This window comes from Acinetobacter sp. YH12105 (genome assembly GCF_013419095.1).
GTDB lineage: Bacteria > Pseudomonadota > Gammaproteobacteria > Pseudomonadales > Moraxellaceae > Acinetobacter > Acinetobacter pseudolwoffii.
The window spans coordinates 57,672-115,342 of sequence record NZ_VPAU01000002.1 but is presented as its reverse complement, the minus strand read 5'-3'; the positions used below and the strand labels follow the sequence as shown (position 1 = coordinate 115,342).

Genomic DNA, 57,671 nt, shown 5'->3' with positions numbered 1-57,671 from the left:
ATGGTCGCACTGTCAGGCAATAAATCGATGCCACTGCCACCTGATTTGGAGGTTGACTGATCAAAGCCCGGCATGATCAGGCTTTCCGGTTGCTCCGGTACAGCCAGACCATTTAGCATCATTTGCAGGAGATCACTATATTCTTTGGCACAGCCCACCAGCACCGCGCCCAGCAGCCTGGTCTTATCTGCTGACACCACGATTTTTTTATAAACCTGCGCGGCTTCATCAGCATAGAAATAGCTCAAAGCACCTGGGGACATGGCATGTGCATCACCAATAGAAGCAACATCCACGCCCATCAGTTTGAGCTTGGTACTCATGTCCGCACCAGCGAATGCATGACTTTCTTGGCCTAGGACATGTTTTGCTGCAATACGTGCCATGTCATAGCCCGGTGCGACCAGACCATAAATTTTATTGTCCCAGAGTGCACATTCACCAATCGCATAAATGTCCGGATGTGAAGTCTGGCAATAATCATTGATAATGATACCGCCACGTTCACCCAGCAACAGACCGCTCTGGCGCGCCAGTTCATCACGTGGACGAATCCCTGCCGAGAACAGAATGATATCGGTTTCCAGTTCAGCACCATCACCGAACTTCATGACATGGTTGGCATTGGCACCATCTTCAATAGACGATGTTGCTTTTTGGGTATGTACTTTCACGCCCAGATCTTCGATTTTGGAACGCAGTACACGACCACCCAGATCATCAATCTGAACTGCCATCAGACGCGGTGCAAATTCCACCACATGGGTTTCCAGATTCAGATCTCGCAAGGCTTTTGCGGCTTCCAGTCCAAGCAGACCACCGCCAATCACTACGCCTGTTTTTGCATTCAGGCTGGTCGCACGAATGGCATCCAGGTCTTCAATGGTGCGGTAAACAAAACAGTTCTGACGGTCATTGCCCGGAATCGGTGGGACAAAAGCATAAGAACCGGTAGCGAGAATCAGCTTGTCAAAACTCAGTACATCGCCGTGGTTGGTTGTGACCGTTTTATTCAGCTGATCCAGCTCAATTGCGCGGGTATTCAGACGTAGGTCAATGCCATAAGCATCGGCAAAATCACTACGACAGAGACTGAGGTCTTTGACCGTCTTGCCGCTAAAGTATTCGGTTAAATGTACCCGGTCATAAGCCAAATGCGGCTCTTCAGCCAAAATGGTCAATTCGACGTCATCACCGGCCTGTTCAAGTACAGATTCGATGAATTTATGCCCCACCATGCCATGCCCAATCATGAGAATTTTCATATCTGCACTCCAACTATCGTTTTTTTAAAGATGATAAAAAGCCACATATCACGTCTAGGCATTGATATGTCCGCTGATTGAATATGTTGTAAATACCGCAACTCAGCACTTTGTAATGCTGGATGAAGGGTTGAAACGCTTGTGCGTTTTGTATTGCTGAACAACTGACCATGTCATTTATCCTGTGCTGAACGAAATACCAATCACATTTTTTAAGAATGCAATTACGATCAGAACGGACATCGTTGGCCGTTGTTAGTATTGAAAGTCATCTTTGACGATTTAGTAAATGCAGAAATCGTGCCAACTTTTCCATTAAGAAAACGCCTTATTTCAGGCAGATGATCTACCTAAATGCTTCATTTTGATGAGCTATCAGCTGAAATCCCTAAAGCTGTGCACTAAATTGAACAGAAAAATAGAATTTTATGCACCAATTTAATGGCATGTTTTTTGCATTGATCCTGCTTGAATATTCCTTAGGCCTTACTTGAAAATATTCCATGTCCAAATTACGAATTGCTCTTATTGATGATGATCTGGAGCGCGCCCAATTCATCCAAGAATCCTTACTTTCACATGATTTTCAGGTGGTGGCCTGTTTAATCCTGAATGACCTGAATATGGTGCATGTCAAAGGCATTCATGCAGATGTGATCCTGCTGAATATGGATCATCCGCATCGGGATATTATTGAAAGCTGTGTCAGCCAATATGAACTTCCTACCGTGCTGTTTACCCAGAACTCCAATAAAGACACCATCAAAAGTGCGATTGATGCCGGAATCACGGCTTATATTGTCGATGGTATTGATCCCACCAAATTAGAAAGCATTCTGGAAATTTCAATTGAACAGTTTCGCAAGCATAAAAAGCTGCTGAATGATTTAAAAGAAACCCAGGACAAACTGATTGACCGTAAAGATATCGATAAAGCCAAAGCCCTGCTCATCCAGCTGCATGCCTTAACGGAAGAACAAGCCTTTGCTTTATTGCGTAAAAATGCCATGAGTCACCGGATTACCATTGGTGAAATGGCCAGACGCTTACTGGATGCACAGAAGCTGTTACTGGGCCAATAAGGAAAAGCATATGTCCACATTAGAAAAAACTGAACTCAATATTGGCTATATTCCTTTACTTGATTGTGTTGCCATTCTCTGGGCTGAAAAACAGGGGTATTTTGCCGAGCAAGGATTAACCATCAATTTAATCCGCGAAGCCTCATGGTCAAGTTTGCGTGACCGTCTGGCCTATGGCTTTCTGGATGCTGCACATTGCCTGTCTGCCATGTTGCCCGCTGCTGCCCTGGGCACAGACCAGTTACAGGTGGCTTTACAAACCCCTCTAGTACTGAGTGTGAATCAGGCTTTTATTAGTCTGCGCCAAGATCTGTGTTATGAACTCGGCATCCAGCCTGAGGATGATGAACAGATTACCTCAAAGAAACTTGTACTGGCTTTACAACAGAATCATTCCATCAATCTGGCCTATGTTTATAAATATTCGATTCACCATTACTGTTTAAAAGAATGGCTGGCACTGACTGATCCACAACTGGCCAAGAATATCCAGCTGATGACCTCTCCACCGCCTTCTATGGTAAAAGGAATCGCAGAACAGGTATTTGATGGGTTTTGCGTGGGAGAACCCTGGAATATTCAGGCCAAACTTGAAGGTTATAGCTTTATCGTCGCTGCGAGCCAGAATGTCATTCCAAAAGTTGCCGATAAAGTTTTGGCCATGACCCAAGAATGGGCAGAACAGCATCCATTTACTGTAGAGGCAGTGGTCAAGGCAGTACAAAAAGCGCAGAATGATTTAAAGCAGCGCAGTGATTTATCAGAAGTATGGGACATGCTGGTGGACTATCAGATTATTCAGTTTGAATGTTCCGCCCAGCGGCATGTTTATGACTTTCACAAGATCAAGAATATTATCCGGAATTTTGTTGGGGAAAGTGCCGAACCGAAAGTCGATGATTTTATCTGGCTCCTACAGCAGATGCAGAAATGGGAAAATCTTGATCTATCAGAAGATGATCAGCTACAGATTGCGCAGCAGTGCATCTATAGCTTGCAAAACCAGCATGCAGACATTATTGGCTAAATGATGTTACTGAAAAAAAAGGCCTGATTTTTCGGGTCTTTTTTATTGAGTCTATTTTCCAGAAAATGATTAAAAATCTCTGTATTCTGATCTAACTTCTTAAATATGATTAAGAGTTATCTGCTAATTTTTTCTATAAAAATAAGCCCTTTTTAAAGTCATTTCAGGATTTGGGATGAAATGGCATCCATTTTGCTTAGTCAGTATTACGTTTTATAAAATTTGTAATATTGAGGGGCAACACTATGAGTTACGTTGCACGTGAACTCAGTCAAAGAAATAAATTGCTGTTTGGCTTGGGGTCTTTTTTAATACCAATTCTAATTTGGTGTGCAGTCAGTTATTTGCCATTTATCTGGCATCCACAAGTCCAGATTACTGATTCCGGTAGTGTTGCCTATTTACAGGTCGAGAGTCGTATTGATAAAGACCAGTTTTTTTCTGCTGCGCAGTCTGCAGTAGATCAAGGTCTAGCTCCGCCGCAGGGTATTCTGGTCAACCCGATTTATCTGCCTGCACCGCATCAAGTGGCAATTGCACTGATCACAGCTTTTACCACGGAGCCGGCTCAGGCCAATGCGCCCTGGTTTCATGAAAGCCTGTGGCACAGTATCAAACTGGTATTTACTGCGTTCTTTATTTCTTCCTTGGTTGGTATTCCACTCGGTATTTTATGCGGGTTTTCAAATAAAATTTCCCAGATGATCGAACCCTTTGTCGAATTCTTCCGCTATTTACCTGCTCCGGCCTTTGGTGCACTGGCAGTGGCAATTCTCGGAATTAATGATGCACCTAAAATAGCCATTATTGTGATTGGAACCCTGTTCCAGCAAATCCTGATCATTGCCAATACCACACGTCTGGTGGATCGCAGCCTGATTGAAGCCGGTTTTACTCTGGGCACCAATAAACTGAAAAGCTTGTTGCATGTGGTGATTCCAGCGGCCCTGCCTGAAATTTACCGCAATCTGCGTGTGCTGCTGGGTTGGGCATGGACTTACCTGATCGTAGCAGAACTGATCGGCAGTACCTCCGGGATTACCTGGTTCATTACCCAGCAAGCCCGCTATCAAAACTTTGATAATGTCTTTGCCGCGATCCTGATTATCGGTGTGATTGGCCTGCTTTGTGATGTGATTTTAATGAAACTGGGACAACGCTTATTTAAATGGAAACCGGGAGCCAACTGATGCAAAACACTGAATTTAATACCCGCGAATACTTTGACAAGATTTATAGCCGTCCGGTGATTCTGGAAGCGAAGCAATTGACGCAAAAATTCAGTCATGGCAAAACCGAGCGTACGGTTTTAAATGCACTAAATTTGAAAATTCATAAGCGGGAGTTCATCTGTGTGATTGGGCCTTCCGGTTGCGGCAAGTCAACCTTTAGCCGTGTAGTCGCCGGTCTGGATCCTTATAGCAGTGGTGAGATTCTGGTGGATGGCCAGCCGATTACCGGCCCAAGTCCAGAGCGTGGCATGGTGTTCCAGGGCTATACCCTGTTTCCATGGAAAACCGTCAAGGAAAATGTCATGTTTGGCCCGCGCATGAAAGGCCAAAGTAGTGCAGCTGCCGAAGCGCAGGCACGTGAATGGATCAATATCATTGGTCTGGAAAAGTATGAAAACCAGTATCCGCATGAGCTGTCTGGCGGGATGAAACAGCGTGTCGCGATTGCCCGGGCTTTGGTCAATGAACCGAAGATCCTGTTGATGGATGAACCCTTTGGAGCACTCGATCCGCATACCCGGCAAAAAATGCAGCGTCATCTGATGGATCTTTGGCAAAATATCGACATCACCATCATTTTTGTGACTCACGATATGGATGAAGCCATTTTACTGGCCGACCGTATTGTGGCGCTGAAAGCCAATCCGGGTGAAATCAAGGAAATTATCGAAGTTGATCTACCTCGTCCACGCCATCCAGACGTCATGCTTAGTCCTGAATTTAAACAGTTAAGACAACGTGTCGATTATCTGGTGCATGCTGAAGAAGATGAACTGGATCCGGCACTAGCAGAACTGCCGGTCATTCCGCGTATGACCAAGGTCAGCAGCAATAAATAATCTTATCCAAAATGCCTTTGGGACGACCCGAAGGTTTTAATCGCTGTGTTGGACGACCAACATTAGAGGTGATTATCATGCAAGCGCAATATGTACTCCCACTGGTTGATATTTCAAAATTACAAAGTCCGGATTTAGCCGATCGTATTGAAGTTGCTCATGCTCTGGATCAAGCCTGTAAAGAAGTCGGATTTCTTTATCTGCAAGGTAGCCAGTTTAATTCTGATTACGCCAAAGCCCTGATTGAAATGGCCCAGTCCTATTTTTCTCAGGATCTGGACACCAAAATGCAGCACTATATTGGCAAATCAAAAAACCATAGTGGCTATGTGCCGATTGGCGAAGAACAGTTTGCCGGCAACAGTTATGATTTAAAAGAAGCCTATGATGTCAATTATGATTATCAGGGGGTAAGAAAAGACTGTCCTTTACTTGGGCCCACCTTATGGCCAGACCATCCGGATTTCAAGTCTATTGTCAGCCAATACTATAGTCATCTGCGTGAGATCAGCCGGCAGATTTTTTCTGCCTTTGCACTGGCGTTGGGCGTTCGTGAGGACTTTTTTGAAAGCAAAATTACTGATGCACCAAGTCAGCTACGCTTGATTCATTATCCCTATAATCCGGAAGTGCAAGATGCCGAAGGCATTGGCGCACATACCGATTACGAATGCTTTACCTTGCTGTTACCCACCGCACCCGGCTTACAGGTTTTGAATAAAGCCGGCGAATGGATCGACATTCCACTGATTGAAAATACACTGGTGATGAATATCGGTGACATGATGGAAATTCTGTCAAATGGTAAATATCTCGCCACCAAGCACCGCGTGAAAAAAGTCTCTGAAGAACGTTATTCATTCCCTCTGTTTTGCGCCTGCAATTATGACACCGTGATTGAACCGGTTATTCACACTGAAAATTCCAAATATTCTGCCCTGATCGGGGGTGAGCATCTGTTTAATCAGACCGCCCAGACCTTTCAATATTTAAAACAGCGCATTGCTAGCGGTGAACTGATCTTAAAAAATGCTGTACCACTTTCCTCTTTTGGACTTGAAGAACAGGCGGAGACAGCATCATGAATCTGTTTGAAGTGATTAAGACTTTAAAGCCCACTATCCCTCAGCCAGAGATTATTCCAGAATTTTTATACGGTGCTTTCCGGCGTAAAAGTATCAGTTTTTATAATGGCCTAACCGATGAAAACACCATTGTGTACTGGTTTCAGTCGCGCAGTTTCACCATTGATCTTCGTCTAAAAAGCCAGACGGGAACTGCTGTTCAGGAACGCCAAGGCTGGATTGGCAATACGCTTTGGGATAACGCCAGCCAGCTCTTGTCTTGGGAAGTGAAAGACTACGCCAATTACCAGAATCATGTGCAGTGGCCGGAACCAGCCAAGCTACATGCGATTGGCAACTGCATTCTGGAGTTTTCTCCAAGTAATGTCTATGTCGAAGACTGGCGCCAGCAGGTACAGCATGGTTTATTTTTAGGCTTGCGCCTTCAGTCTGCACTTGATGTTCAATCTGGTCAGACACTGGAAATGGATGGTGGCCTGATTATTTGTGCTGATCATATTGCCTATGCCCTGACGCGTTTGCCTGAAGTGCAAAGTGCAGTAGCTCAAATAGATTTGAAAGCAGTCGATCCGACCGTGTTTGCCTTGGTGGAAAGTTTTGAAGTTTCTATCGGGACTGATGGTCAAGCTAAAACTTACAGCACCCGCACAAGCGAAACAGGCAAAGCCTTTAAGCTGGAAAATTTTGAAGTTCTCAATGAAACCCGTCTGGTTCAGCATGTCATTTTAGATGGTCGCGACATTGACCTGATTTTTGAGCTGGATATATACCAGCCGGATTACCAATTTCAATATGTAACCCCCACGACTACACAAGCTGAAAGCTGGCTGAAGTCAGAACAGGATCACCTGATGCAGCATGCAGAACGGGTGTTATAGGGAGAAATATGTCTTTTTTATATCTTTCGATTGCCATTATTGCAGAAGTCATTGCAACTTCTGCATTGAAAGCCTCCAATGGTTTTAGCGTGCTCTGGCCTTCACTTGCCACCATTGCCGGTTATGCCGTTGCCCTGTTTTTCCTGTCACTGACCATGAAAACCATTCCGATGGGCATTGCCTATGCAATCTGGTCTGGTGCCGGCATTATCCTGATTTCAACGGTTGGCCTCTTGGTGTTTAAACAGCAACTGGATCTTCCCGCACTGATCGGTCTGGCATTTATGATTATTGGCATTATTTTTATTAATGTTTTTTCCAAAAGTACGGAGCTTTAGCTTTTAATAATGAGCTGAATATAAAAAATCCCCAATCTGGGGATTTTTTATTGGTCTAGATTACATTCTAGAATGAGTATAGGTGCACTATTTGAGTTCTTGTACCAGAGTTGGAACAATCACGCCATCCACATTCATTTCTGTTGTATAAATGCCGTTGGCTACATTGAACTTATTCACATGGTAACTGGAACCATAGATCGAATCGAAGCCATCACCTTTGGTAAAGACTTTCTTGTTGGCGGCCAGATCCAGTAAATGCGTGCCATCAATGAACTGCATATAGGTCTTCGCATCGACACCGACACGTTTGGACATGATCTGTGCAGCATCTTCACGAGTCGCCGGGTCATTGATATATTTGACGGTTTTATCCCAAATCTGAATCACCTTTTTCCATTGCTCTTTATTGGCTTCCAGATGGGCGGGATTCACCGTCAAGGTATCGTAGATTAATCCTGGCTTGTCTTTAGAGGTGAAAATAATCTTGGAACCGGCCACCGCAGATAAAGCCTGATTCGCCACCGGCTGCCATACTGCAATCGCATCAATATCAGGAGTTGCAAATACCTGTGGCAATTCATTGGTCATGGTATTGACCAATTTAACTTCATTCAGTTTAACCTTGGCATCATCCAGTGCAGTGGACAGTAACAAGTGATCGACCAGGCCTTTTTCAGTTGCAACCGTTTTACCACGCAGATCCTGAATCGAATTAATGCCATTCTTGGCAATAATTACGTCATTTCCAGCTGAATAATCAGTCGCCATGATCATTACACCCTTGGTACCGCCAGAGCCAGTGACCAGATTATCACCATTAGTGACCAGTACGGCGTCCAGCTGATTCGCTGCGAATGCAGAGAGTGAAGCAGAATAGTCAAACCATTTAAAATCGGCATTAACTCCGGCATCTTCCAGCCAGCCTTTTTCAATCGCCACCTGCCAGGCCACAAATCCCGGCCAGTCACTATAACCAATCCGGATGGGCTGAGTATTTACACTCCCTTCTGCCTTGGCATTTGGTTCAGGTACTTTAGCGGTATTGTCACAACCGCTAAAAAGGATTGCAGACAGTACGGAAACGGACATCAGTGCTTTTTTGATCATTTTGCGACTTCCCCTATGCATTCACATTTAAATTTGGTATTTGAAAGTTGTTTAGATTTCATAAATTCGCGCCAGCCACCGAAATGACTGATATCTGTTGCATCTTCAAGTGCATAGCCTTCACAGATAAAGCCTTTCACCCAAGTACCATCAATCAGCTGGACATTGCCGATCCCCAAAGGCGCCGGAACTTCTGCAACAATGTCTCCGAACAGTGCACGCGGAATGTCCCAGACCTCTACTTCAATTGAAAAACCTTTCGCGCTGTATTGCAGGCCGGGTTTTGGCGGTGTGGTATTTTTTAATGCATACAGTTTGTAATGCGAAGCAGTCCGGGTCTGCTTGATCAGGGTGCCACCGCGTGTGGTCAGCTGAAAATTCAGCGGCATTCCGCTTAGATGTGCACCGACGACAGCCAGTTTGACGCTGTGACCCGATGAGATTTCAGTTGTTTTTTCATATGGGCGTTCAGAGGTGCCTAGCTTCAACTGGCTTGCCTGCTGCCATTTTTGCCCGAATTTGGCCAGTGCTTCATCCATCCAGGCTGGTGCAATAAAGGTCACGCCCGTTGGCAAACCATCGGCACGAATGCTATTGGGTAGCGCCAAAGCCGAAAGATCGGCAAAATTGACAAAATTGGTATAAGCGCCCATGTGACTGTTTTTTACCAGAGGGTCCGCTTCTACTTCTGCAATGCGATAAATGGTAGGTGCGGTAGGCACCATCAATGCATCATAATCCGTCAAGGTATTTTGAATGATACGGCTCAGGCGGGCGCGTTCATATTCATCCTGCATGGCATCGACTGCACTGAACCGGTCTGCCTGCGCAATAATCTGGCCAATGACCGGATGGGTCTGCTCGCGTTGCAACATTTTTTCAACGGCACTGGTGCGTTCAGCCACCCAAGAGCGGTTATACAAGGCCGCTGCCAGTTGCTGAAATGGAGCAAAATCAATCGGCTCAACTGTATAACCCAAGCTTTGTGCACGTGCGATCGCCAGCTGGAATGCTTTTTCAGTTTCGGCATCGCCATAAAATTCCAGTGTATCCGGAATGGCAATTTTCCCTTTTGAAAATTGGCTCGGTACATTTTGAGGATGTACTCGGGAATAATCATCACTGGCATCATAGCCCTGCATGACTTGCGCCACCTGCCAGGCATCATCCACCGTTAAGGCAAAAATCGAAATCACATCGATGGTACGGCAAGCCGGAATCAGGCCTGTAGTTGAAAACCAGCCTTTGGTCGGTTTGAGTCCGACCATATTATTGTGCCCTGCTGGTACACGTCCTGAACCTGCAGTATCTGTACCTAGTGAAAATGGTACTAATCCATTGGCTACCACCACGCTGGAACCTGAGCTCGAACCGCCACTGATATATTCAGGATTAAAGCTGTTCTTCACCGCGCCGTATGGAGAGCGAACACCGACCAGACCTGTCGCAAACTGATCCAGATTGGTTTTACCCACGACGATTGCACCGGCAGCTTTTAATTTGGCTACTGCGGTTGCATCGGAAGTCGCCAGATAAGCTGCTTCTTTACACGCTGCTGTGGTATAGAACCCTGCAACATCAATATTGTCCTTGACTGCAAATGGCACCCCATAAAGTGGCAAGCTTGCACTATCTACACCAGGCAATGCATCAATTTGTGCCTGTAATTGGGCTGCCGTCGCAATTGAAATCCAGGCATGATCATCATTATTCAACCCGGCAACATACTCAATCAGGTCACTAAGCTGGATATTGTTATTCTGGTAGGCGTGTTGCCAGTCCTGTACAGTCCATAAGTTGTGCACAGCTGTTCTCCTTAAGTGTGTTCGGTATTTTGTGGAATGGGCGGCATGACGGCATCCATCAGTTCGAGATGCCCTTTAATCACGCCTTTCAATGCAATAAATTGTTCGCTAATTTCTTTCAGATCACTGCTCGCGCCCTGCATCAGCATGACTTGTAGAATTTTTTTATCATCCAGCTGGATATGAAGCGAATTGATCACTTGTGCCAGATACTGCTGCTGCAGATCGACCAGCTGACTGCGCAGCGGCTTCAAACTGACGTCATAGAGCAAGGTAAGTGTACCGACCATGACTTCATCGCGAATCACCAGATCATCAATCAGGTGGCGGTTAATCATGTCGACAATGGCCTGCGAGCGGCTTTCATAGTGTTGCTCGACAATTTTTTGATCCATCGCATGCAGCGTGGTTTCTGGCACGGTAATACTGATCCGTGCCAATTTTTGTTTAGGCACGATGTTGATCCTTGGGTTGTTGGTATTGTGAAGACTGTTTAATGTGAAAGCCTGCGCGTACGCTGAGCAGCTCAACCAAAAAGTGAAGCCATGGATGCATTTTTTTATTTGATGTCGGATTGTTCATGTGCATCTCCTGTGGATATTACAAAACCAAAATTTCGTATTACTTAGGAAAATGCAGAAAGCGTGCCAATTTTTAGTTATTTGGATGAAGTGAATAAACTTATATAAAAGGGCGAAAAAAAGCCCCATAACATTGAAATGGGGCTTGTTCTAAAGCAAAAGTAAGTTTTGTATTTCACCGGTTTATTCCATTTTGATTGCTCATGTCCTTGCTATTCTTTTTATACATGAATGGTTAACCGATGTTTGTGATTATGAGTGATCAAGTGTATTGTTCTCCTCTATTTATGTTGTATATAAATAAATGCATTAAGCGTGCCACAATATAAAATTGAATAGATTTAAGCACAATGCTTTTAAAATCTATCACATACATATAGTGAGCTAGATCAAGGAGGATTTACTTTTTTAAATATGCCTAAAAAGTAAACTATTTTGCACCATTGGGGTTCGAGTGTGCATCAAAGTGTGGCTGAGTTGTTCAGGCAACTGTATGCCTCTGCTTTCTATATTTGAAACTAAGATTACTAAACTTGAATCAATTACTATTTCATAACTCATTTGAAAAGTAATGAATTACTGCTAAATTAGCTCCCATATTTGGGGGGCTTTTTATGACAGAAAAATTATATTATTGGGCTGAAAATTTAGATGACTATAGCTCTGACAATGATGTTGAATATGATGAAATTATTGAGATTAAAAGACTAAATTTTTTCATTGGAAAAAATAATGCCGGGAAAAGTAGATTTTTACGTAAATTATTTCAAACAACAATGGATTTTGCAAAATTTCAAAAATATGATTTAACAATAGAAATTAATAATCTCTGTAAATATTTAAATGCAACAAAATTTAGAAGGCCAACTCGACATGGTCAAGACAACTCATGGAGTTCTAATGGTACATCACCTGTAAATGCCAATGAAATATTTCAAATAACCTCAGAAATTCAATTTATTAATAGCTGTAAATTCAATTTTGATTCTGTAAAAGATTTAGTTGCTCAAACTAAATCGAAAATTTCTAATTACAAAGAAGAATCTAGTAATTCTAAAGAAAAATTAGAAGATTTATTTTCGAAAATAGATAATAAAATTGCAAGAATTGAACTACAAGAAAATTTTAAACATGGGAAATTATATATTCCTATATTGAGAGGGATGCGCCCTGTTACCAACCTTGAAAATAAACAACCTTACATTGAGCGTGCCCAAAAAGATTATTTTTCGGATACAACTCAATTTAATTCTGAAAATATTATTACAGGTGAATGTCTATACCATGAACTTAAAATCCATTTGTTAGGCGAGCCTGAACAACGAGATTTAATCAAAAGTTATGAAGAAAAACTAAGCCAATATTTTTTTGATAATGAACTTGTTTCACTCATACCTAAACACGATCAAGATGTTGTGAATATTAAAATTGGAAAAGATAAACAATTTCCTATCTCTCAATTAGGTGACGGCCTGCAACAAGCAATTATTTTGACATATGAAGCCTACATAAAAAGCAAAGATAACGAGGGTTACCCAGAACCGCACGCATTTTTTATAGAAGAACCTGAACTTCACATGCATGCTGGTATGGTTCGTCAATTGATGAATTTCTACTTAAACGAAACACCTCATTATTATTTCTTTACAACGCACTCAAACCACTTACTCGATATGGCTGATGAATCTGATCAAGTCATGATTCAGAAATTTGTAAAGCAACCCAAAGTAGATAATCCAAGTAAATTTGATTTTAAAATTCATCGTTGTGACAGAGATCGTGACTTACTTGCTTCATTAGGTGTACGTCCTTCTTCTATTTATTTGGCTAACTGTACGATTTGGGTGGAAGGCATTACAGATCGACTGTATATCACTAAATATATGCAGAAATATTTAGATGTATTAAAACAAGAAGAAACTTTAGTGGTTGAAGGAAAACCTAATAATTTAGATTTATATAAATTTAGGTCATCAGATATTCAAAGATTAATGCCGAATTACCATTACACATTTGTAGAATATGCTGGTAGCAACTTAACGCATTGGGATTTTAGTGACGAATTTACTGATCATTTAGATGATTGCGGTATGAACGCTCTCTTAACTTCTAGTAGTGTGTTTCTTATAGCTGATGGTGATATTAAAACTAAAAATAAAGGCATGAGAGCTACAAGTTTAGAAGAAAAACTAGGAGAAAAGTTTTTCCTTTTAGAGTGTAAAGAAACTGAAAATACCCTGCCATCAAACATTATTTATCATGCTTGCCGTATTAAATTTTTAGGCTTAAATGGTGCTTTTCAGGATGATGAGACAAAAAGAAATGCTCTTTCCAATCATCTATCCATGGATGGTATGCAAGCAGATACCAAAGAAGGTTTTGATATTGTCACTCTAATAGAAGAACATGATTATTTTCATGCAAAAAATGGTATTGGTAAAATTCTTGATGACCAAATTAGAGTTGGTAATCCTAGAACTACTGATGACAAGCCTAAAAAATGTTTTTCTGACCAATCAGGCACTATTAAAGAAAAACTTAAATTTTGTCGCTTAGTTCTAACGGTCATGGATCATGTTGAATGGGAATTAACCGAATCTGCCAAAGAACTATGTGAAAAAATTTTCGAACACATTATTTCTGAAAACCCTTTACCAAATAAAAAGACCGCTTAAGCGGTCTTTTTATTCCTATCTCATCAAGCCACTGGCGCCAACGTAAACAACACCTGCCCTGTTTTTACCGTTTGTCCTTTTTCAATGGTAATCGCATCTACACGCATACGCTCAGGTGCAATAATTGGAATCTCAATCTTCATCGCTTCAATGACAGCAAGCGTTGCACCTTCTTCCACAATATCGCCCGATGCACATTCAATTTTCCAGATTGAACCTGGCATATGCGATTCCACTGCACAACCACCTTCAGGCACTTCTACACCTTCACCATCATCCACAGCATCCAGACTTTCAGAGACATATTCCGCAAGCCCTGCTTCATGCCAACGACGGCGTTCAGAATCAAAATTCGCTTGTTGCACCGCTTTAAAGGCAGAAATGGATGCTTGGTTTTCGGTTAAGAAGTCATTGTATTCTTTTAAGTTCAATACACCGTCTTCAATACGCAGTTTTAAACGACCTGCTTTAAAGTCCTCACGCATCTGCATGAGTTCAGCTTCAGATACTTCATAAAACTTAATTTGATCAAAGAAGCGTAATAACCACGGCATACCTTGTTCAAAGTCTGGGTTTTTACGGTAACGTGACCACATTTGCGAGGTACGACCCACAAACTGATAGCCACCCGGACCCTCCATACCGTAAACACACATATACGCACCGCCAATACCAACGGCATTTTCAGGTGTCCAAGTACGTGCAGGGTTATATTTAGTCGTGACTAAACGCTGACGTGGATCAAGTGGCGTTGCCACAGGCGCACCCAAATACACATCACCCAAGCCCATGACCAAATAACTTGCGTTATAGACCACATCTTTCACGGCTTGTTTGTCTTTTAAGCCATTAATACGACGGATAAACTCGATATTGTCAGGACACCACGGTGCATCAGGTCGCACAGTTTGCATATAGCGTTCTGTTGCGAGTTGGGTTTGTGAATCTTCCCACGCAAGCGGTAAATACACGGTGCGTGATGGCACTTGCATCTCGGTCACATCAGGCAGTTGTTCTTCTGCGACTTGAAGCATACGCAATAAATCAATTTGATCGAGCTGAGTCGAATCAAAATGAATTTGCAGTGAACGAATACCCGGTGTCAGGTCAATAATGCCTTGAATATTTTGATCTTTGACCCATTGCATCAGCGCATGAATACGGAAACGTAGGTTTAAATCTAAAACCAATTCGCCATATTCAACGAGCATATAGTTATTGCCCGCAGGGCGATACACCACATCAGGAGTGCCATTTTGACCTTTTAACGTATCTAAAATGGCAGATTTTAAGGTGCTGATTTCGGGATAGAACGATTCATCAAAGGTCACCGCTTGTGTATCTTGAGCAGTTAATTGCGCATGATATTTTTCATTCAGCAATTTCGCTTGATGGTAGCTGACAGGCAAAAATTTGACTTTATCGCCTGCTTTGAGCTGACCGAGTTTCCATAGTTCAGAGTTGATCACCACCGCAGGACAAACAAAACCACCAAGGCTTGGACCATCTGGCCCTAAGATAATTGGCATATCACCCGTAAAGTCGATCGCCCCAATGGCATAGGCATTGTCATGAATATTGGATGGATGCAGACCCGCTTCACCACCATCCTGACGTGCCCATTCAGGTTTTGGACCAATCAAACGGATACCAGTACGGCTTGAGTTAAAGTGAATTTCAAATTCGTTAGCAAAGAAAATATCAATGTCGTTTTTGGTAAAGAAATCAGGCGCACCATGTGGACCATACATCACCGCAATTTCCCAAGTATTTGAGAATGTTGGGATTTGATCTTCATTTAATGCTTTCACTTCATCGGATGTAAATGCCGTGATTGGAAGCATATCGCCAATCAGTAAGTTACGCCCTGCATGACCGCCAAACTGACCAAGTGTAAAGGTCGCTTGTGAGCCTAAATATTCAGGGACATTCAGACCGCCTTTAATGCAGATATAGGTACGGCAACCTGTGGCGATCTTGCCACATTTCAACACCTGACCTTTACGCACATTAACGGTTTGCCACATTGGGACAGCAACACCATCCAACGTCGATGGCATATCGCCACCTGCCAAGACAATTTGGCTATCGCAATGGAATTTTAAGCTTGGGCCTTGCAAGGTACATTCGAGCCCTGCGGTATTTGGTGCATTGCCTAACAGTTGGTTCGCAACATTTAAAGACAGCGGATCAATCGCACCTGATGGCGGTACGCCGACATCCCAATAGCCCAAACGGCCTGTGACATCTTGCACGGCGGTTTGAATGCCCGCTTGTAGCACTTCAATTTTTTGAGTTTTCCACTCAAAGGTATTTAAAAAACGTGTGGTTTGCGTACCGGCTTTAAAGACATTGCAGTCGATAATGTTTTGTAGATATTCAAGGTTGGTTTCAATGCCCGCCACTTGGGTTTTAGCGAGCGTAACTGTCATGGCTTGAATTGCAGAATCACGATCATCCGCAGTCACAATAATTTTGGCAATCATCGGGTCATAGAAAGATGACACGTTTGAACCTGTTTCTACCCATGTTTCATTACGCACATTGGCATCAAACTCAACATGCGTTAAAAGCCCTGCACTTGGCTGAAAGTTTTTGATTGGATCTTCGGCATAGAGACGAACTTGAATCGAATGACCTTGAGACTCAAGTTTTGATGTCGGTGCAACCCAATCACCACTGCCTAAAGTCACCATCCATTCAACAAGATCGACACCAAATACTTGTTCAGTGACGCCATGTTCCACTTGTAGACGGGTATTCACTTCCAAGAAATAGAACTCTTGTGTATCAGTATCCATCACAAATTCAACGGTTCCTGCCGAGCGGTAGTTCACCGACTGCATCAATTGAATCGCGACATTTTGGATATAAGCACGTTGTTCATCATTCAGATGTGGTGCAGGCGTTTCCTCAATGACTTTTTGGTTACGACGTTGTACCGAACAATCACGCTCACCGAGTGCTAAGATTAATCCATTGCCATCACCAAAGATTTGTACTTCGATATGACGGGCATTTTGTACAAATTTCTCGAGATATAAACCTGCATCTTTAAAGTTGGCTTGTGCTAAATAGGACACGGTTGTGTAAGCTTCTTTCAACTCCTCCGCATTCCACACCAAACGCATGCCAATACCACCACCACCTGCGGTACTTTTCAGCATCACAGGATAGCCAATACGCTCAGCCTCAAGCAGGGCTTCAGCTTCATCAGCCAATAATTGGCTACCTGGCAATAACGGTACATTGGCTTGAATCGCCAATTCACGTGCAGTGTGTTTCAGACCAAATGCTTTCATTTGCTCGGCATTTGGGCCCAAGAACACAATGCCTTGTGCTTCACAGAGATTACAGAATTCGGCATTTTCAGACAGGAATCCATAGCCCGGATGAATCGCTTGCGCACCGGTATGTTTGGCCACTTCTAAGATTTTATCGACATTCAGATAGCTTTGGCTTGCAGGTGCATCACCAATAAAGACCGCTTCATCAGCTAAAGTCACATGCAAGGAATCACGATCTGCTTCCGAATACACCGCAACCGATTGGATGCCTAATTTTTTAAGGGTACGGATGACACGACAAGCAATTGCACCACGGTTGGCGATGAGAACTTTATTAAACCCATATTTTAAAGTCATAGTCTTATACCTCGCCTTCACGGACAATCAGTTGAATTTTTGTTGGGTTATAGGCATTACATGGGTTATTCAGTTGTGGGCAGTTTGAGATCAACACAATCAAATCCATCTCAGCTTTAATTTCCACATATTTGCCCGGTGCAGAAATCCCATCATCAAATTTCAGGTGACCATCTGAAGTTACAGGTACATTCATAAAAAAATTAATATTTGGACCGATATGGCGCACATTCAGACCATGCTTTTTCGCAATCGGATGTTGTGACAATGCAATCATGAAATTGTTACGGCAACTGTGCATTGGATATTTATCATGCGCATAACGAACCGTGTTACTTTCACATGAACATGCACCGCCTAAAGTATCGTGGCGACCGCAGTTGTCATCATGAATACTCGCAATTTTATTGCCAAAGTTGGTATATAAAGTCGTACCTTTTTCTAGATAAATTTGACGGTTCATCGCCAAAGTATCGGTTGCGCTATAACGCTCTTCAGGGTTATGTGCGGAAATAAACAAAGTATCCACCGCTTGATTACCTTCAAGATCAACAATACGGAAATACTGGCCTTTTTTGACTTCACACATCCATGCTTCACCGGCAGGACAAACTTCGCTAAGTACTGATTTTTCTAGATTTACGAGTGCAGTCATGATCATTCCCCTTAAGCAGTTAAAGCGTAGTAGCGGTTATTATTTTGAAACGCACGCTGATTTTGCGGGCATGAGTCACGGCAGACATCGGTGTCGCCTAAAGGCAGTGCTTTAAAGAGTGAGAGCTGAATATCGGCTGGTGCATATTCATTAGAATTGTCGAGTGCATGTGGTGCGCTGGATAAAAACACCAAACAATCCATTTCAAAGCGTAGTTCAATTACTTGGTCGGTATTGTCAGACTTCACATAAGTTAAATTGCCATTGTCATCCGGTTGAACTTTTGAGAATAGATTTAAGGTATTACTCAGATCCGTCGCAGATAAACCAAATTTGGTCATCTCTAAAAGTAGGCTGTCTTTAGCATTGCGGTACATGTCGTTGCGGGCATCCTGGAAGGTCTTCGTGCCAAACTGTGCTCCAATTTGCGGTGCGGTACTTGGCGCACAAAAGGCATCATTCCAACCATGGTCATCTTTAACAATCGAGATCATCGCACGACCTAAATCAGACGCCAAAATGTGCCCTGTACTTAAAAATGCGCTGTGTTGACCTTTTAAGCTGTCTGGCATGTTATAGGCTTCAAGCTTATCTTCGCTATTCACACAAAACAGTGAAACATTGGCATTTGCGCCTAAAGATTTAAGTTGTAAAACTGCGCCACGCTGGATGCGTGCTGACCAGTGGTGTCCACCCGGTAAACGTTCAGTCCAGAGGACTTGATCTTCGTGATAAGTAGTTGTGCTCATATGCATCCATCCCAATCTTGTACGGTTTACCTCCCGGGCTTTTATCCCTCCGTGTAGCTTGAGCTTGAAACTTAAGCCGTGAACTCTCGGTCGCAGACCTACATGAATGTTCATGTATCGGAACCCTAGATCACTTTATGATGTTTAAATAAATGCAAAGGGCGTGCCAAACTGGTAATACTATTTTTTTGTTTAGTAATACTTTTTTGAGCTAGGGCTGATCAATTCAAGTGCAAGACTCTGAAAAAGGCATCAAGATGTACCAAAATAAAAAATCCCGGCTTGAACCGGGAGTTGTAAATTCTAGAGATGAAGATTAAATCAAGCCTTCCATGCTGCAAGCTTATTTACTTAAAATCTCATGCAGCATATTACGTAGCCATTGATGACTGGTTTTATGATGACAGGACATATGCCAATACTGCTTTACAGAATAGGTTGGGAACGCAATCGGTGCCTCAAAAATCTTGAGATTGCCACGCGATAATAAAACTTCACTCAAATAATAAGGCACGGTCGCAATCGCATCGGTTTCCTGTACCACCAGTCCTACCCCTAGATAACTTGGCAGACGCATTAGAATGTCACGCTTAAGTTCCAGATTCAGCAATTCATTTTCAATATGGTAATGCCCCATTCCGGCATCAATATCGATATGGGTTTCACGTAAATACTCTTCGGTCGTGATGCTGTCACCCGTGAGTCGCGGATGGTCTTTCGCCGCGATCACCACATAATACTGTTCAAACAGTTTCTGCTGATAAAAGCCATTCTCCAGATTTGGCAAGAAACCCAAAGCCAGATCAATCTCACCATTGGCCATTTGATAACTGGTTTCCGAGGTAATCGGACGCACATTCAGACGAATATGGGATGCATGCTGCTTCAGATATTGTGAAATTTTTGGCAATAACACCAGATGTGATACATCAGTCATCGCCAGTGTAAAGCGCTGCTGTGAAGTGACCTGATCAAAATTAATCGTGAAATTATTGATTGCTTCAACTTTGCTCAGTGCTTCGCTGACCAAGGGAAAGAGCTGTTTGGATAGATCCGTAGGTAGCATTTCATTGCCAATACGTAAAAATAAAGGATCACCATAATGCTGGCGAATTTTATTCAGCAGATTGCTCACCGCTGGCTGGCTCATATCTAAATGATCGGCTGCCTGAGATACGTTTTTAAATTTATAGACATAATAAAAAATACTGAGCAATTTACAGTCAAGTTCAAACACAGAAATACATTTCCTTTAACTTTCTCATCATTCGGACAGGTCTTTCATCCGCATAAGTCTATTGAGGTTCAGATTAAAATATAACACTTCGCAACTATTTTCAGGATTAAACTCGCTGTAATTTTCCGTAAATAAATACTTTTGCCAGATGAATAAATCCATTAAAAAGTACCTTAGTGTAAAATTTCCAGCCCGGTTTGCTCAGGTCAGTTAAACATTTAAATCGTATGCGATATACTCAGCCGCACTGAATAAATGGTAAAAATACAGAGAAATCTTCTATGTTTCAGGGTAAAAAACTGGTCTGTTTTGATCTGGATGGTACGTTGATTGATTCTGTGGGCATCTGGAATCAGGTCGATGCAGCCCTGATTGATGAGCTCTCCAACAGAAAAGTCGATTTACATGAGATTCAGCAACAGCGCGATCTTCAGCTTACCGCCTTGAGACATATGTCAGATCCTTATCTGGAATATTGTGGATTTTTAAAAGAACAATACGGTTTTAAACCAGCTAAAGAAGAGGTAAAAAATCGCCGTTATACAATTTCCCGACATTTTCTGGATGATATCGTCGAGTTAAAACCTCAGGCAGATCTCCTGATTCAGGCTTTAAAACAGCAACAGATATCTCTGGCTTTGACCACTACCACCAGTTTATTCAATGTACAGCGCTATCAGGATAACAATCGAAATATTAATTCTAAAATCAGCTTTGAGGATAATTTTGCCTTGATTCTCACCCGTGAAAATGTCCAGAACATTAAACCTCATCCCGAGGTTTACCTGAATGTTTTGCAAGTGTTTAACCTTCGACCTGAGGAATGTCTAATTATTGAAGACTCTTTGGTCGGTGTAGAAGCAGCAAATCATGCAGGCATCGAGGTGGTGGCAATTTATGATCAGCACTCCGCTCATGAAATAGATTTGATCAAAGCCAAAGCGAATTATTTTGTCGAGGATTTTGCTGAATTATTGAGTTTCATTCAATAAAAACATCCACTAAAAAAGATGCCATGAAATATCCTTATTCATGACATCTTGAATACTATTTGTGGCTTAAAAATCTTACTGCCTATTTGGCTTTTTTATAGATTGAGCCAGAACCAACCAGATTTCCGGTTTTCTCATCGATTGCGAAATCGACCATACCTGCACCTGCGTTCAACTGAAGCATGCCATTTTCGTTCACTGCAGCGGGCATTGGATTCTTTTTCTCGGTTTTACCGGTTTCCTTATCTTTGATCGTATTGGTAATCAGATAATTTTCACCATTTTTTGAAATAACCAGAATATTTTCAAGTTTTGGATTTTCCACGGTGTTTTTCCAGTTGCCCTGATAATCTGGTGCGGGTGCTTCAGTGGTGTTACAAGCAGTTAAAAGTACTAATAATGGAATTGCTGAAAAATATTTAAGATGTTTCAAAACCGAGACCTTAAGTGTAACGACGCGGCCATTATAGAGAGAAGCCCTTAGGGCTGAAGCAGGTTGTTGTAGGCAAAGCGTTTCAGCAGTACTGGATCTGTTTTGCTTTCGTCATTTTTTGAAATCTGTATCCATATTTTATTCATAAACAGGAGGATTTTAATGATATTGAATCTAATAAAGGTCAAAAAAAAATTCCTCAATAGACCATCCAAATCTATTGAGGAGTACCAAAATGGTGAATAAGTAACGCTTAAAAAATTATGACAATAGTTTCGCTTTAAAGTAGTTGAATACAGATTTGGCAGCATGGGTTTTTTCAACCACCTGCTCAGTCCAGTGATTCGGTAGAGAATATTTAGCGAGACCTACCCATACAGTAGAAAACTGTTTCATAAAGCTGGCTTCGTTATAATGAATGCCATATTCTGCACAGAGCGCTTTGATTTTTGGCGCAACCTGCGCATAGCGATTGGCGGGCATGTCTGGGAATAAATGATGCTCAATCTGATGGCTCAAATTGCCACTCAAGATATGTAGCCAGGTTGTTCCACTAAAATTGCTCGAACCACGAATCTGGCGTAAATACCACTCGGCACGGGTTTCATTGTCAGTATTGTCCATTTCAAAGGTTTCAGCATCTTCAGTGAAATGACCGTTAAAAATGACAGCAGAAGCCCATAGACTGCGAATCACATTGGCCACCGCATTTCCGGTAAATACCGGAATGGCGTTTGGGCCGGCAATGAGCGGGAAAAATACATAATCTTTTAACACCTGACGTCGCATTTTCTGGCGTAAAGGTGCTGCTTCTTCCCAGACTTCTTTCCAGGTCTTGGTTTTATAGGCAATCACATCTTCCAGATGCAGGCGTTGCAGGCCAACATACCATTCGAAAAATACCATTAACTGAATGCCCAGTGGAATATTGAACAGAAAGCGTGGTTCCCACTTCTGCGATTCACTGACTCGAATCAGTCCATAACCCACATCATGATCCATCCCGACAATATTGGTATAAGTATGGTGAATATAGTTATGGGTGTATTTCCAGTCATCGCCGGTTGAAATCGTATCCCAGTCATAGGTCGCACCGTTCAGACTCGGATCATTCATCCAGTCGAACTGGCCATGCATGACATTGTGGCCGAGTTCCATATTTTCCACGATTTTGGAAAGACCGAGCAGACCTGTCCCCGCCAGCCATACCGGTGGCAACCAACCGGCAAACATCAGCATGCCACGTGAGGCAATTTCGCTATAGCGGACAAAGTTGCGGATTTTATAAATATATTCGGCGTCTTTTTCCCCCAGATCATCCATGACCTCGCGGCGGATCGCATCGACTTTGGCACCGAATTCCTCAATCTGTTCAGGACTAAGAAATTGGCTTTTGCTATGTCGTTTAAAATCAATTTGCATATTCATGGGAGCACCTTCTTATAGTTTAATTAATGGCTTATCAATAGTTTATAAATTAATCACCACAGGACTCACTGCCTGAGAAATGCACAGTTTGATCTGGGTATTATTACCATGATCAATTTCACCGGTCAGGACATTTCGTACCGAACCACTGACCTTGGTACAGGAACAGGTGTTGCAGATGCCCATCCGGCAGCCATGCGCTGGTCGCAAGCCCGACTTTTCGGCACTTTCCAGTAAATTGGACTGCGCCTGAAACTCTTGCTGCGATCTTAAAAACTGTACCGGCTGTGCTTTAATTTTTTCATCGACCACAACCTGGAAATATTCCGAATGAAAATTGGATTTCAATTCCAGTTTATCAACGATGCGAAGTGAGGCCTTCATCATCCCGGCGGAGCCACAAGCATAAATTTTTCGTTCTGCAAAGTCTGGCACCAGCTTTTGCAATAAGCTCTGGGTCAGATGCTGCTGGTGTTCCACAGTATTGAAATGGTGATATTTCAAGTTTGGATGCATAAGAGCCAATGTTTTCAGTTCAGCATGAAAGGCATCATCTCGAGTGAAATAAATCAGGTCGATCTGTTCCAGAGATTGAATGACTGCTTTTTGCAGCAAGGAGTAAATGGCGGTAATACCACTGCCTGAAGCCAGGAATAAAATCGGCTGCGTGGATTTTTGCAATGTGAACTCACCTTGCGGCTGTGAAATTTCTATCACGGCACCAATTTGCATCAGACTTAAGGCACGTGACACTTTGCCCTGCTGTTTAACCGCAATGATCAGATCGCCATTTTTTAATACCGTCACTACAGAATAATGTCGCTGATGACGTACGCCATCAAGTCTGACGGTCACTGCAATATTCTGGCCGGCCTGAAATGACTTGGCTTTAAAATTATGATTTGGACGTAAGTGAATCTTGAAAAAGTCAGGGCTGATGGCTTGAATGCCCATAACGGCAGCCTTAACTTTTTTGATTGCCCAGGTTGGATGGATTTTTTCACCAATAAAATCAATGAAATCTTCCCGGATCCAATGCGGCTGATAGGTTGGCATGCTTGTCATTTTTATCCCCTTATCCGCAGACAGCTTCATTAATGTACAACTGTCTAATTATTATATTGCTCAGGATAAAGAATTTTCACATTCAGACCATGTCAATACAGGTCAAATTATGTGCCTAAGCCATATAATATGACTTTTTGTCGGACAATATCGTCTAAAAGTAGCGATCAAGGCGATATGGATTGAGAAAAAGCATTTTTAAATAGACAACGCTGCTTAGCCTGTACATAAAAAAACTGACCTCTATTCGAGATCAGTTTTTTAACTTCATGTTGGGATTTTCAGATTAAATGACGCTTTAACCTGCTGCCTGCTCCAAAAGAATAGTCCCATATAATTCACGCAGATCCTTTTTCAGCATTTTACCAGTACCACTGAGTGGGATCGTATCAACAAATACGACTCGGTCTGGAATCTGCCATTTGGCTACCTTGTCCGCATAATATTCCAGCAGATCAGTTTCACTTAGCTGGCTATCCGGTTTTTTAATGGCAATCAATACCGGGCGCTCATCCCATTTAGGATGCTGGGCGGCAATTACGGCAGCCATCGCAATTTCCGGATGCCCCATGGCAATATTTTCCAGCTCCACCGATGAAATCCATTCTCCGCCAGACTTGATTAGATCTTTAGAACGGTCACTGAGTTTCATAAAGCCATCCTGATCCAGCGTAGCAATATCGCCGGTATCAAACCAGCCGTCAGCAGTCAGCGCTGATTCCTCCTTGCCAAAATAATGATTGATGACCCAATGCCCTTTCACCTGTAAATTTCCTGTGGTATGTCCATCACGTTCAATTTCATGTGTCCCTTTTTCTGCATCGGTCAAACGCAGATCTACTCCGAATGGCGGACGGCCTTGGGTCAACCGAATCTGCTGTTTTTCTTCATCTGATAGCTGCAAATGTTTGGTCTTGAGCTGATTGGCAGTCCCCAGCGGACTGGTCTCGGTCATGCCCCAAGCGTGAATCGTTTCACAATTAAACTGTTCCTTGAAAGTTCGTAACATTGCCGGTGGACAGGCCGAACCGCCGACTACATTACGTTTTAAACTGTCTAGTTTAGATCCTGACTGTGTTGCTGCGGCAATCAAACCCTGCCAGATGGTTGGCACGCCAAGCGCCACTGAAACTTTATAAGTATCAATCAGATTCACCAGACTGGCACCATCCAGACCTGGCCCCGGCAGTACCAGTGTGCATCCCACCATGGCCGCCGCGTATGGCGTACCCCATGCATTCACATGGAACATCGGCACCACTGGCAACATAATATCGGCAGCCGAGACATTTAGTGAGTCCGGTAAAATGATGGCATAGCTATGTAATACAGTAGAGCGGTGGCTATATAGCACGCCTTTAGGGTTGCCCGTGGTTCCTGATGTATAGCACAGTGAACTGGCTGAGTTTTCATCAATGACTGGCCATTCAAATTCTGTGTTTTGACTGGCAATCAGATCATCATAAAATTGCACTTCTGGAATGGCTTCAGTGACGCTCGGATCGGCAGCATCCAGACAGATAAAATGCTCGACTGAGGTCAGCAGCGGTTTTACCGCCTTGATTAAAGGTACAAATGTTTTATCAAAGATGACCACACGATCTGCAGCATCATTCATAATAAAAATCAGCTGCTCCGGAAACAGGCGCGGATTAATGGTATGACAGACCAGACCGCTGCCAGAAATAGCATACCAGGACTCTAAATGGCGATGATTATTCCAGGCAATGGTGGCAACCCGATCTCCCTGTTCCAAGCCGAGTTGTTGCAATACCTTGGCAAAACGTTTCGAGTTTTGATGAATTTTGCCCCAGTTGGTCACCTTAATGCTGGTGTCGGTATTTTTGGAAATTACCTCGGTATCGGCATGATAGCGCCCTGCATGTTCAATCATGCTGCTGATCAGTAAAGGCTGAAACATCATATTTCCGAGCATTGTCCACTCCTTTGTGCTTGTTATTGGTCCGTGTATTCGTATCGTTGTTATCTAGACATGATGGAGCGGTCTAAGACCGTGACATAGTTTTTATCATCATGTGGACTGAATTTAGCAAGTAAATCTGAATTTGTAAGTATCGAATTGTGACAAATTAAGAGAAGTGACTCAGGCGTATAAAAATTAGAATACGATTGATGGAGAGGTAGAGAATTTCCCTAGAAAGGTTGAGGCCTGATATTCAGTTTAATGATCATGTATTGAGTTCATGTCGACCCGATTAATACAACCATCCCATTTGAATAGAAATATTTACTTGGATACTGATCTTAGAAGAACAGTACAGCAGATCGATAGAACGCCAGCTTGAAAATAGACTGACAACCACATTAAACTTAATTTGTTATATTGAGCATCTTGAAATATGCTATAAATCAAAATAATTAGAACAGTCTTAGTTCAAGCAAGTGTATGTATAAGTCTGAAAAACTGGCGCAGAATATCCGTCAGATGATTGAAAACGGCGTATGGAGGGTACATGAAAAATTACCTTCACTCCGCGAACAGACCCAATTGTCTGGCTATAGCCTGATGACGGTACTCAATGCTTATCAGGAACTTGAAGCGCAAGGTCTGGTTTATGCCAGAGATAAATCCGGCTATTACGTTGCAGAGCGTTCTACCGATCTGGTCAACAGCAAACAACCAATCCAGATTAGTTTAAGCCCAAAAGTTCAAATCAACTCTGTGGTATTTAATTATTTAAAATCGATCCAAGCTGCAGAAATTGTGCCTTTTGGTTCCGCATTTCCCAATGCAGAGCTGTTATATAACGCCAAATTTATGCAGATTCTGGCGCAGCAGGCCAAAAGAAAAAGCAGTTATAACAACCAGAATCATATGCCGCCTGGCAATCAGGATTTACGCCAACTGATTGCCAATCGTTACCAGTTGCAAGGCATTGCTTGCCATGCAGATGACATTGTCATTACATCCGGTGCACTAGAAGCACTGAATCTGTCTTTACAGGCATTGACCCAACCCGGTGATTTTATCCTGTTGCAACAAACCATATTTTATGGGGCCTGGCAGGCAGCCGAGCGTTTGGGGCTACAGGTGATTACCATCCCTGAGCATCCGCAATTCGGTTTTGATCTGGCATCATTTGAACAGGCTTTGAAACAGTATCCGATCAAGGTGTGCTGGCTGATGCTGAACGCGCATAATCCGATTGGCTTTACTGTTAGTTCGGAAATTAAACAGAGAATTGCCGAACTTTTGTATGAATATCAGGTCTATTTAATCGAAGATGATGTTTATCAGGAATTGAATTATGGTTCATCCAAACCGCTACCGGTTAAATATTTTGACCAGCATCAGATGGTGCTGCACTGTGCTTCATTTTCCAAAACACTAGGCATGGGCGCACGCGTCGGTTGGGTCTATGCCGGTCCATTTTCCGATGCCATTCAGCATTTGCAGCTCATGAGCACTTTGACGGTCAGTCCCTTACTCCAGAACACGCTGGTAGAATTTATTTCGCATCATCATTATGAAAAACATTTACGACAGCTAAGACATCATCTGGAAAAATATAAAAAGAAGTTTTATCAGGAACTCAAAAACCGCTTAGCGCCTACATGTAAAATTTACTATTATTCCAGTGGTTATTTTCTCTGGATCGAATTGCCAAATGGTCTAGATGGACAGGTGCTTTATGAGCAACTGATTCAGAAAGGTATTTCAATCGCCCCTGCATTATTGTTTAAACCGGATCATGCCAGTCAGCATTATATGCGCCTGAATTGTTCTTTTGAATGGACCGCCGAGATAGAAAATGCAGTGAATCTTTTAGCAGATACCATTCAGCAGAAATAGAAAAGCGTGAATGAGTTCATCCACGCTTTTTTAGGTCAAGATACCCGAATTTACAAGCATCTTAGAAGTTGTAAATGGCAACCGCATTGATTCGGTTGTCTTCACCTTTGTCACTGCCATTTGTAGCTGGAGCTAAAGCTGTACGTTCACCATAGACATATTCCAGACCAAAACTGAGTGGCTTGGTTGGGCTATAGAACACGTTTGCCCACGCTTGCCAGAGGTCTTTGTTGGCTCTAGTTGCATTAGATTGCGCTGCATCAGCTGGCGTCGAAGCAATAAGCGCATCGGTATAACGTTGATCATCATCAAAACTCATATAACCATAGCCTAAAGTACCGCGCAACTTGTCATTAAATTGCTGGGTTAAGCCCACCGAAATCGAATCGAATTCACTTTGTAACAGATCACCATTTACAGCTGTAATTACACCCGTATTGGCATTCGAGATAAAGCTACTATCGCCTTTGACATGATAGTAGTCGGCTTTTAAAGTCGTCCCCGGCACAATGTCATATTTCGCCCCCAGCCCCACGCCCCACGCCATTTCTTCATCTTCATTCACGCGCTTTTCATGACCCATGGCACGTGCGCTGACTGCAAAATTATCGGCAAATTTATGATTTAAACGTGCGGTTAAAGCCGGTAGGCGTTGTTTGATCCCAGGATTCGTATCTTTCGGATCTTCAACTGCAACGACCAGATTGGTTTCAGGGCTGAAAGTGCTGGTGTGGCGCACTTGTGGTGTGCGTTTAATCGAACCCCCAGCATATACCAGAGCATCTACAGTTTCCGGAATATAGTCTGGCGTGGCAAAGTTTGACCAGGTTTGACCGATCAGCCAGTTAGCATAGCTGATATAAGCATGACGAATTCGCAGGTTGTCAAAGCCGGCTCCACCTAAAAAGTCCACCTCAACTTTACCGCTGAGTGCTTTATCCCCAGCACCTACAGGTGCTTTAAAATCCATCCCTAAACGCGTGGCAGAAAGTGTCGACTTAAACTCATCACTACGCTCCCCAGCACCTTCAAGTGGTACTGAACCAATCTGGTTGAACATGCGTGCTGCTGACCCACCTTCAGCCTGATAAGATGCATCGGCACGAATGTTTCCGTATAGATTAAACTCGGCACCACTGGCGATTTTCATCACCGGTTTGCTGGCTGGAGTTGCAGGTGTAGATGCGACGACCGGCGCAGTTACAGCCGCTTTCTGAACGTGCTGCTGTTCAATCAAGGCACGTAAGGCCTGAACTTCCTGGCGTAGTTGTTCAATTTCCTGCTGACTGCTCTGCGTGGTTTGTGCTTGAACCGATAAGCTCATGCTCCCCATACTGATTGCAATCATGCTCATCAAAAGCGTGTGTTTTCGTGTTGGCTTATTGATTGTTGTGGTGAATAGTGTCGTGTTCATCCTAAACTCGCTTTTTATTGTTCGACTAGATTCTAGCAACAGATCACCACCCGTTACGATGGCGATCTATATCATTGGTAATACTATCTTTATTAACTATAGTTTAATTCATTAACTGGTCTTTTCTGCCAGTGAATCTGGCTGAATAGTCTTCGCCGTAAGGGCTTGACCATCTACAGAGCTTTTTAAGTTCACCAGGAAAATTGCCAGCGCAGCAATCACGCCAGGAATCGCAATAGCAAAGAAGTTCATTTGATGCGGTAAATTCATGGTTAATAAAGCACCGGTCAGTACCGGACCAACAATCGCCCCAATACGTCCAATCCCTGATGCCCAGCCCATGCCGGTAGAACGCACCGTCGATGGATAATATTGTGCAACAAAGGTATAGAGTAGAATTTGTGAGCCAATCGTTGCAGCACCTGCTACAGCAATCAGGGTATAGAGCACAAACTGCGGACTGTTAAAGCCAAGCAAGATCAGGGCGATTGCTCCGCATAAGAACATGATCGTGAGGACTTTTTTGATGTGGAAACGATCTGCCAGATAACCACCGCCAATTGCACCGACCATACCCCCAATATTTAATGCAAACAGGAAGATCATACTGGCACCTAGCGAGTAACCGGCCTGAATCATCAGTTTAGGTAACCAGCTTCCCAAGGCATAGACCATTAATAGGCACATAAAAAACGCCAGCCAGAACATGAAGGTACTGAAGCTGCGACCTTGTTGAAATAGTGCTTTTAATGGGGCTTCATCGCCTTTTTGTACTTCATTCAGTACAAACTGGGTGTCACTGGTAATAACCTGTGTCGGAGATATTTTTTGAATAATATCATTTGCTTGTGCAGTCTGTTGCTTGTTGGTCAAGTACATCAGCGATTCTGGCAAGTATTTCCAAAGAATTGGCAAAAGTAACAGTGGAATACCGGCTAACAAGAACATGATTTTCCAGCCATATTGTGGCACCAGCCATGCACCTAACAGCGCAGAGGTCATACCGCCAATCGCATAGCCACTAAACATTAAGGCCACCAAAGTACTGCGGATACGCTTAGGCGCATATTCGGTCATCAAGGCCACCACGTTCGGCATAACCCCGCCAATCCCTAAGCCGGCAAGGAAACGTAAGATTCCGAATTCGACCGGTGATGTCGCAAAAGCACCGATGAATGTGAATCCACTAAAAATAGCCACGCACATCATGATGGTTTTTTTACGACCTAACTTATCGGACAAGGTTCCAAAAGTCATGGCACCAAACATCATGCCAAATAATGCGGTACTGGCCAGCATCCCGGCTTGCACTGTAGTTAATGACCATTCTTGCATCAACAGAGGCAAGGCGACCCCATAGATCACCAGATCATAGCCATCAAAAATAATGATCAGCAAACACCAGATCAGCACGCCCCAATGAAAGGGCGTGAACTTTGCTTCATCAATCAGCGTATTTATATTCACTTTATTTGTAGACATCTCCACCTCCAGATTGTGAAGTTCAATTTATGAAAGCCACAATGAAGAAGATGCAGAATAATGTCCAAAACTGAATAGGCATGCCTTTATACCTATAAAGTCTGATTCAGGCTAAACATTTAAATTAATTAAAAAATATATTATTGAATCGTGGAATATTTTTTAATATAGGCTAATAAACTTGCCAAGAGCTGCTGATTGCTGTGCCTCTTGAAATGATTGATTGGACTTAAAACACCGAACGATCATACTTTAATGCTTCAAGATCATAGACTTGATAGACAGCATCAAATAGGTAGCGGATATATTCACTTTCATCCATATTACGCATGGCCATAAATACAGGACTCACAGCAAATGCATCTGCTAAAGGTATAAAGTTGAGATGGGCCAATTTAATATTTTGTGCACTTTCCGGCGCGATACAAACACCCTCTCCCGCCGCTACAAAACCGAGTGCCAGCTGCAATTCGCGTACAATCCGCAGATTTTTAGGCTCTAATCCATACTCAGAAAATATGCCGCGCACCTGGGTGGCAAAATTAGCCTTTCCCGTATTCGGATATAAAAACAACTGCTGATCGACCAGTTCAGATAAATGTAGGCTCTCACGTTGAGCCAATACATGACTGGCATGCGCTGCCACCACTAGACGCTCTTCACGCAACAACACCCGCTTTATGGCCGGATCCGAGATTCTTAAGCGGCCAAAACCGACATCTATACGGCCTTCTTTGAGGGCCTGAATCTGTTCATAAGTATTCATTTCCATCATCTCGATTTTGAGATAAGGATGCTGCTGTTTAAACAAAAACAGAATACGCGACAGCAAACCGAACAATAAAGAACCAACAAAACCGATGGTAATGGTGCGATCTGCAATGCCGATGCGCTTGGTCATCGACTTAATTTCTTCCGCATTAGACAAAAGTTTAACAGCATGCTGATAGAAGAACTGACCTGCTTCTGTGGTCTTCAATGGACGGCTACCACGCTCAAATAACTGAATATCCAGCTCTGCTTCAAGGTTTTGGATCTGTCTGCTTAAAGGAGGCTGAGCAATAAATAGTTTTTCTGCCGCTTTAGTAAAACTTTGCTCTTCTACCACTGCAACAAAATAGCGTAAATGTCTAAGTTCCATGATCTAGAATACCTTTAAAGTATAAAAAAATGCTAAATCGATCTTAGACCAATCAACATTATTCTTTTAAGGTATATCAAATCGAAGCATTAAAGCAAGAATGTGAATCCGTATTATGTATAAGTCAGTTGAAACCTTGCTGGTAGAAATCCCGACCATTCGCCCTCACAAGATGGCTGTGGCGACGATGCAAACCCAGACCCTGGTCTTAGTTAAAATCACCACTGAAGATGGTTATATCGGTTGGGGTGAGGCAACGACGATCGGCGGCTTAGGTTATGGTGATGAAAGCCCGGAAAGCGTTAAAGTCAATATTGAAACTTATTTCGCCCCCCTTTTAAAGACATTATCCGGTTTAAATGTTGCACAAACATTACAAGCGATCAAAAAGAATATTAATGGTAACCGTTTTGCCAAATGCGCGATTCAGACTGCCCTGCTAGATATTCAGGCACAGCGCATGCAGCAGCCGCTCAGTGAAATATTAGGTGGCCGCTTACGTGACAGTATTCCAGTGCTTTGGGTCTTGGCTTCAGGCAATACAGAAAAAGATATTGCTGAAGCAGAAAAAATGATTGCAGCAAAACGCCATAACATTTTCAAACTGAAAATTGGTTCCCGTCCAGTTGAAGAAGATGTTGAGCATGTGCTGGCGATTAAAAAAGCCCTGGGCAAAGACATTTCGATTCGTGTCGATGTCAACCGTGCCTGGTCAGAATTAGATGCCATTAAAGGGATTCAGTTGCTGCAAGACGGCGGTGTTGATCTGATTGAGCAGCCATGTGCGATTGATAACCTCGATGCAATGCGCCGTCTCACCCGACGTTTTGATATTGCCATCATGGCAGACGAATCTTTAATGGGTCCACATTCAGCCTATGAAATTGCAAAACAAAACGGTTCATCTGTTTTTGCAGTGAAAGTTGCCCAGTCAGGTGGTCTGATCGAAGGTTGTGAAGTCGGAAATATTGCCAAACTTGCAGGAATCGATTTGTACGGCGGCACCATGCTGGAAGGTCCGGTCGGCACGATTGCTTCGGCACATGTATTTTCAACCTTTGAAACACTAGCTTTTGGTACTGAACTGTTTGGTCCTTTGCTACTGACTGAAGATATTTTGAAAACCCCACTCAACTATCAAAACTTTGAACTTGAGATTCCGAAAGGATCTGGTCTGGGGATTGAGTTGGATGAAAACAAGATTGACAACTTGCGTCGTCAATAATTCTAGGAGATACCCATGCTTTTCCATGTACGGATGGACGTGAACATTCCACAGGATATGCCAGTGGAACAGGCCAATGAAATCAAGGCCATTGAAAAAGCCTATTCCCACGACTTGCAACGTCAGGGTAAATGGCGCCATATCTGGCGTATCACTGGCCAGTATTCAAACATCAGTATTTTTGATGTTGAAAGCAATGAAGAATTGCACAGCCTGCTTCAGGGCCTGCCACTCTATCCTTATATGAAGATCGAAGTGATGGCATTGAATCGTCACCCTTCTTCTATTCGTGATGACGACAGCTAATTAAGAATATGGGAATTGGGGAATAACGTTATTCCCCTTCCCACAGCAAGACCAGAGGGTAACCAAACAAGGATTGTGGCCAGCAAGATTTAGCCAGCCAGAGCAAGCTAAACAGCGCGCCACATAAAAGAATGTAGACATACTGAGGAGTAATAGTATGAATCGCCAAGAAATTGATGCATTAGTAAAACAAATGAATGTCGACACTGCGACAGGTCCTGTAGATGAGCGTGTACAGCAAATTACTGTACGTTTACTCGGTGATCTTTTCCAGGCGATCGAAGATCTTGATATTTCACAAACTGAATTGTGGAAAGGTCTTGAATACTTTACTGATGCAGGCCAAGCAAACGAGCTAGGTCTATTGGCTGCAGGTTTGGGTCTAGAGCATTACTTGGACCTACGTGCTGATGAAGCAGATGCAAAAGCAGGAATTAGCGGTGGTACACCACGTACCATTGAAGGCCCACTTTATGTCTCAGGTGCACCAGAGTCAGTTGGCTTTGCACGTATGGATGATGGTTCTGAATCAGACAAAATCCCAACGTTGATCATTGAAGGGACAGTGACGGATACTGAAGGCAATATCATCGAAGGCGCTAAAGTTGAAATTTGGCATGCCAACAGCCTAGGGAACTATTCATTCTTTGACAAGTCACAGTCTGACTTTAACTTGCGTCGCAGCATCATTACCGCTGCCGATGGTCAATATACTGCATTGACTACAATGCCAGTGGGTTATGGCTGCCCTCCAGAAGGTACCACCCAGTTTGTACTGGACAAATTAGGCCGTCACGGTAACCGTCCATCGCACGTACATTACTTCGTATCTGCACCGGGTTACCGCAAACTGACTACTCAATTCAACATTGAAGGCGACCAATACCTGTGGGATGACTTTGCATTCGCGACTCGTGAAGGCTTGGTTGCAACTGCGGTTGACGTGACTGATGAAGCTGAAATTGCAAAACGTGGTCTAAACGGTCCTTTCAAACACATTCAATTTGATATTGAACTTGTGAAAGAGAAACAAAACGTACCTTCTACTGAAGTTGATCGTCGCCGCGCTAGCGCTTAATACATTAAGAAGCGGGATATGCCTTGAGATATATCCCGCTGACTTCCCCCTTGGAAAGTCGGAGAAAGGACATGCCTCGTATTCCCGTAATTAACACCAGCCATTTAGATCGCATTGACGAATTGCTGGTGGATGATTTTGAATCTGGTGAATTTAAACTACACCGTTCAGTATTTACAGACCAGGCCCTGTTTGACCTTGAGATGAAATACATCTTTGAAGGTAACTGGGTTTATCTAGCACATGAAAGCCAGATTCCAAACAATAACGACTTCTATACTACTTATATTGGTCGTCAGCCGATCATCATTGCACGTAACCGTCAAGGTGAACTGAATGCCATGATAAATGCCTGTTCGCATCGCGGTGCACAATTGTGCCGTAACAAGAAAGGCAATAAAGCAACTTATACTTGCCCATTCCATGGCTGGACTTTCAATAACTCAGGTAAGTTATTAAAAGTCAAAGATCCGGCTGAAGCGGGTTATTCAGACTGCTTTAACAAAGACGGCTCACATGACCTGAAAAAGGTTGCCCGTTTTGAAAACTATAAAGGTTTCCTGTTCGGCAGCTTGAATCCGGATGTTCCTTCTCTGGAAGAATACCTGGGCGAAGCGACCAAAATCATTGACATGATCGTGGATCAGTCTGAACAAGGTCTGGAAGTTTTACGTGGTTCTTCGACTTATACCTATGAAGGTAACTGGAAGTTGACTGCTGAAAACGGTGCTGATGGTTATCACGTGTCTGCTGTACACTGGAACTATGCTGCAACGACTCAGCAACGTAAAGAAAAAGAAGCTGGCGACAACATCCGTGCCATGAGCGCAGGCGCATGGGGCAAACAAGGCGGTGGTTCTTACGGCTTTGAACATGGTCACATGCTGCTTTGGACTCAATGGGCTAACCCGGAAGACCGTCCTAACTTTGCCAAGAAAGATGAATACACTGCGCAATATGGCGAAGCCATGGCGAAGTGGATGATCGAACGTTCACGTAACCTGTGTATCTATCCAAACGTTTACTTCATGGATCAGTTCGGTTCACAAATCCGTGTCCTGCGCCCGATTTCTGTCGATAAAACTGAAGTGACGATCTACTGTATCGCACCTGTCGGTGAAGAGCCAGAAGCACGTACCCGTCGTATCCGTCAGTATGAAGATTTCTTTAACGCTTCAGGTATGGCGACACCAGACGATCTTGAAGAATTCCGTGCTTGTCAGGCAGGTTATGCCGGTATCGCGCTGGAATGGAACGATATGTGCCGTGGTTCTAAACACTGGATTCAAGGTCCTGATGATGCTGCCAATGAAATCGGTTTAAAACCAAAACTGTCTGGTATTAAAACTGAAGATGAAGGTCTATACCTGTCTCAGCACCAGTACTGGTTAGAATTGATCAAAAAAGGTATTGCGACTGAGAAAGAAATTGCAGCATCAACTGAAGGAGAAAACGCATGAGCGACATCACTTTAGAAAATATTGCTCAGTTCCTGTATCAAGAAGCCCGCTTTTTAGATGATGAACAATGGGATGACTGGTTAACTTGTTATGCCCCTACTGCGTCTTTCTGGATGCCAGCTTGGGATGATGATGACAAACTGACCACAGATCCGCAGTCTGAAATCTCGTTGATTTACTATCCAGATCGTCAAGGTTTAGAAGACCGCGTGTTCCGGATCAAGACTGAACGTTCATCTGCAACCATGCCGGACACACGTACCTGCCATAACCTCAGCAATATTGAAATTGTTGAACGTGATGGCGACAAAGTGACTGTACGTTTTAACTGGAATACTTTGAGCTTCCGTTACAAAACAAGTTACAGCTATTTCGGTATGTCTCGTTATGAAATCGATTTCTCAGGCGATAAACCACAAATTTTAAGCAAATACGTGGTACTGAAAAACGATTACATCAACCAGGTTATCGACATTTATCACCTCTAAGACTGTTTTTACAGCTAGGTTATGCCTTTCGGTCAGATGGAAAATTGGCTGAAAGGCTCAGTTACAAAGATTTATATAGGATATTCAGCCATGTCAAACCACAATGTTGCACTTCAATTTGAAGATGGCGTTACACGTTTTATTTCTGTTTCAGATGGTGAAACACTGTCAGACGCAGCTTACCGTCAAAAGATCAATATTCCTTTGGACTGCCGTGATGGTGCTTGTGGAACGTGTCGTGCGTTTTGTGAATCAGGTTCGTATGACATGCCTGAAGAAACTTATATTGAAGATGCTTTAACACCTGAAGAAGCCGCTGAAGGCTTTATTCTGGCTTGTCAATGTAAACCAACTTCAGATGCAGTATTCCAGATCCAGGCATCTTCTGAGGTCTGCAAAACTGAAATTCATGCCTTCCAGGGTACTTTGGCACGCGTAGAGAACTTATCTGACTCGACTATTACTTTTGATATTCAGTTAGACGAAGGTCAGGCAGACATTCACTTCCTTGCCGGTCAATATGTCAATGTCGGTATCCCGGGAACGACTGAAACCCGTTCTTATTCATTCAGTTCAAAACCAGGTAACCGTTTAACCGGGTTTGTGGTACGTAACGTGCCAAACGGTAAAATGAGTGAATTTTTAAGCGTCAATGCCAAAGCTGGCGACAAAATGACTTTCACGGGTCCATTTGGTAGCTTCTACCTGCGTAATGTGACCCGGCCGGTGCTGATGCTGGCGGGTGGTACAGGGATTGCGCCGTTTATGTCGATGCTGCAAGTCTTAGAAGAAAAAGGTTCAGAACATCCAGTGCGTCTGGTGTTTGGTGTGACCAATGATTTTGACCTGGTGGCGATTGAAAAACTAAATGAGCTGCAAGATAAATTCCCTTGGTTCGAATACCGTACTGTGATTGCGAATCCAGAATCTAATCATGAGCGTAAAGGCTATGTGACCGGTCATATCGAAAAAGAATGGCTCAATGCGGGTGAGGTGGATATTTATCTGTGTGGTCCTGTGCCAATGGTTGAAGCAGTTCGCGGCTGGTTAGATGCTGAAGGCGTTAAACCTGCAAACTTCCTGTTTGAAAAATTCTCTGCAAACTAATAGAGGGAATTTGTTCAATGTCTAATCGTCAAAGATTTGAAAATAAAGTTGTAATCGTGACCGGTGCCGCGCAAGGCATCGGTCGCGGTGTCGCGCTGCAAGTGGCGAGCGAAGGCGCTCAAGTCGTCATGGCTGACCTTTCGCCTTATGTGGAAGAAGTTCTGGCTGAAATTGAAGCGACTGGCGGTGATGCGATTACCGTCAAAGCCAATCTGGAAACGTTTGCTGGTGCTCAATCAGTTGTTGAAAAAGCGCTAGAAACCTATGGCCGTGTCGATGCGCTAATCAACAACGTCGGTGGCGCGATCTGGATGAAACCTTTCGAGGAATTTTCTGAAGAGGAAATTATCAAGGAGGTGAACCGCTCACTGTTCCCAACGCTGTGGTGCTGCCGTGCAGTTCTTCCAGAAATGATTCAAAATCAGAAAGGTACAATTGTAAACGTATCTTCTATTGCCACACGAGGGATTAACCGTGTTCCATATTCAGCATCTAAAGGTGGTGTGAACGGTCTGACCGCTTCCCTTGCCTTTGAACATGCCAAAGATGGAATCCGTGTTAATGCGATCGCAACTGGCGGTACCGAAGCACCACCGCGTAAAGTGCCACGCAATGCCAATCCACTGACTGAGTCAGAAAAAGACTGGATGCAGCAAGTGGTTGATCAGACCATTGACCGTACTTTTATGGGTCGCTACGGTACGATTCAGGAACAGGTGAATGCCATTGTATTCCTGGCTTCGGATGAATCATCGTATATGACTGGTACCGTCGTACCGGTCGGTGGTGGTGATCAGGGCTAAATCCTGATCATGACTTTTTTTTAACAGGATCATGGTTTGACGCAAGGAGGCACATCACCAATGAACACCCTGTTTCAGACATTAAAAAATGATTGGTCAATTTCAGCAACTGTTGCAGGATTTTTAGCAGTACTGATTTCCTATTCAGGCCCACTAATCATTTTTTTCCAGGCTGCTCAACAAGCCCAAGTTTCCCCAGACATGATGATTTCATGGATTTGGGGAATTTCTATTGGTGCTGCACTTGCCGGTATTTTCTTATCGATTAAATACAAAATACCGGTGGTGACTGCCTGGTCTGCACCCGGAACGGCTTTATTAGTCACGCTTTTTCCTGATATTTCGCTCAATGAAGCGGTTGCTGCCTATATCACCTCTGCCGTGGTGATTTTTTTCATTGGGATCACCGGTTATTTCGACAAATTGCTGTCCTGGATTCCTCAGGAAGTGGCTGCCGGAATGATGGCCGGGATTTTATTGCAGTTTGGTTTAGGTCTGTTTACGGCAACCGATACCATGCCCTACATTGTGTTTGGCATGCTGGCAGTATTTTTACTGGCCAAGCGTTTCAGCCCACGCTATGCCATGGTTTGGGTATTAGTGGCAGGTGTGGTTTTAAGTCTGTTACTGGGTAAAATTAACCCGGTGACCGCTGATTTTAGCTTGGCGATTCCACAATTTATTGCCCCGGAATGGACCTGGAACTCTACCTTGAATCTGGCACTACCGCTGATTTTAGTCAGTCTTTCTGGCCAGTTTTTACCAGGCATGAGCATTATCAAGCTCAGCGGTTATGACATGCCGGCCAAACCTATTATTAGTGTGACCAGTATTGCTTCGCTTGCGGTGGCCTGTGTAGGCGGCATTACCATTGTACTGGCCTCAATCACGGCTGCTTTATGTTTGGGTAAAGACGCACATGAGCTGAAAGAAAAACGTTATATCGCCGGTATCGCGAATGGGATTTTCTATATTTTAGGCGGTTTATTTGCCGGCAGCATCGTTATGCTCTTTAGCCTGATGCCTAAAGAATTAATTGCGGCTTTGGCCGGACTGGCATTGCTCGGTGCAATTGCCACCAATATTTCCGTTGCAATGGGCAAAGAATCACAACGTGATGCTGCCCTGATCACCTTTTTGGCGACTGCATCTGGTATGCAGTTCCTTGGACTGAGCTCAGTCTTTTGGGGGATTTGTATTGGTTTGGTGGCGCACTTTGTATTGTCACAGAAAGACCGTAACGCTGTTCTGCTTGCAGCATCAGATTCAAAATGAGTTTAAAGACATCCATAAGTTTAGGATATGAAAGGACCAGATTATGATAGATAAAAGTTCATTATCATTGAAAGAAGCACTCTCCCAGATCAAAGATGGTTCAACCATCATGATTGGTGGTTTCGGTACAGCAGGTCAGCCTGCTGAACTGATTGATGGTCTGATCGAATTGGGTATCAAAGACTTAATTATCGTCAATAACAATGCCGGCAATGGCGACTACGGTTTGGCGAAACTGCTGAAAGCCGGGGCTGTACGTAAAATCATTTGCTCTTTCCCGCGTCAGTCTGATTCCTGGGTATTCGATGAACTTTACCGTGCAGGTAAGATCGAACTGGAACTGGTTCCTCAAGGTAATCTGGCTTGCCGTATTCAGGCCGCAGGTATGGGCTTAGGTCCAATCTACACGCCTACCGGTTTTGGTACCTTGCTGGCTGAAGGCAAACCGACTTTAAATTACGAAGGCAAAGACTTCGTTTTAGAAAATCCAATTAAAGCGGACTTTGCTTTGATTAAAGCCTCTAAAGGCGACCGTTGGGGCAATCTGGTATATCGCAAATCTGCCCGTAACTTTGGCCCGATCATGGCGATGGCCGCAGATATCACCATTGCTCAGGTGTCTGAAGTCGTGGAACTCGGTGCACTGGATCCAGAGCACATCATCACCCCGGGAATTTTTGTTCAACACGTTGTTCAAGTTAAACCTGCACAATAATTGGCATCGGAGATAAATAATGAGCTATACCAAACTGACCCGTGACCAGATCGCTGAACGTGTGGCACAAGACATTCCTGATGGTGCTTATGTCAACCTGGGCATCGGCTTGCCAACCAAAATTTCCAGCTACCTGCCTTCAGATAAAGATGTATTCCTGCATTCTGAAAATGGCCTGTTGGCTTTTGGTCCTCCTCCTGCTGAAGAAGACCGTGATCCAGAGCTGATCAATGCTGGTAAAGAATTCGTAACCTTACTGGAAGGGGGTTCATTCTTCCATCATGGTGATTCCTTCGCGATGATGCGTGGCGGTCATTTAGACATCGCGGTATTGGGTGCCTTCCAGATTGCTGAAAATGGTGATCTGGCCAACTGGCATACTGGCGCACCGGATGCGATTCCGGCTGTGGGCGGTGCAATGGATTTGGCTGTGGGTGCCAAGAAAGTTTTCATCACCACCGACCACGTGACTAAAAAAGGCGAGCCAAAAATTGTGGCTGAGCTTTCATATCCGGCGACTGGTTTGAAATGTGTGGATCGTATCTATACCGACCTGTGTGTGATTGATATCACCAGCGAAGGCATGAAAGTGATTGAGAAAGTCGAAGGTCTGTCATTCGAAGAATTGCAGTCATTGACTGGCGCCAAGCTGATTGATGCGACTCAAAACTAATTCATAAATCCTCCCTAAGTCCCTCCTTTATTAAAGGAGGGACTTTCACCCTTTAAATTCCGGGAAAAACGCCTCCCTTTAGTAAAGGGAGGTTGGGAGGGATTCAAAGATTTGGAAAGTAAAAACATGAAAAACGCCTATATTATCGATGCCATCCGTACCCCATTCGGCCATTATGCCGGTGGCCTCGCTCCTGTTCGTACTGATGATCTCGGTGCACTTCCAATCAAAGCCTTAATAGAACGTAATCCATCGGTGAACTGGGAACAGGTCGATGATGTGATCTATGGCTGTGCCAACCAGGCCGGTGAAGATAACCGTAACGTTGGCCGCATGTCAGCGCTGCTTGCAGGTGTGCCTTATCAAGTGCCTGCAACTACAGTCAACCGCCTATGTGGTTCATCGCTAGATACTATCTCCATGGCTGCACGTGCGATTAAAGTGGGTGAAGCCCATCTGATTATTGCCGGTGGTGTCGAGTCAATGTCTCGTGCACCCTTTGTCATGGGTAAATCAGAAACCGCCTATGGCCGTAGTCAGAAAATCGAAGATACCACCATGGGCTGGCGTTTCATTAACCCGAAACTCAAAGACATGTACGGCGTAGAAACCATGCCGCAAACGGCTGAAAATGTCGCTGAACAGTTCGGGATTAACCGTGAAGATCAGGATAAATTTGCCCTGAGCAGCCAGCAACGTACAGCAGCAGCACAAGCCAAGGGTTTCTTTGATAAAGAAATCATTCCGGTGGTGATTCCACAACGTAAAGGCGATCCGGTGGTCGTAGATAAAGATGAACATCCACGTGCGTCTACCACTGCAGAAGCTTTGGCGAAACTGAAACCTGTGGTCAAAGCAGACGGCACGGTCACAGCCGGTAATGCTTCAGGCATTAACGATGGTGCTGCTGCCCTACTGATTGCATCTGATGAAGCGATTGCGCAATACGGTTTAAAACCACGTGCCAAAATTATTGGCTCAACAGTTGTGGGTGTTGAGCCGCGCATCATGGGCTTTGGCCCGGCACCTGCCATCAAAAAGCTACTTGCTCAAACCGGTTTAACGCTAGAGCAGATGGATGTGATCGAGCTGAATGAAGCTTTTGCGGCCCAAGCACTGGCATGTATCCGTGATCTAGGCATTGAAGACGGCTCGGAAAAAGTCAATCCGAACGGTGGCGCAATTGCCTTGGGTCATCCACTCGGCGCATCTGGTGCACGTCTGGTGACCACTGCCTTGAACCAGCTGGAACAAACTGGCGGTCAATATGCACTCTGTTCAATGTGTATTGGTGTCGGTCAAGGTATTGCTTTGATTATCGAACGCGTCTAAAAGCAATATCACTTAATGAAAATTTCCCCTCCCTTTTTTTAAAGGGAGGTCGGGAGGGATTTTAATGCCAACATTTACATCTAACGATGCACAAATTAATTACCAGACTTTTGGGGATACCTCTAAGCCTGCAATTGTGTTCTCCAATTCATTGGGCACCAAATTCAGCATGTGGCAGCCACAAATTGAATTTTTCCAGAAAGATTATTTCGTGGTGTGTTATGACACCCGTGGTCACGGTGGCTCGAGCGCACCACAAGGGCCATATACCCTGGATCAACTGGGTCAAGATGTAGTGAATCTACTGGATCATTTAAATATCCAGAAAGCTGCTTTCTGTGGCATTTCCATGGGTGGTCTGACTGGCCAATGGCTGGCAATTAACCGCCCAGAACGCTTTAACCAAGTGATTGTGTGTAATACGGCAGCCAAAATCGGTCAGGAACAGGCCTGGCTGGAACGTGCTGCACTGGTGCGTGAGCAAGGCTTGGCACCGATTGCATCGACCGCAGCATCACGCTGGTTTACCGAACCCTTTATTCAAAGCAACGCAGCAATTGTTGCAGAACTTTCAAACGACCTTGGAGCTGGCAGCCCGGAAGGTTATGCGAGTTGCTGTGAAGCTTTGGCTAAAGCGGATTTACGTGAACAGTTAAAGACAATTTCAGTTCCTGTATTGATTGTGGCAGGTCAGCAAGATCCTGTAACGACTGTTGCTGATGGTCAGTCGATGCAAGCCAGCATTGCCAATAGCCAACTGTTTGAAATCAATGCATCGCATATTTCCAATGTCGAGCAACCTGAAGCGTTCAATCAGGCAGTTCAGGCATTTATTGCAGCTTAAACTGCTCAAAAAAAGAAAAAAGCCACTGATCATCATCAGTGGCTTTTTTTTATCAAGATGGAGTCAGCATTAAGCCCAAATGACCAAAATCGCAGCGATCACCACCAAGCCCAACCCCCAATGTTCGGCACGTGCCAGTTTCTCCTTAAAGAAATATGCAGAAATCAGCATACTAAATAAAATCTCGATTTGACCTAGTGTTTTGACAATGGGCACACTCATCATGCTCATGGCAGTAAACCAGCCCAGCGATGCCATAAAGCTGCACACGCTGACTTTAAAGGTTAATCTCAAGCGTTGCCACATGGCCACTAAAGTCTGGCGGCTAAATAGACTCAGATAGATCAGCATACTGATGCATTGAAAACTGATGACCATCAGCAGTACCCATGCAGCACGATGGACAGTTGGCAATGTGCTTAGCTCCAGACTCGCCTCCCTGACCAAGAGTGAGGTAATCGCAAAACTTAAGCCGCTGCCGATTCCAATCGCTAAGGTCTGGGCAGAAAATCCACTGATCTGCTGGCCTTTACTCAGCAGGAATACAGCATAAGCACCGAGTACCACACCGATCCAGGCCAGTACCGATAAATGATCGGCTAAAAACACGACACCAATGACGGCGGCAAGAATGGCTTCACTTTTAGCCAAACCGACCCCAATCGCATAATTTTTTTGTTGAAACAGCTTCACCATCAATGCAGTTGCTAAAATCTGGCTCGAACCGGCAATCACAATATAGACCCAAAACCTGGGAGTAAAATGGATAATATTTTCAACGGGCTTGAAGTGATACAGGCTGTATAGATAGACCATGGCAAAAGGTAAGGCAAAGATAAACCGTGCCAGCGTGACCCCCCAAACATCGACCGTAGTGCTCAGCTGTTTTTGAAATGCATTGCGCCATGCCTGCATAAATGCAGCCATTAAGGTGAAAAAGATCCAACTGATTGCCATAAAATGATTTGCATATATAACAAAAGTGAACCAATTCTATGCCTAAGTAAAAGGCATGACTAATTAAAAATGGAGTGAAGGTGAATAGCGGAAAGTTTGGATTGTTTTTAGATGGTTTAAATTTCAGCTAAATAGTCTTTTCGCATGGGAATAAAACGAATGCCATTTTCCTCAGTGTATTCGCCCATTTCAACAAAACCGAAGCGTTTATAAATATCCAAAGCATATAAACTGGATTTTACAGTAATAGATTGATGACCTTGGCTACGAATCTGATTTTCTAAAAAGCGCCACATTTGGCGACCGTAACCTTGACCTTGATAAGCCTTATTCAAGAAAAAATGCATGAAATGTGCCGGCGCTATATAAGCCACAACACCGACTATTCTGCAGTCAATTTCAGCCACATAATAATAAATATCTGGCCGTTCAAAGATGGTTTGAATTACTTCAGCTTTAAAACGTAAGCGTCCCTCTTCTGCCGTAGTGACAGCCTCTACAAATGGCGCAATGACTTCTACGATAGCAGATGTATCCTGAACAGTAGCTTTTCTAATTTTCATATTATTTTAAATTTCACCTTAACCTGGCTTTGTTGCAAAAACAGATCATCTGTCAATTTGTATTTCTCTAAGCAATCTTTTTCTATTAAAAATAACAAGTTATTTAGCTCACAATATAATGCCAAGCATCCTCCATTTACAATTCAGCCATATAGAGTTTTTATTAAAATTTTTATGATGTTATTACAATAGGATGAAATTTAGGTAAGCATTCTAGACAGTTTGCTTCCCTACAGGGAGTTTAGATGAAACATTTTGAATGCGCCGTCTGCCAGCAACAGCTATTTTTTTACAAATCAGTCTGTGATCATTGTATGTCACCAATCGGCTATGTCGCTTCGGAAAAAGAATTGTGCGCATTTAAAAAGCAGAGTGCTGATCAATGGATTCCAGTCTCCAAAAGTTATCAGCATGCCAGTTATAAACCCTGTCATAACTATACGCACTATCAGGTATGTAACTGGATGATTCCCAGTAATGAAGATGAAGATTTTTGTGAGTCCTGTCAACTCACTCATGTGATTCCTGATCTGGAAAATTCAGAGAACCTGATTTACTGGTTTCGACTGGAAGAGGCCAAACGCCGCTTCCTTTATTTGGCGCAGCGTATGAACATGATGCCACGCCCCAAAAAATCTGAAGATGATCCATTTGGCCTGCGTTTTGATTTTTTACTGCCTGAAGATGATCAGCCGGTTTTGATTGGTCATGCCAATGGTGTGATTACCTTAAATGCGATTGAGGCGGATGTGGTGTATCGTGAAACAACGCGCGTGAATATGGGAGAAAATTACCGGACTTTATTGGGCCATTTTCGCCATGAAAGCGGACATTACTATTTTGCACTGATGCAACACTTACATCCGGAACTGATTGAAGAGTTTCGTCACTATTTTGGTGATGAGCGGCAAAATTACAGTGAGGCGCTGCAAACTTATTATAATGACGGCGCCCCGATCAACTGGCAGGAAAACTATATTAGTGCTTATGCCACCGCACATCCTTGGGAAGACTGGGCAGAAACCTGGGCGCATTATCTGCATATGATGGAAACACTGGAAACTGCTTACTATGCTGGAATCCGCGTTATTGGCAATGGTGGCTATCTGGCCAGCATGGATTTTAAAGAATGTCCAATTGGCGGACAGGATGTTGAACATATTCTTGCAAACTGGGTTACCTTAACCTTTAATTTAAATGCCTTGAACCGTTGTATGGGTCTGGAAGACGCCTATCCATTCAAGCTGACCGAAGCGGTAAAAGACAAGCTTCGATTTATACATCGGCATGTACTGGAAAAAGTTTTTAAATCATCCAAATGATCTTTAAACGACAAAAAAATGGATGTAATCAAATGAATAAAGCCCGTATACAACGGGCTCTATTTGATGATCAATGCGATTAAACGTATTAAGCGGTTTTCATTGAACCGGTTTCTTCAAATTGGGCATGCCAAGACAAAGCTTCATTCAATAAATGCGGTGTCTGACCACCACGCGCACAGGCACGCTCAAAATAATGATTTAAACTTTCGCGGTAATCTGGATGAGCACAGATATCGATAATCTTGCGGGCACGTTCACGCGGTGCCAAACCACGCAGATCTGCTAAACCTTGCTCAGTCACCAGAATATCAACGTCATGATCGGTATGGTCGGTATGGCTGACTAGGGGAACGACTGAAGAAATCGCACCACCTTTGGCATAGGATTTGGTCACAAAGATGGCAATATGCGCATGACGGGTAAAATCTCCCGAGCCTCCAATACCGTTCATCATCTTGGTTCCAGTAACATGGGTTGAATTCACATTTCCGTAAATATCAAACTCAAGTGCTGTATTAATCGCAATAATCCCGAGACGGCGAATCAGTTCAGGATTATTGGAAAGTTCCTGTGGACGCAAGACAATTTTATCTTTGTATCGATCAAAATTGTTCATCACTCGTGCGGCACAGTCATCGGTCAGGGTCATGGAGCAACCTGAAGCAAAGGTCATCTTGCCTGAATCGATAAGCTGGAAAGTGCAATCCTGCAAGACTTCAGAATACATTTCCAGATTATTGAAATTGGAATGTTCGAAGCCGGCAAAGACCGCATTGGCCACGGAGCCCACACCGGATTGCAGCGGCCCCAGATTTTCAGGTAAACGCCCTGCTGCCACTTCCTGTTCAAAGAAATGAATCAGGTGACTGGCAATCGCCAGCGTTTCTTGATCCGGTTCGTCCATGCCAAAGGAAGTGTCTGGAATCTCATTGATGACAATCGCAGAAATTTTTTCAGGTGCAACATGAATCCCGATTGTTCCAATTTTGTCACTGGCTTGAGTCAGAGGAATTGGCTCGCGGTTTGGGCGCGCTTGAGGTACATAGATATCGTGAACACCTTCTAGTACGGGATTAATCGTCATATCAATTTCAATAATGACCCGATCTGCCATTTCGATGAAATTTGCAGAATTTCCGCAAGAGCCTGTCGGAATAATCTGACCGTCTTCAGTAATCGCAGTTGCAGCAATTACAGCCACATTAATCGCTGGCAAGTTTTTATGACGGATATTATCGGCCAGTTCAGAGAGATGCTGATCGACATACATCACTTCACCGGCATTAATCGCTTTACGTAAAGAAGGATCTGCCTGATAAGGATAACGGCGGGTTATGACATGTGCTTCATTGAGTTTTCCATCAATCCGGTTCCCCAGACTTGCACCTGTCGCCAAGGTAATATGAATTGGATACTTCTGTGCATATTCAGCCAAGGCCAAAGGCACAGTTTTCGCTTCACCTGCCCCCCCAAAACCACTTAAACCAACTACATCGCCATCTTGAATCAGTTGTAGTGCTTTTTCGACAGATACGACTTTATCTTGTAATGGGAGCAAACGAATGCGCTCTAAACCGTTCATAAAAAATCTCAAAAATATAAAATAAAGAGGCGTCTGCTCCTGGTGAACCAAGAGCATTAGCGTCTAAATCAATCAATAATTAATTTTGCTAATTCGAGCATTGAATTTTGGCTGGACTTAAACCAGTTCCACTGCAATCGCAGTTGCTTCACCGCCACCGATACACAGTGCGGCAATACCTTTCTTGCCACCAGTACGTTTTAAGGCATGAATCAAGGTCACAATAATACGGGAACCAGAAGACCCCAGTGGATGACCGAGCGCACATGCGCCACCGTTGATGTTGACTTTTGCAGTATCCAGTTTAAAGCCATCAATGGCTAGCATCGTCACCATGGCAAAAGCCTCATTGATTTCCCAGAGGTCAACATCGGCGGCATCCCAACCGGTTTTTTTCAGCACTTTTTCAATCGCACCGACAGGTGCAATGGTGAATTCCGAAGGATGCTGCGAATGGCTGGCATAGGCCAGAATATTAGCCAGGGGTTTTAAGTTACGCTGTGCCGCAACTTCACTTGAGGTGATCACCAGCGCAGAAGCACCATCAGAAATTGAGCTGGCATTTGCCGCAGTAATGGTACCGTCTTTTTTAAATGCTGGACGTAGGGTTGGAATTTTATCCACTTTGGCATTCAGGGGTTGTTCATCCTGCTCTACCACGACATCGCCTTTACGTGTGCTCACTGTTACTGGCACGATTTCATCTTTAAAGAAACCTTGCTGAACTGCAGTCACGGCTTTATTTAATGAACCAATCGCATAGTCATCCTGCTGCTCACGGGTATAGCCTTTTTTATCGGCCATTTCCTGCGCCAGAACCCCCATCGACAGACCTGTTTCCGCATCTTCCAGACCTTCCTGGAACATGTGGTCAGTGACTTTGCCATGTCCCATACGGAAACCGGCACGCGCCTTGTCCATCAAATATGGCGCATTCGACATAGATTCCATACCGCCTGCCACCACGATTTCAGCCGAACCGGCCTTGATCGCATCTGCTGCCTGCATCACCGCTTTCATGCCTGAACCACAGATTTTATTAATGGTGGTGGCACCAGTTGAATCCGGTAATCCGGCCTGACGCATCGCCTGACGTGCTGGCCCCTGTTTCAGACCGGCAGGCAGTACACAGCCCATGATCACTTCATCAATATCATTTGCAGTTAAACCTGCACGAGCCACCACTTCTTTGATGGCCACAGCACCCAAATCTGGTGCAGTACAGCTCGAAAGCGAACCTTGAAAACCGCCCATTGCAGTACGTACAGCATCTACAATTACAATCATTTTAATCTCTTCCTTTTTCATCATTGTTATCAACACTGCCAGAAACAGCCCGGCAGTGTTTGTCCTTCGCAATTATTGCGGGTTTAAGCCTGTGAGGTGAAATAGTCCTCAGAGAACTGCATCACCAGTTCCGCACCGGCCTGAATACGTTGAATACGTGCGCCTAAATCTGGCAGAACTTTGGCCACATAGTAATTTGCCAGTACCAGTTTGCTTTGGAAGTAGCTGTCGTTCTTGCTGGCAGCGGCTTGGCTGATGCGTGCATACATATACACAAAGCTCAGCAGACCGACCGCATGTAAATAATCAACCGCAATTGAATTGGCAAAATCAGGATTCAGTTGAGACTTCTCGACGATAAAACCGGTGATATCTTCCAGTTGCTGACAGGTCTGCAACGTCGCTGCTTTAATGCTTAAGGCATCATCCAGACCCTGGGCAAACTCACGGATTTCAGCGATATATTCTGCAATATACGCGCCTTTACATTTCGTGGTTTTACGGCCAATCAGGTCGATCGCCTGTACGCCATTGGTGCCTTCATAAATCTGTGAAATGCGCAGGTCACGAATACATTGTTCCATGCCCCATTCACGGATATAGCCATGCCCACCAAAGCACATTTGCGCTTCCAGTGCAGAATCCAGTGCTTTGTCCGTTAAGTAAGCTTTGGCAATCGGGGTTAATAATGCCACACGGTCGGTTGCTTTACGCACCGCTTCAGCATCGGTTGAATATTTGGTAATATCCAGCTGCTGACCGACATAGACGGCAAATGCACGAGATGCTTCATTATTGGCACGGACATTCAGCAACATACGGCGCACATCACCATGTACCAGAATCGAATCGGCTGGTTTCTCTGGATATTTCGCGCCTGTTGATGCACGGCCCTGCAAACGGTCTGTCGCATATTGTGCCGCATTCTGATAAGCAAATTCTGCCGCACCAATACCTTGAATACCCATCGACAGACGTTCATAGTTCATCATCACGAACATACCAGCCAGACCTTCATTTTCATTGCCAACCATATAGCCTTTGGCACCATCAAAGTTCATGACACAGGTCGCAGAGCCTTTAATCCCCATTTTATGTTCGATTGAACCTGCTGCCACGGCATTACGCTCGCCCAGTGAACCATCAGCATTGACCAAAAATTTCGGCACGATAAACAGGGAAATACCACGTGAACCGGCTGGTGCATTTGGAGTTTTTGCCAGTACCAGATGAATGATATTTTCACTCAGGTCATGTTCACCACTGGTAATAAAAATTTTGGTGCCGCTGATGTTATAGCTGCCATCATCATTCGGTTCGGCTTTGGTCTTGATAATGCCCAGATCAGTCCCTGAATGTGGTTCAGTCAGACACATGGTGCCCGACCATTCACCAGTATAGAATTTTGGCAAATAGGTTTCTTTCTGTTGCTGTGAAGCACGGTCATTGATTGCCATGCCTGCACCCACGGTTAACAATGGATAAAGCATAAATGACGGGTTGGTACTCCAGATCATCTCATCTGCAAGTACAGTCAGCATTTTCGGCATGCCTTGACCGCCCCATTCTTCAGGTGCACCCAGACCCACCCAACCGCCTTCAGCAAACTGCTTGAAAGCCTCTTTAAAACCCGCAGGTGTGGTGACTTCACCATTTTTAAACTGAGCACCACCGTCTTCATCTGCCGGACGATTCAGATCAAGAATGACATTCTTGGAAAATTTGGCCATCTCTTCCAGAATTGCATTTGCCGTCGCCATATCTAAATGTGCAAGATTTTCATTGCCCTGCCAAAATTGTTCAGCCTGAAACACATCATTTAAAATAAATTCCATGTCTTTCAGCGGCGCATTATAAATAGGCATTTTCAAATTCCTTAAATGGTGATACCCAATTCTGTTACTGAGTATTTTCTAATCATTTATTCCAGGAAAATCTTGTTCTATTCTTCACTGGAATCAATGCATGCAATTGAAAAATCATGCGATCAGGTTTATTTTGCGCTGCATATCAGAAGTGATTAAATATCGAACATGCATCGTATTATTACAACTCGATACCCATTGCTAAAATCATTTCTATTCATCGCATAAATATTGCTCAATATGGCTTAAAACCACACGATGATTTAACTTCATGCGCAGAAACAATAAAAGAATTATCCTGAAAATGGAATTTTATTTACCAAAGTTGATCTCTAGGGTTCAGTTTTCTTGACAAGATTTTTAGCAACGCGTTATAGAGATTTTCCGCTGTACCCAAATGTTGTATAAATATACAAATTTAGATAAATATCACGACCTTAGTTTTATAGCCATGGCGGTTAAAATTGAATACTCTTGAGGGGTTCCTTTTCGAAAAGTATGGACTAAGAAAATGACCACTGTAAGACAGCAGAACTTCCTTCTTCGTAAAGAGAAGATTCTGAGTATGGCGGAAAGCCTGCTGCTCGATAATAATCAGGACATTACCCTGAGTGAACTCGCCAGTGAACTCGATATTGCCAAAGGAACCATCTACAAACATTTCAAAAGTAAAAACCAGTTATATTTAGAGTTGATCATTCTGAACGAAAAAAGAATTCTGGAAATTTCAAAAAAACATAATAATGATATTAAAAATTATGTCTCGCAATTTATGCTCTATCACATGCTCAATTCCAACCGCACGATTTTGTTGCATGTGATTGAAGAACGTTTAACCAATAATGAAAAAAACCTGAAAGATTTATTTCAGGAGCTGTACCGTATTCGTGAAGAACGGATTATGCGCATTAAAGACATGACCCATGATTATCTGGTTTCACTCGAAAGTGCCATGTCGATTCGGGATTATTTATCCTATATCTGGACGGTGACTTATGGTGCGTCATTATTATTAAATTCGACCCATTATCAAAAAGCAATTGGTTCGCGTGAACGTCTGATCAAACTGTATGTGAATCAGGCATTGATGACCCCGGATAAAATCTCCTCGGTATAATCGTAATCTTTTATAAATCAAAAAAATGCCTGACTCAATCAGGCATTTTTTGTTTAGCTATATCAATAGCCATTACAGAACTTGAAAATCAGGCGCTTACTGGTGGAAAACCATCTTCAGTTAAAGCTGCCACAATTTCAGCTTCGCTCACAGTCGAGTCAACTTCCACCAGTTTGCTCACCACATCAATATTAACAGTGGCATTTTCATCCAGGTCTTTAATCGTTGCAGTGACACTACGCGCACAACCACCACAAGTCATATTTTCAATACGGAATTTCATCTTTGTTCTCCATTGGATCAGTTTAAAATCTGCTTATCTCTACATCCTACAGGCTCAATTCAGCCTGCGTAGGTCAGCATCCGGTTAATGCTGTTCAGGGACGACACCCTGTTCAATCTGTTTTAAAATCTGGCAATCGGACTGTTCATTGCCGGCACACTGCTCCACCGATTGCTGTAATATCACCAGCATATGCTGCATATCGGCAATTTTCTGTTGTAAAAACTGGATATGTTTTTCGGCCAGCTGTTTCACCTCGCTACTCTGACGTGAGCTGTTTAGCCACAGGCCGAGTAATTCTTTCATTTGCTCTGAAGAAAAGCCGAGTTCGCGTGCATGTTGAATAAAACTTAAGGTTTTAATGTCCGCATCAGTATAAACCCGATAACCTGCATCGCTTCGTTTCGCAGCAGGCAACAACCCGATGTCTTCATAATAACGAATCATTTTTGCAGAGATGCCGGAACGTTTTGCCGCCTGACCAATATTCATCCTGCTTGCTCCTTGAACTGTACCGCTTTGTAGGCTTTTAATCTCAAAGCATTAGTGACAACAAACACGGAAGACAATGCCATCGCGCCTGCGGCAAACATTGGTGATAACAAGATGCCCCAGAATGGATAGAGCACCCCGGCGGCAATCGGGATTAAAGCAATATTATAGACAAAGGCCCAGAACAGGTTCTGCCGGATATTGCGCATGGTGGCCTGACTCAGAACAATTCCGGTGGCCACATGCTGTAAATTACCTGACATCAACACCACATCGGCTGCCTCAATCGCGACATCGGTGCCTGTACCAATCGCCATACCAACATCAGCCTGTGCCAGTGCCGGGGCATCATTGATTCCGTCTCCGACAAAAGTGAGTACGCCATATTGCTGCTGGAGTTGACGTACCGCATCCACTTTCTCATGCGGTAAAACTTCCGCAATTACCTGATCAATTTTCAGCTGTTTGGCAATGGCCTGCGCGGTATGCTGATTGTCACCGGTGATCATCGCCACTTTCAGACCCTGCTCATGCAAGGCCTGAATCGCACTATAAGTAGTTGCTTTAATCGGATCCGCGACGGCAATAATCGCCGCCAGCTTTTGATTGATCGCCACATATAAGGGACTACGGCCCTGATCACCGAGTTTTTGTGCAGCAGACCGAAACAGATCGACATTTAGACCCAAGTCCTGCATCAGACGTTCAGCGCCAATATGCAGCTGCTGACCAGCTACCTGTGCCTTGACCCCTGCGCCGGTGATCGAATCAAAATCTGTGACTTCACTCAGTTCCAGTTGTTGCTCATGAGCCGCCTGAACAATGGCATGGGCAATCGGATGTTCTGACTTGGCTTCAACCGAAGCCACCAGTTGCAATACAGTCTGCTGATTAAAATTTGCTGTGACTTCAAAGTCCGTCAGCAACGGTTTTCCTTCAGTCAAGGTTCCGGTTTTATCAAGCGCGACGACTTGGGTTTGTTGCAATAACTGTAAAGCTTCACCCTTACGAAACAGCACGCCCAGTTCGGCGGCACGCCCAGTTCCGACCATAATTGAGGTCGGCGTTGCCAGCCCCATCGCACACGGACAGGCAATAATCAGCACCGCCACGGCGTTGACCAATGCATAGGTCAGATTGGGTTCAGGCCCAAACAGGAACCAGACCATGAAGGTCAAGGCCGCCAGTGCCATGACGGCAGGTACAAACCATAAAGTCACTTTATCCACCACCGCCTGAATCGGTAGTTTCGAGCCTTGTGCCTGTTCCACCATCTCAATAATCTGCGCCAGTACAGAATCCTGTCCGACCGCAGTGGCCCTGATTTGCAAGGTTCCATTCTGGTTCACTGTACCACCCACCACCTGATCCCCGGCCTGTTTGGCCACGGGTAAAGGCTCACCACTCATCATTGCTTCATCGATATAACTTTGCCCGGCAACCACTTCACCATCGACGGCGACTTTTTCACCCGGGCGGATTTCAATCAGCATGCCCTGTTGTACATCGGCAATCGCCAGATCAACCCAGTTGCCATGCTGTTGTACCCGTGCGGTTTTCGGTTGCAAGCCGACCAGATACTGAATCGCTTCTGAGGTTTTACCTTTGGCTTTGGCTTCCAGATACCGCCCCAGTAAAATCAGCGCAACAATGACAGCTGCCGCTTCAAAATATACATGGACGGTGGACTGGGGTAATAGCTGCGGAAAAAAGGTCGCAATGCAGGAAAATCCATAAGCTGCGATTGTTCCGACTGCGACCAGAGAATTCATATCCGGCGCCAAACGCAATAAAGCCGGAATACCATGCTGATAAAAACGCCGTCCCGGAATAATCAGCACCAAACTGGTCAGCACAAACTGCAGATACCAGCTGTTCTGGGTTCCCAACGTCTGCGCAATAAAATGATGAAAAGCCGGGATCAGATGTGAACCCATTTCTAGAATAAATACAGGGACTGCCAGAATAAGAGCAAGCCAAAGATCCCGTTTCAGTTGCGCGGTTTCAGTGGCTTTCTTTTCCTGAAAAGCCACATGGCGATCTGCCGAGAGATGTGTATTGGTTTTTTCTGTGGCTTTAAAACCGGCTTTTTCTACAGCAGCAATCAAAGCTGGGATGTGCTGACGGGATGCCTGAATCGAAGCAGTTTCAGTCGCCAGATTGACTTGTGCTGTACTGACGCCGTCTACTTTTAATAAAGCTTTTTCAACACGCGCGACGCAGGAGGCGCAGGTCATGCCTTCAATCGCCAGTTCAATCCGGTCAGCCTGAAGATCAAAACCGGCTTTTTGCACCGCCTGAGTCAACTTGGACAATGGCACAGAATTGATTAGACTCACATGCGCCTTTTCAGTGGCCAGATTCACGTGTGCATCCAGTACACCTTCTACTTTTTTTAGGGCTTTTTCTACGCGAGCCACACAAGATGCACAGGTCATGCCTTCAATATTCAAAGCAAACTGTTGCGTCGGTACATCAAAGCCAGTTTTTTCAATTGCTTGAACTAGCACAGCGGCAGCAATCGGCTGCTGGCTTTTAATAAAAGCTTTTTCAGTCGACAGGTTGACAGATGCCTCAACCACGCCCTCAATTTTTTTCAAGGCTTTTTCGACCCGAGCCACGCAGGATGCACAGGTCATACCGCCAATCTGCACCTGCTGTTCATATAACCGGATGCTGTCTTGTTCTGCCACGCCCATCTCCATGCATCAACTTGCTGCCGATGCTATAGCTTAAACATTCCCAGCATGGCAAGGTCAAGTCTTTCATTTAAATATTTTAGGAAAGATAAAGCGGTATTGCGATTGGATGCTCATCCAAGAACCAAATAAAAGCCCGAAGATGACTTCGGGCTTTTATAGCAGTGTTTAAAATATTGAATGCATCAATTTTATTCGGCAGAAATATCTTCAAACAGAACCGAAGACAGGTAACGCTCTCCGCCATCTGGCAAAATCACCACAATATTTTTACCGGCATTTTCCGGGCGTGCAGCCAGTTGTGCCGCTGCCGCCATGGCCGCACCACTTGAAATGCCGACCAAAATACCTTCCTGAGCTGCAGTTTTGCGTGCCCACTCGATTGCCTCTGCGCTATTAATGGCAATCACTTCATCGACCAGATCTAAATCCAGGTTGCCCGGAATAAAGTTGGCTCCGATACCTTGAATTTTGTGTGGTCCCGGTGTCAGCGTTTCGCCGCGTTTGGCCTGACCAATAATTGCAGATTCAGCAGGTTCCACCGCCACCGAATATAGAGGCTTATTTTTAACTTTCTCAAAGTAACGCGAAATACCGGTAATGGTTCCGCCTGTTCCGACACCTGCGACCAGAATATCGACGTTACCCGCCGTAGCTTCCCAGATTTCTGGGCCGGTGGTTTCTTCATGAATTTTAGGATTGGCTGGGTTTTCAAACTGTTGTGGCAGGAAATACTGCTCCGGGTTCTCATTCAACAGACTCTCGGCTGCTTCAATCGCCCCTTTCATGCCTTTGGCCGGATCGGTCAAGACCAGATTGGCTCCTAAAGCTTTGACTACTTTACGGCGTTCAATACTCATGCTTGAAGGCATGGTGAGCGTCAGTTCATAACCTTTAGCGGCTGCCACAAAGGCCAATGCAATGCCGGTATTGCCACTGGTGGGTTCAACGATGTGCATACCGGGTTTGAGTTTTCCAGATTTTTCTGCATCGTTAATTAATGCTGCACCAATACGACATTTGACTGAAAAGGCCGGATTACGGCTTTCAATTTTAGCAAGTACAGTTACCGGAGCTGAAATTACACGATTAATACGAACTAGCGGTGTATTTCCAATTGCGTCTGCATTATTACTATAAACCGCTATCCCTAAATTATTTGGTGTTGGAAAAGCTGAATCTGTACTCATGATGATATCCCTGATGTTATTGGTTCAAGTCATTTAAACATCATACAAGCATTTTTTTCGTTTGTAGATGTTTGATGGAATTTGCACTTGATCGCAGTAATTTAAACCAAAATATTTTTTAAATAATTCGATGATTTTATATTATTTATCAACGTTTAAAATATAACTTTAACTAATATTTAACCTGATTAAAACCCGATAATATTTAAATATTATATCAATGTATTAATCATCGAGCCCCTTATAATGTGCGGGCTGTAATTTTATAATGGACATATGAGATGAAAACCGATTTTGAAATCACGACTATGCGCGATTCAGCAGAACAGGTCGTCGGCATTTTAAAATCTCTGGCCAATACTGACCGTCTCCTTATTTTATGCCATCTCTCTCAAGCGGAACTGAATGTTTCACAAATTGAAGATATTACCGACATTAAACAACCGACACTTTCCCAGCAACTGATGATGCTGCGCAAAAGTGATGTAGTGAATACCCGTCGGGATGGTAAACAGATCTATTATTCAATTAAAGATCAAAATTTGATTGTGGTATTGACTACGCTTTATCAGCTGTATTGTGCGAATCAAATTAAATAGTTTATTTTTAAACACTATTTAACGCCAAAACACACTTCTCTACCCCATTGATCTGGCAGAAATAACGACTTTGTAGAAAATCGCTATAGCTGCTTCAAGAAAATGGAGGCCAGACCTAGCTGATTTATTTTAAAAACATAAATCATCACAAATTCGACCCCTTAAGATTTCTTAGCAGAATTTGTGCATAATATATCTATATTTGTGATTTAGACCTTTTTATGCCAAATTCCAAGTCTAAACTTCTGCATAGACTGCCTGCCTGGGCATGGTTAAGCGACTATACGCCGGTCAAATTTAAATCCGATGTGCTGGCCGCACTGATTGTCGTGGCGATGCTGGTTCCTCAGGGGATGGCTTATGCCATGCTGGCCGGTTTACCGCCGATCATGGGCTTATATGCCAGCATCCTGCCAATGATCATTTATGCGTTGC

At 43.8% G+C, this 57,671-nt stretch carries 51 protein-coding genes and 1 riboswitch (2 of these 52 cut by a window edge); of the genes, 26 read left to right on the top strand and 25 right to left on the bottom strand.

The window, feature by feature from the left end:
• Positions 1-1,265 carry the beginning of a nitrite reductase large subunit NirB gene (nirB, locus tag FTU44_RS02525; RefSeq protein WP_218949959.1) on the bottom strand. It extends 1,282 nt beyond the left edge of the window, so the window shows 1,265 of its 2,547 coding nt (coding positions 1-1,265); the start codon lies at positions 1,263-1,265; its stop codon lies off the left edge, out of view.
• Positions 1,266-1,768: 503 nt separating this feature from the next.
• Here nirB and FTU44_RS02520 point away from each other — a divergent pair.
• The 7 genes from FTU44_RS02520 (at position 1,769) to FTU44_RS02490 (ending at position 7,746) form a co-directional block, all read left to right on the top strand.
• Entirely contained in the window at positions 1,769-2,347 is a 579-nt protein-coding gene (locus FTU44_RS02520; protein WP_004280362.1) for an ANTAR domain-containing response regulator, read from the top strand.
• 10 nt (positions 2,348-2,357) lie between these two features.
• A complete protein-coding gene (locus FTU44_RS02515) occupies positions 2,358-3,374 on the top strand; it encodes an ABC transporter substrate-binding protein (RefSeq protein WP_180049379.1) in 1,017 nt (338 codons plus the stop codon).
• Between the two features lie 245 nt (positions 3,375-3,619).
• A complete protein-coding gene (locus tag FTU44_RS02510; protein ID WP_180049377.1) occupies positions 3,620-4,564 on the top strand; it encodes an ABC transporter permease in 945 nt (314 codons plus the stop codon).
• Positions 4,564-5,445 (top strand): ABC transporter ATP-binding protein, encoded by an 882-nt coding sequence (locus FTU44_RS02505; protein ID WP_064096740.1) that lies wholly within the window; start codon positions 4,564-4,566, stop codon positions 5,443-5,445. The genes FTU44_RS02510 and FTU44_RS02505 overlap by 1 nt, the downstream gene beginning before the upstream one ends.
• 77 nt (positions 5,446-5,522) lie before the next feature.
• Positions 5,523-6,530, top strand: a complete 1,008-nt coding sequence (locus FTU44_RS02500) for an isopenicillin N synthase family oxygenase (RefSeq protein ID WP_180049375.1) — start codon at positions 5,523-5,525, stop codon at positions 6,528-6,530.
• A complete protein-coding gene (locus FTU44_RS02495) occupies positions 6,527-7,408 on the top strand; it encodes a hypothetical protein (RefSeq protein WP_180049373.1) in 882 nt (293 codons plus the stop codon). Before FTU44_RS02500 ends, FTU44_RS02495 begins: the two co-directional genes overlap by 4 nt.
• An 8-nt stretch (positions 7,409-7,416) precedes the next feature.
• The gene (locus FTU44_RS02490) at positions 7,417-7,746 is read left to right on the top strand and encodes a multidrug efflux SMR transporter (protein ID WP_114541230.1); all 330 of its coding nucleotides are present in this window, start codon (positions 7,417-7,419) and stop codon (positions 7,744-7,746) included.
• Between the two features lie 87 nt (positions 7,747-7,833).
• Here the strand turns inward: FTU44_RS02490 and FTU44_RS02485 are convergent, their stop codons facing one another.
• From FTU44_RS02485 to FTU44_RS15145, 4 genes are read right to left on the bottom strand one after another with little or no spacing between them, the layout of a single operon-like run.
• Positions 7,834-8,856, bottom strand: a complete 1,023-nt coding sequence (locus FTU44_RS02485) for an ABC transporter substrate-binding protein (RefSeq protein WP_180049371.1) — start codon at positions 8,854-8,856, stop codon at positions 7,834-7,836.
• Positions 8,853-10,661, bottom strand: a complete 1,809-nt coding sequence (gene atzF / locus FTU44_RS02480; RefSeq protein WP_180049369.1) for an allophanate hydrolase — start codon at positions 10,659-10,661, stop codon at positions 8,853-8,855. The genes FTU44_RS02485 and atzF overlap by 4 nt, the downstream gene beginning before the upstream one ends.
• Before the next feature lie 11 nt (positions 10,662-10,672).
• A complete protein-coding gene (locus FTU44_RS02475) occupies positions 10,673-11,116 on the bottom strand; it encodes a transcriptional regulator (RefSeq protein ID WP_180049367.1) in 444 nt (147 codons plus the stop codon).
• Complete coding sequence (locus FTU44_RS15145) at positions 11,109-11,243, bottom strand: hypothetical protein (protein WP_257220109.1); 135 nt, start codon at positions 11,241-11,243, stop codon at positions 11,109-11,111. Before FTU44_RS15145 ends, FTU44_RS02475 begins: the two co-directional genes overlap by 8 nt.
• 613 nt (positions 11,244-11,856) lie before the next feature.
• On the opposite strand from FTU44_RS15145, the gene FTU44_RS02470 reads away from it, so the two are divergent.
• A complete protein-coding gene (locus FTU44_RS02470; protein ID WP_180049366.1) occupies positions 11,857-13,917 on the top strand; it encodes an AAA family ATPase in 2,061 nt (686 codons plus the stop codon).
• Between the two features lie 23 nt (positions 13,918-13,940).
• Here the strand turns inward: FTU44_RS02470 and uca are convergent, their stop codons facing one another.
• The 4 genes from uca to FTU44_RS02450 form a co-directional block, all read right to left on the bottom strand.
• On the bottom strand, positions 13,941-17,561 hold the full coding sequence (uca, locus tag FTU44_RS02465) for an urea carboxylase (RefSeq protein ID WP_180049365.1): 3,621 nt from the start codon (positions 17,559-17,561) through the stop codon (positions 13,941-13,943).
• A 4-nt stretch (positions 17,562-17,565) separates the two neighbouring features.
• The gene (locus tag FTU44_RS02460; RefSeq protein ID WP_005266347.1) at positions 17,566-18,216 is read right to left on the bottom strand and encodes an urea amidolyase associated protein UAAP2; all 651 of its coding nucleotides are present in this window, start codon (positions 18,214-18,216) and stop codon (positions 17,566-17,568) included.
• 11 nt (positions 18,217-18,227) lie between these two features.
• The gene (locus tag FTU44_RS02455; RefSeq protein ID WP_180049364.1) at positions 18,228-18,965 is read right to left on the bottom strand and encodes an urea amidolyase associated protein UAAP1; all 738 of its coding nucleotides are present in this window, start codon (positions 18,963-18,965) and stop codon (positions 18,228-18,230) included.
• Positions 18,966-18,993: 28 nt separating this feature from the next.
• Positions 18,994-19,105: riboswitch (guanidine-I (ykkC/yxkD leader) on the bottom strand.
• 203 nt (positions 19,106-19,308) lie between these two features.
• Positions 19,309-20,202 (bottom strand): LysR family transcriptional regulator, encoded by an 894-nt coding sequence (locus FTU44_RS02450; RefSeq protein ID WP_004647024.1) that lies wholly within the window; start codon positions 20,200-20,202, stop codon positions 19,309-19,311.
• A gap of 281 nt (positions 20,203-20,483) precedes the next feature.
• On the opposite strand from FTU44_RS02450, the gene FTU44_RS02445 reads away from it, so the two are divergent.
• Complete coding sequence (locus tag FTU44_RS02445; RefSeq protein ID WP_180049363.1) at positions 20,484-21,194, top strand: HAD family phosphatase; 711 nt, start codon at positions 20,484-20,486, stop codon at positions 21,192-21,194.
• A gap of 82 nt (positions 21,195-21,276) precedes the next feature.
• Here FTU44_RS02445 and FTU44_RS02440 read toward each other — a convergent pair whose 3' ends face one another.
• From FTU44_RS02440 to FTU44_RS02425, 4 genes are all read right to left on the bottom strand, one after another.
• Positions 21,277-21,627: a hypothetical protein gene (locus FTU44_RS02440; RefSeq protein ID WP_004280391.1), complete on the bottom strand. Its 351-nt coding sequence runs from the start codon at positions 21,625-21,627 to the stop codon at positions 21,277-21,279.
• Positions 21,628-21,888: 261 nt separating this feature from the next.
• On the bottom strand, positions 21,889-23,055 hold the full coding sequence (locus FTU44_RS02435) for an acyl-CoA desaturase (protein WP_180049362.1): 1,167 nt from the start codon (positions 23,053-23,055) through the stop codon (positions 21,889-21,891).
• A gap of 42 nt (positions 23,056-23,097) precedes the next feature.
• The gene (locus tag FTU44_RS02430) at positions 23,098-24,120 is read right to left on the bottom strand and encodes a flavin reductase family protein (RefSeq protein WP_180000124.1); all 1,023 of its coding nucleotides are present in this window, start codon (positions 24,118-24,120) and stop codon (positions 23,098-23,100) included.
• A gap of 298 nt (positions 24,121-24,418) precedes the next feature.
• Positions 24,419-26,056 carry a long-chain-fatty-acid--CoA ligase gene (locus FTU44_RS02425; protein WP_180049361.1) on the bottom strand — a complete coding sequence of 546 codons (1,638 nt, stop codon included), beginning with the start codon at positions 26,054-26,056 and terminating at the stop codon, positions 24,419-24,421.
• A 471-nt stretch (positions 26,057-26,527) separates the two neighbouring features.
• Here FTU44_RS02425 and FTU44_RS02420 point away from each other — a divergent pair, with 471 nt between their 5' ends.
• Positions 26,528-27,934 carry a PLP-dependent aminotransferase family protein gene (locus tag FTU44_RS02420; protein WP_180039905.1) on the top strand — a complete coding sequence of 469 codons (1,407 nt, stop codon included), beginning with the start codon at positions 26,528-26,530 and terminating at the stop codon, positions 27,932-27,934.
• A gap of 61 nt (positions 27,935-27,995) precedes the next feature.
• On the opposite strand, the gene FTU44_RS02415 is transcribed toward FTU44_RS02420, so the two are convergent.
• The 3 genes from FTU44_RS02415 to FTU44_RS02405 form a co-directional block, all read right to left on the bottom strand.
• Positions 27,996-29,348, bottom strand: coding sequence for a DcaP family trimeric outer membrane transporter (locus tag FTU44_RS02415; RefSeq protein WP_005096951.1), 1,353 nt, complete (start codon positions 29,346-29,348; stop codon positions 27,996-27,998).
• A 111-nt stretch (positions 29,349-29,459) separates the two neighbouring features.
• Positions 29,460-30,830 (bottom strand): aromatic acid/H+ symport family MFS transporter, encoded by a 1,371-nt coding sequence (locus FTU44_RS02410; protein WP_005170831.1) that lies wholly within the window; start codon positions 30,828-30,830, stop codon positions 29,460-29,462.
• Positions 30,831-31,059: 229 nt separating this feature from the next.
• Positions 31,060-31,971 carry a LysR family transcriptional regulator gene (locus FTU44_RS02405; RefSeq protein WP_005096953.1) on the bottom strand — a complete coding sequence of 304 codons (912 nt, stop codon included), beginning with the start codon at positions 31,969-31,971 and terminating at the stop codon, positions 31,060-31,062.
• Positions 31,972-32,086: 115 nt separating this feature from the next.
• Between FTU44_RS02405 and FTU44_RS02400 the strand changes: the two genes are divergently transcribed.
• From FTU44_RS02400 to pcaD, 12 genes are all read left to right on the top strand, one after another.
• Positions 32,087-33,196 (top strand): muconate/chloromuconate family cycloisomerase, encoded by a 1,110-nt coding sequence (locus FTU44_RS02400; RefSeq protein ID WP_100328598.1) that lies wholly within the window; start codon positions 32,087-32,089, stop codon positions 33,194-33,196.
• Between the two features lie 15 nt (positions 33,197-33,211).
• The gene (gene catC / locus FTU44_RS02395; protein WP_005170825.1) at positions 33,212-33,502 is read left to right on the top strand and encodes a muconolactone Delta-isomerase; all 291 of its coding nucleotides are present in this window, start codon (positions 33,212-33,214) and stop codon (positions 33,500-33,502) included.
• 157 nt (positions 33,503-33,659) lie between these two features.
• Positions 33,660-34,580 carry a catechol 1,2-dioxygenase gene (gene catA, locus FTU44_RS02390; RefSeq protein WP_180049360.1) on the top strand — a complete coding sequence of 307 codons (921 nt, stop codon included), beginning with the start codon at positions 33,660-33,662 and terminating at the stop codon, positions 34,578-34,580.
• Between the two features lie 71 nt (positions 34,581-34,651).
• Entirely contained in the window at positions 34,652-36,040 is a 1,389-nt protein-coding gene (benA, locus tag FTU44_RS02385) for a benzoate 1,2-dioxygenase large subunit (RefSeq protein WP_180049359.1), read from the top strand.
• Positions 36,037-36,528, top strand: a complete 492-nt coding sequence (gene benB / locus FTU44_RS02380; RefSeq protein ID WP_005096959.1) for a benzoate 1,2-dioxygenase small subunit — start codon at positions 36,037-36,039, stop codon at positions 36,526-36,528. Before benA ends, benB begins: the two co-directional genes overlap by 4 nt.
• A gap of 90 nt (positions 36,529-36,618) precedes the next feature.
• Positions 36,619-37,635: a benzoate 1,2-dioxygenase electron transfer component BenC gene (gene benC / locus FTU44_RS02375; RefSeq protein WP_005096960.1), complete on the top strand. Its 1,017-nt coding sequence runs from the start codon at positions 36,619-36,621 to the stop codon at positions 37,633-37,635.
• 17 nt (positions 37,636-37,652) lie between these two features.
• A complete protein-coding gene (gene benD, locus FTU44_RS02370; protein WP_180049358.1) occupies positions 37,653-38,438 on the top strand; it encodes a benzoate diol dehydrogenase BenD in 786 nt (261 codons plus the stop codon).
• Positions 38,439-38,498: 60 nt separating this feature from the next.
• The gene (gene benE, locus FTU44_RS02365) at positions 38,499-39,713 is read left to right on the top strand and encodes a benzoate/H(+) symporter BenE (RefSeq protein ID WP_180049357.1); all 1,215 of its coding nucleotides are present in this window, start codon (positions 38,499-38,501) and stop codon (positions 39,711-39,713) included.
• 43 nt (positions 39,714-39,756) lie between these two features.
• Positions 39,757-40,428 carry a 3-oxoacid CoA-transferase subunit A gene (locus FTU44_RS02360; protein ID WP_005096964.1) on the top strand — a complete coding sequence of 224 codons (672 nt, stop codon included), beginning with the start codon at positions 39,757-39,759 and terminating at the stop codon, positions 40,426-40,428.
• Between the two features lie 19 nt (positions 40,429-40,447).
• Positions 40,448-41,101, top strand: a complete 654-nt coding sequence (locus FTU44_RS02355; RefSeq protein WP_100354809.1) for a 3-oxoacid CoA-transferase subunit B — start codon at positions 40,448-40,450, stop codon at positions 41,099-41,101.
• 126 nt (positions 41,102-41,227) lie between these two features.
• Positions 41,228-42,433 (top strand): 3-oxoadipyl-CoA thiolase, encoded by a 1,206-nt coding sequence (gene pcaF / locus FTU44_RS02350; RefSeq protein ID WP_180049356.1) that lies wholly within the window; start codon positions 41,228-41,230, stop codon positions 42,431-42,433.
• Positions 42,434-42,497: 64 nt separating this feature from the next.
• A complete protein-coding gene (gene pcaD / locus FTU44_RS02345; protein ID WP_005096968.1) occupies positions 42,498-43,277 on the top strand; it encodes a 3-oxoadipate enol-lactonase in 780 nt (259 codons plus the stop codon).
• Between the two features lie 69 nt (positions 43,278-43,346).
• Here the strand turns inward: pcaD and FTU44_RS02340 are convergent, their stop codons facing one another.
• Both FTU44_RS02340 and FTU44_RS02335 read right to left on the bottom strand, forming a co-directional pair.
• Positions 43,347-44,234, bottom strand: a complete 888-nt coding sequence (locus tag FTU44_RS02340; RefSeq protein WP_100328590.1) for a DMT family transporter — start codon at positions 44,232-44,234, stop codon at positions 43,347-43,349.
• Between the two features lie 116 nt (positions 44,235-44,350).
• The gene (locus FTU44_RS02335; RefSeq protein WP_100328589.1) at positions 44,351-44,797 is read right to left on the bottom strand and encodes a GNAT family N-acetyltransferase; all 447 of its coding nucleotides are present in this window, start codon (positions 44,795-44,797) and stop codon (positions 44,351-44,353) included.
• Between the two features lie 245 nt (positions 44,798-45,042).
• On the opposite strand from FTU44_RS02335, the gene FTU44_RS02330 reads away from it, so the two are divergent.
• The gene (locus FTU44_RS02330; RefSeq protein ID WP_005096974.1) at positions 45,043-46,119 is read left to right on the top strand and encodes a putative zinc-binding metallopeptidase; all 1,077 of its coding nucleotides are present in this window, start codon (positions 45,043-45,045) and stop codon (positions 46,117-46,119) included.
• An 88-nt stretch (positions 46,120-46,207) separates the two neighbouring features.
• Here the strand turns inward: FTU44_RS02330 and FTU44_RS02325 are convergent, their stop codons facing one another.
• The 3 genes from FTU44_RS02325 to FTU44_RS02315 all read right to left on the bottom strand — a co-directional run bounded on the left by FTU44_RS02325 (position 46,208) and on the right by FTU44_RS02315 (position 50,856).
• Positions 46,208-47,704 carry a succinate CoA transferase gene (locus FTU44_RS02325; RefSeq protein WP_005096976.1) on the bottom strand — a complete coding sequence of 499 codons (1,497 nt, stop codon included), beginning with the start codon at positions 47,702-47,704 and terminating at the stop codon, positions 46,208-46,210.
• A 117-nt stretch (positions 47,705-47,821) separates the two neighbouring features.
• A complete protein-coding gene (locus FTU44_RS02320) occupies positions 47,822-48,997 on the bottom strand; it encodes a thiolase family protein (RefSeq protein WP_180049504.1) in 1,176 nt (391 codons plus the stop codon).
• Between the two features lie 77 nt (positions 48,998-49,074).
• Complete coding sequence (locus tag FTU44_RS02315) at positions 49,075-50,856, bottom strand: acyl-CoA dehydrogenase C-terminal domain-containing protein (RefSeq protein ID WP_180049355.1); 1,782 nt, start codon at positions 50,854-50,856, stop codon at positions 49,075-49,077.
• 511 nt (positions 50,857-51,367) lie between these two features.
• Between FTU44_RS02315 and FTU44_RS02310 the strand changes: the two genes are divergently transcribed.
• The gene (locus FTU44_RS02310; protein ID WP_180049354.1) at positions 51,368-51,973 is read left to right on the top strand and encodes a TetR/AcrR family transcriptional regulator; all 606 of its coding nucleotides are present in this window, start codon (positions 51,368-51,370) and stop codon (positions 51,971-51,973) included.
• 88 nt (positions 51,974-52,061) lie between these two features.
• On the opposite strand, the gene FTU44_RS02305 is transcribed toward FTU44_RS02310, so the two are convergent.
• From FTU44_RS02305 to cysK, 4 genes are all read right to left on the bottom strand, one after another.
• Positions 52,062-52,256 carry a heavy-metal-associated domain-containing protein gene (locus FTU44_RS02305; RefSeq protein ID WP_180049352.1) on the bottom strand — a complete coding sequence of 65 codons (195 nt, stop codon included), beginning with the start codon at positions 52,254-52,256 and terminating at the stop codon, positions 52,062-52,064.
• Between the two features lie 84 nt (positions 52,257-52,340).
• Positions 52,341-52,748 carry a Cu(I)-responsive transcriptional regulator gene (gene cueR / locus FTU44_RS02300; protein ID WP_005096982.1) on the bottom strand — a complete coding sequence of 136 codons (408 nt, stop codon included), beginning with the start codon at positions 52,746-52,748 and terminating at the stop codon, positions 52,341-52,343.
• A complete protein-coding gene (locus FTU44_RS02295; RefSeq protein WP_180049350.1) occupies positions 52,745-55,447 on the bottom strand; it encodes a heavy metal translocating P-type ATPase in 2,703 nt (900 codons plus the stop codon). The genes cueR and FTU44_RS02295 overlap by 4 nt, the downstream gene beginning before the upstream one ends.
• 191 nt (positions 55,448-55,638) lie before the next feature.
• Complete coding sequence (cysK, locus tag FTU44_RS02290) at positions 55,639-56,637, bottom strand: cysteine synthase A (RefSeq protein WP_005170784.1); 999 nt, start codon at positions 56,635-56,637, stop codon at positions 55,639-55,641.
• Between the two features lie 281 nt (positions 56,638-56,918).
• Between cysK and FTU44_RS02285 the strand changes: the two genes are divergently transcribed.
• The gene (locus FTU44_RS02285; protein ID WP_005170781.1) at positions 56,919-57,236 is read left to right on the top strand and encodes a helix-turn-helix transcriptional regulator; all 318 of its coding nucleotides are present in this window, start codon (positions 56,919-56,921) and stop codon (positions 57,234-57,236) included.
• A 221-nt stretch (positions 57,237-57,457) separates the two neighbouring features.
• A protein-coding gene (locus tag FTU44_RS02280; RefSeq protein ID WP_180049348.1) for a SulP family inorganic anion transporter crosses the window boundary here: on the top strand, positions 57,458-57,671 show its 5' end (the start). The gene runs 1,535 nt beyond the window's last position; the window shows 214 of its 1,749 coding nt (coding positions 1-214); its start codon is at positions 57,458-57,460; its stop codon lies beyond the right edge, outside the window.

What these genes read in the sequence shown, in the direction of transcription:
- FTU44_RS02515 (WP_180049379.1), top strand. Translation starts at nt 2,358, where the DNA reads ATGTCCACATTAGAAAAAACTGAACTCAATATTGGCTATATTCCTTTA.
- FTU44_RS02340 (WP_100328590.1), bottom strand. Translation starts at nt 44,234, where the DNA reads ATGGCAATCAGTTGGATCTTTTTCACCTTAATGGCTGCATTTATGCAG.
- FTU44_RS02415 (WP_005096951.1), bottom strand. Translation starts at nt 29,348, where the DNA reads ATGAACACGACACTATTCACCACAACAATCAATAAGCCAACACGAAAA.
- benE (WP_180049357.1), top strand. Translation starts at nt 38,499, where the DNA reads ATGAACACCCTGTTTCAGACATTAAAAAATGATTGGTCAATTTCAGCA.
- FTU44_RS02430 (WP_180000124.1), bottom strand. Translation starts at nt 24,120, where the DNA reads ATGACAAGCATGCCAACCTATCAGCCGCATTGGATCCGGGAAGATTTC.
- cueR (WP_005096982.1), bottom strand. Translation starts at nt 52,748, where the DNA reads ATGAATATTGGTCAGGCGGCAAAACGTTCCGGCATCTCTGCAAAAATG.
- benC (WP_005096960.1), top strand. Translation starts at nt 36,619, where the DNA reads ATGTCAAACCACAATGTTGCACTTCAATTTGAAGATGGCGTTACACGT.
- catA (WP_180049360.1), top strand. Translation starts at nt 33,660, where the DNA reads ATGAATCGCCAAGAAATTGATGCATTAGTAAAACAAATGAATGTCGAC.
- FTU44_RS02400 (WP_100328598.1), top strand. Translation starts at nt 32,087, where the DNA reads ATGTATAAGTCAGTTGAAACCTTGCTGGTAGAAATCCCGACCATTCGC.
- FTU44_RS02315 (WP_180049355.1), bottom strand. Translation starts at nt 50,856, where the DNA reads ATGCCTATTTATAATGCGCCGCTGAAAGACATGGAATTTATTTTAAAT.
- FTU44_RS02520 (WP_004280362.1), top strand. Translation starts at nt 1,769, where the DNA reads ATGTCCAAATTACGAATTGCTCTTATTGATGATGATCTGGAGCGCGCC.
- FTU44_RS02435 (WP_180049362.1), bottom strand. Translation starts at nt 23,055, where the DNA reads ATGAATATGCAAATTGATTTTAAACGACATAGCAAAAGCCAATTTCTT.
- benD (WP_180049358.1), top strand. Translation starts at nt 37,653, where the DNA reads ATGTCTAATCGTCAAAGATTTGAAAATAAAGTTGTAATCGTGACCGGT.
- FTU44_RS02310 (WP_180049354.1), top strand. Translation starts at nt 51,368, where the DNA reads ATGACCACTGTAAGACAGCAGAACTTCCTTCTTCGTAAAGAGAAGATT.
- FTU44_RS02360 (WP_005096964.1), top strand. Translation starts at nt 39,757, where the DNA reads ATGATAGATAAAAGTTCATTATCATTGAAAGAAGCACTCTCCCAGATC.
- FTU44_RS02485 (WP_180049371.1), bottom strand. Translation starts at nt 8,856, where the DNA reads ATGATCAAAAAAGCACTGATGTCCGTTTCCGTACTGTCTGCAATCCTT.
- cysK (WP_005170784.1), bottom strand. Translation starts at nt 56,637, where the DNA reads ATGAGTACAGATTCAGCTTTTCCAACACCAAATAATTTAGGGATAGCG.
- FTU44_RS02500 (WP_180049375.1), top strand. Translation starts at nt 5,523, where the DNA reads ATGCAAGCGCAATATGTACTCCCACTGGTTGATATTTCAAAATTACAA.
- catC (WP_005170825.1), top strand. Translation starts at nt 33,212, where the DNA reads ATGCTTTTCCATGTACGGATGGACGTGAACATTCCACAGGATATGCCA.
- uca (WP_180049365.1), bottom strand. Translation starts at nt 17,561, where the DNA reads ATGACTTTAAAATATGGGTTTAATAAAGTTCTCATCGCCAACCGTGGT.
- FTU44_RS02305 (WP_180049352.1), bottom strand. Translation starts at nt 52,256, where the DNA reads ATGAAATTCCGTATTGAAAATATGACTTGTGGTGGTTGTGCGCGTAGT.
- FTU44_RS02420 (WP_180039905.1), top strand. Translation starts at nt 26,528, where the DNA reads ATGTATAAGTCTGAAAAACTGGCGCAGAATATCCGTCAGATGATTGAA.
- FTU44_RS02330 (WP_005096974.1), top strand. Translation starts at nt 45,043, where the DNA reads ATGAAACATTTTGAATGCGCCGTCTGCCAGCAACAGCTATTTTTTTAC.
- FTU44_RS02495 (WP_180049373.1), top strand. Translation starts at nt 6,527, where the DNA reads ATGAATCTGTTTGAAGTGATTAAGACTTTAAAGCCCACTATCCCTCAG.
- FTU44_RS02425 (WP_180049361.1), bottom strand. Translation starts at nt 26,056, where the DNA reads ATGCTCGGAAATATGATGTTTCAGCCTTTACTGATCAGCAGCATGATT.
- FTU44_RS02510 (WP_180049377.1), top strand. Translation starts at nt 3,620, where the DNA reads ATGAGTTACGTTGCACGTGAACTCAGTCAAAGAAATAAATTGCTGTTT.
- FTU44_RS02295 (WP_180049350.1), bottom strand. Translation starts at nt 55,447, where the DNA reads ATGGGCGTGGCAGAACAAGACAGCATCCGGTTATATGAACAGCAGGTG.
- benA (WP_180049359.1), top strand. Translation starts at nt 34,652, where the DNA reads ATGCCTCGTATTCCCGTAATTAACACCAGCCATTTAGATCGCATTGAC.
- FTU44_RS02410 (WP_005170831.1), bottom strand. Translation starts at nt 30,830, where the DNA reads ATGTCTACAAATAAAGTGAATATAAATACGCTGATTGATGAAGCAAAG.
- pcaD (WP_005096968.1), top strand. Translation starts at nt 42,498, where the DNA reads ATGCCAACATTTACATCTAACGATGCACAAATTAATTACCAGACTTTT.
- FTU44_RS02505 (WP_064096740.1), top strand. Translation starts at nt 4,564, where the DNA reads ATGCAAAACACTGAATTTAATACCCGCGAATACTTTGACAAGATTTAT.
- FTU44_RS02460 (WP_005266347.1), bottom strand. Translation starts at nt 18,216, where the DNA reads ATGACTGCACTCGTAAATCTAGAAAAATCAGTACTTAGCGAAGTTTGT.
- FTU44_RS02490 (WP_114541230.1), top strand. Translation starts at nt 7,417, where the DNA reads ATGTCTTTTTTATATCTTTCGATTGCCATTATTGCAGAAGTCATTGCA.
- FTU44_RS02285 (WP_005170781.1), top strand. Translation starts at nt 56,919, where the DNA reads ATGAAAACCGATTTTGAAATCACGACTATGCGCGATTCAGCAGAACAG.
- FTU44_RS02405 (WP_005096953.1), bottom strand. Translation starts at nt 31,971, where the DNA reads ATGGAACTTAGACATTTACGCTATTTTGTTGCAGTGGTAGAAGAGCAA.
- pcaF (WP_180049356.1), top strand. Translation starts at nt 41,228, where the DNA reads ATGAAAAACGCCTATATTATCGATGCCATCCGTACCCCATTCGGCCAT.
- FTU44_RS02325 (WP_005096976.1), bottom strand. Translation starts at nt 47,704, where the DNA reads ATGAACGGTTTAGAGCGCATTCGTTTGCTCCCATTACAAGATAAAGTC.
- FTU44_RS02445 (WP_180049363.1), top strand. Translation starts at nt 20,484, where the DNA reads ATGTTTCAGGGTAAAAAACTGGTCTGTTTTGATCTGGATGGTACGTTG.
- FTU44_RS15145 (WP_257220109.1), bottom strand. Translation starts at nt 11,243, where the DNA reads ATGAACAATCCGACATCAAATAAAAAAATGCATCCATGGCTTCACTTT.
- FTU44_RS02455 (WP_180049364.1), bottom strand. Translation starts at nt 18,965, where the DNA reads ATGAGCACAACTACTTATCACGAAGATCAAGTCCTCTGGACTGAACGT.
- FTU44_RS02470 (WP_180049366.1), top strand. Translation starts at nt 11,857, where the DNA reads ATGACAGAAAAATTATATTATTGGGCTGAAAATTTAGATGACTATAGC.
- FTU44_RS02355 (WP_100354809.1), top strand. Translation starts at nt 40,448, where the DNA reads ATGAGCTATACCAAACTGACCCGTGACCAGATCGCTGAACGTGTGGCA.
- benB (WP_005096959.1), top strand. Translation starts at nt 36,037, where the DNA reads ATGAGCGACATCACTTTAGAAAATATTGCTCAGTTCCTGTATCAAGAA.
- FTU44_RS02335 (WP_100328589.1), bottom strand. Translation starts at nt 44,797, where the DNA reads ATGAAAATTAGAAAAGCTACTGTTCAGGATACATCTGCTATCGTAGAA.